Origin of the sequence: Methanobrevibacter sp., assembly GCA_022775905.1 — an archaeon.
Taxonomy (GTDB): Archaea; Methanobacteriota; Methanobacteria; order Methanobacteriales; family Methanobacteriaceae; genus Methanocatella.
Genome location: JALFJX010000003.1, coordinates 1 through 57,671, shown reverse-complemented (window position 1 = coordinate 57,671; position 57,671 = coordinate 1). Strand labels below are relative to the sequence as shown.

General features: G+C 30.6%; 62 protein-coding genes and 1 tRNA gene. 18 read left to right on the top strand and 45 right to left on the bottom strand.

All coding sequences use genetic code 11. The features are described 5' to 3' along the window. Window positions 1-121: 121 nt before the first annotated feature. Window positions 122-838, bottom strand: coding sequence for a UPF0280 family protein (locus tag MR875_00625; GenBank protein MCI6993358.1), 717 nt, complete (start codon window positions 836-838; stop codon window positions 122-124). 94 nt (window positions 839-932) lie between these two features. Between MR875_00625 and mtxX the strand changes: the two genes are divergently transcribed. Genes mtxX through MR875_00610 form a run of 3 tightly spaced genes read left to right on the top strand, consistent with a single transcriptional unit; the run spans window position 933 to window position 3,195 of the window. Next, entirely contained in the window at window positions 933-1,649 is a 717-nt protein-coding gene (gene mtxX, locus MR875_00620; GenBank protein ID MCI6993357.1) for a methanogenesis marker protein Mmp4/MtxX, read from the top strand. A gap of 18 nt (window positions 1,650-1,667) precedes the next feature. Next, complete coding sequence (uppS, locus tag MR875_00615) at window positions 1,668-2,432, top strand: polyprenyl diphosphate synthase (GenBank protein MCI6993356.1); 765 nt, start codon at window positions 1,668-1,670, stop codon at window positions 2,430-2,432. Between the two features lies 1 nt (window position 2,433). Next, window positions 2,434-3,195: a TatD family hydrolase gene (locus tag MR875_00610; protein ID MCI6993355.1), complete on the top strand. Its 762-nt coding sequence runs from the start codon at window positions 2,434-2,436 to the stop codon at window positions 3,193-3,195. Here the strand turns inward: MR875_00610 and MR875_00605 are convergent. Genes MR875_00605 through MR875_00595 form a run of 3 tightly spaced genes read right to left on the bottom strand, consistent with a single transcriptional unit; the run spans window position 3,192 to window position 4,467 of the window. Next, window positions 3,192-3,587 carry a hypothetical protein gene (locus MR875_00605; protein MCI6993354.1) on the bottom strand — a complete coding sequence of 132 codons (396 nt, stop codon included), beginning with the start codon at window positions 3,585-3,587 and terminating at the stop codon, window positions 3,192-3,194. The two genes, MR875_00610 and MR875_00605, sit on opposite strands and share 4 nt — an antisense overlap. Then, a complete protein-coding gene (locus MR875_00600) occupies window positions 3,578-4,075 on the bottom strand; it encodes a hypothetical protein (protein ID MCI6993353.1) in 498 nt (165 codons plus the stop codon). The genes MR875_00605 and MR875_00600 overlap by 10 nt, the downstream gene beginning before the upstream one ends. Continuing rightward, the gene (locus tag MR875_00595; protein ID MCI6993352.1) at window positions 4,072-4,467 is read right to left on the bottom strand and encodes a hypothetical protein; all 396 of its coding nucleotides are present in this window, start codon (window positions 4,465-4,467) and stop codon (window positions 4,072-4,074) included. Before MR875_00595 ends, MR875_00600 begins: the two co-directional genes overlap by 4 nt. 97 nt (window positions 4,468-4,564) lie before the next feature. On the opposite strand from MR875_00595, the gene cobM reads away from it, so the two are divergent. Continuing rightward, entirely contained in the window at window positions 4,565-5,317 is a 753-nt protein-coding gene (gene cobM / locus MR875_00590) for a precorrin-4 C(11)-methyltransferase (protein ID MCI6993351.1), read from the top strand. A 35-nt stretch (window positions 5,318-5,352) separates the two neighbouring features. Here cobM and MR875_00585 read toward each other — a convergent pair whose 3' ends face one another. The 11 genes from MR875_00585 to hypA form a co-directional block, all read right to left on the bottom strand. Continuing rightward, on the bottom strand, window positions 5,353-6,381 hold the full coding sequence (locus MR875_00585) for an acyltransferase family protein (protein MCI6993350.1): 1,029 nt from the start codon (window positions 6,379-6,381) through the stop codon (window positions 5,353-5,355). Between the two features lie 66 nt (window positions 6,382-6,447). Next, window positions 6,448-7,170: an NAD(P)H-dependent oxidoreductase gene (locus MR875_00580; protein ID MCI6993349.1), complete on the bottom strand. Its 723-nt coding sequence runs from the start codon at window positions 7,168-7,170 to the stop codon at window positions 6,448-6,450. Then, on the bottom strand, window positions 7,171-7,785 hold the full coding sequence (locus MR875_00575) for an N-acetyltransferase (GenBank protein MCI6993348.1): 615 nt from the start codon (window positions 7,783-7,785) through the stop codon (window positions 7,171-7,173). It abuts the gene before it with no gap. A gap of 109 nt (window positions 7,786-7,894) precedes the next feature. Next, window positions 7,895-8,839 carry a methionine synthase gene (locus tag MR875_00570; protein ID MCI6993347.1) on the bottom strand — a complete coding sequence of 315 codons (945 nt, stop codon included), beginning with the start codon at window positions 8,837-8,839 and terminating at the stop codon, window positions 7,895-7,897. After that, window positions 8,836-9,150: a DUF1894 domain-containing protein gene (locus tag MR875_00565; protein ID MCI6993346.1), complete on the bottom strand. Its 315-nt coding sequence runs from the start codon at window positions 9,148-9,150 to the stop codon at window positions 8,836-8,838. The genes MR875_00570 and MR875_00565 overlap by 4 nt, the downstream gene beginning before the upstream one ends. A gap of 1 nt (window position 9,151) precedes the next feature. Continuing rightward, a complete protein-coding gene (locus tag MR875_00560; GenBank protein ID MCI6993345.1) occupies window positions 9,152-9,610 on the bottom strand; it encodes a DUF1890 domain-containing protein in 459 nt (152 codons plus the stop codon). A 12-nt stretch (window positions 9,611-9,622) separates the two neighbouring features. Continuing rightward, complete coding sequence (locus MR875_00555; GenBank protein MCI6993344.1) at window positions 9,623-10,705, bottom strand: hypothetical protein; 1,083 nt, start codon at window positions 10,703-10,705, stop codon at window positions 9,623-9,625. A 38-nt stretch (window positions 10,706-10,743) separates the two neighbouring features. Continuing rightward, a tRNA-Ala gene (locus tag MR875_00550) sits at window positions 10,744-10,816 on the bottom strand. Between the two features lie 101 nt (window positions 10,817-10,917). Beyond that, window positions 10,918-11,949, bottom strand: coding sequence for a DUF354 domain-containing protein (locus MR875_00545; GenBank protein ID MCI6993343.1), 1,032 nt, complete (start codon window positions 11,947-11,949; stop codon window positions 10,918-10,920). An 18-nt stretch (window positions 11,950-11,967) separates the two neighbouring features. After that, window positions 11,968-12,618, bottom strand: a complete 651-nt coding sequence (hypB, locus tag MR875_00540; protein ID MCI6993342.1) for a hydrogenase nickel incorporation protein HypB — start codon at window positions 12,616-12,618, stop codon at window positions 11,968-11,970. An 18-nt stretch (window positions 12,619-12,636) separates the two neighbouring features. Further along, complete coding sequence (gene hypA / locus MR875_00535) at window positions 12,637-13,014, bottom strand: hydrogenase maturation nickel metallochaperone HypA (GenBank protein ID MCI6993341.1); 378 nt, start codon at window positions 13,012-13,014, stop codon at window positions 12,637-12,639. Window positions 13,015-13,194: 180 nt separating this feature from the next. Between hypA and MR875_00530 the strand changes: the two genes are divergently transcribed. Both MR875_00530 and MR875_00525 read left to right on the top strand, forming a co-directional pair. Continuing rightward, complete coding sequence (locus tag MR875_00530; GenBank protein ID MCI6993340.1) at window positions 13,195-13,332, top strand: hypothetical protein; 138 nt, start codon at window positions 13,195-13,197, stop codon at window positions 13,330-13,332. Continuing rightward, window positions 13,298-14,359, top strand: coding sequence for an aldo/keto reductase (locus tag MR875_00525; protein MCI6993339.1), 1,062 nt, complete (start codon window positions 13,298-13,300; stop codon window positions 14,357-14,359). The genes MR875_00530 and MR875_00525 overlap by 35 nt, the downstream gene beginning before the upstream one ends. Here MR875_00525 and MR875_00520 read toward each other — a convergent pair. Continuing rightward, complete coding sequence (locus MR875_00520) at window positions 14,331-17,195, bottom strand: DEAD/DEAH box helicase (GenBank protein ID MCI6993338.1); 2,865 nt, start codon at window positions 17,193-17,195, stop codon at window positions 14,331-14,333. The two genes, MR875_00525 and MR875_00520, sit on opposite strands and share 29 nt — an antisense overlap. 273 nt (window positions 17,196-17,468) lie before the next feature. On the opposite strand from MR875_00520, the gene MR875_00515 reads away from it, so the two are divergent. The 3 genes from MR875_00515 to MR875_00505 are packed head-to-tail and all read left to right on the top strand — an operon-like array spanning window position 17,469 to window position 21,869. Further along, window positions 17,469-19,922: a DEAD/DEAH box helicase gene (locus MR875_00515; protein ID MCI6993337.1), complete on the top strand. Its 2,454-nt coding sequence runs from the start codon at window positions 17,469-17,471 to the stop codon at window positions 19,920-19,922. 11 nt (window positions 19,923-19,933) lie between these two features. Further along, entirely contained in the window at window positions 19,934-21,169 is a 1,236-nt protein-coding gene (locus MR875_00510) for a PD-(D/E)XK nuclease family protein (GenBank protein MCI6993336.1), read from the top strand. A gap of 25 nt (window positions 21,170-21,194) precedes the next feature. Continuing rightward, window positions 21,195-21,869 carry a DUF169 domain-containing protein gene (locus MR875_00505; protein ID MCI6993335.1) on the top strand — a complete coding sequence of 225 codons (675 nt, stop codon included), beginning with the start codon at window positions 21,195-21,197 and terminating at the stop codon, window positions 21,867-21,869. Here MR875_00505 and MR875_00500 read toward each other — a convergent pair. The 3 genes from MR875_00500 to MR875_00490 all read right to left on the bottom strand — a co-directional run bounded on the left by MR875_00500 (window position 21,861) and on the right by MR875_00490 (window position 25,099). Continuing rightward, window positions 21,861-22,514 (bottom strand): NTP transferase domain-containing protein, encoded by a 654-nt coding sequence (locus MR875_00500; GenBank protein ID MCI6993334.1) that lies wholly within the window; start codon window positions 22,512-22,514, stop codon window positions 21,861-21,863. The two genes, MR875_00505 and MR875_00500, sit on opposite strands and share 9 nt — an antisense overlap. 29 nt (window positions 22,515-22,543) lie before the next feature. After that, window positions 22,544-23,731, bottom strand: coding sequence for a hypothetical protein (locus MR875_00495; GenBank protein ID MCI6993333.1), 1,188 nt, complete (start codon window positions 23,729-23,731; stop codon window positions 22,544-22,546). 87 nt (window positions 23,732-23,818) lie between these two features. After that, window positions 23,819-25,099: a Mur ligase family protein gene (locus MR875_00490; protein ID MCI6993332.1), complete on the bottom strand. Its 1,281-nt coding sequence runs from the start codon at window positions 25,097-25,099 to the stop codon at window positions 23,819-23,821. Between the two features lie 104 nt (window positions 25,100-25,203). Here MR875_00490 and MR875_00485 point away from each other — a divergent pair, with 104 nt between their 5' ends. Further along, on the top strand, window positions 25,204-25,599 hold the full coding sequence (locus MR875_00485) for a nuclease (GenBank protein ID MCI6993331.1): 396 nt from the start codon (window positions 25,204-25,206) through the stop codon (window positions 25,597-25,599). Window positions 25,600-25,622: 23 nt separating this feature from the next. On the opposite strand, the gene MR875_00480 is transcribed toward MR875_00485, so the two are convergent. The 8 genes from MR875_00480 to MR875_00445 all read right to left on the bottom strand — a co-directional run bounded on the left by MR875_00480 (window position 25,623) and on the right by MR875_00445 (window position 34,847). Further along, the gene (locus tag MR875_00480; GenBank protein MCI6993330.1) at window positions 25,623-28,370 is read right to left on the bottom strand and encodes an SMC family ATPase; all 2,748 of its coding nucleotides are present in this window, start codon (window positions 28,368-28,370) and stop codon (window positions 25,623-25,625) included. Continuing rightward, window positions 28,367-29,611 carry a DNA repair exonuclease gene (locus tag MR875_00475; protein ID MCI6993329.1) on the bottom strand — a complete coding sequence of 415 codons (1,245 nt, stop codon included), beginning with the start codon at window positions 29,609-29,611 and terminating at the stop codon, window positions 28,367-28,369. The genes MR875_00480 and MR875_00475 overlap by 4 nt, the downstream gene beginning before the upstream one ends. Before the next feature lie 181 nt (window positions 29,612-29,792). Next, window positions 29,793-31,295, bottom strand: a complete 1,503-nt coding sequence (locus MR875_00470; protein ID MCI6993328.1) for an ATP-binding protein — start codon at window positions 31,293-31,295, stop codon at window positions 29,793-29,795. Further along, entirely contained in the window at window positions 31,289-32,362 is a 1,074-nt protein-coding gene (locus MR875_00465; GenBank protein MCI6993327.1) for a DNA double-strand break repair nuclease NurA, read from the bottom strand. The genes MR875_00470 and MR875_00465 overlap by 7 nt, the downstream gene beginning before the upstream one ends. Window positions 32,363-32,426: 64 nt before the next feature. Then, window positions 32,427-33,179, bottom strand: coding sequence for a geranylgeranylglyceryl/heptaprenylglyceryl phosphate synthase (locus MR875_00460; GenBank protein MCI6993326.1), 753 nt, complete (start codon window positions 33,177-33,179; stop codon window positions 32,427-32,429). A gap of 116 nt (window positions 33,180-33,295) precedes the next feature. Next, on the bottom strand, window positions 33,296-33,442 hold the full coding sequence (locus MR875_00455) for a 50S ribosomal protein L40e (protein ID MCI6993325.1): 147 nt from the start codon (window positions 33,440-33,442) through the stop codon (window positions 33,296-33,298). A gap of 194 nt (window positions 33,443-33,636) precedes the next feature. After that, the gene (locus tag MR875_00450) at window positions 33,637-34,173 is read right to left on the bottom strand and encodes a DUF367 family protein (GenBank protein ID MCI6993324.1); all 537 of its coding nucleotides are present in this window, start codon (window positions 34,171-34,173) and stop codon (window positions 33,637-33,639) included. Window positions 34,174-34,175: 2 nt separating this feature from the next. Further along, on the bottom strand, window positions 34,176-34,847 hold the full coding sequence (locus MR875_00445) for a hypothetical protein (GenBank protein MCI6993323.1): 672 nt from the start codon (window positions 34,845-34,847) through the stop codon (window positions 34,176-34,178). Between the two features lie 100 nt (window positions 34,848-34,947). On the opposite strand from MR875_00445, the gene MR875_00440 reads away from it, so the two are divergent. The 3 genes from MR875_00440 to MR875_00430 are packed head-to-tail and all read left to right on the top strand — an operon-like array spanning window position 34,948 to window position 36,703. After that, window positions 34,948-35,658 carry a hypothetical protein gene (locus MR875_00440; GenBank protein MCI6993322.1) on the top strand — a complete coding sequence of 237 codons (711 nt, stop codon included), beginning with the start codon at window positions 34,948-34,950 and terminating at the stop codon, window positions 35,656-35,658. A gap of 9 nt (window positions 35,659-35,667) precedes the next feature. Continuing rightward, complete coding sequence (locus tag MR875_00435; GenBank protein MCI6993321.1) at window positions 35,668-36,216, top strand: nicotinamide-nucleotide adenylyltransferase; 549 nt, start codon at window positions 35,668-35,670, stop codon at window positions 36,214-36,216. A gap of 49 nt (window positions 36,217-36,265) precedes the next feature. Next, on the top strand, window positions 36,266-36,703 hold the full coding sequence (locus tag MR875_00430; GenBank protein ID MCI6993320.1) for a molybdenum cofactor biosynthesis protein MoaE: 438 nt from the start codon (window positions 36,266-36,268) through the stop codon (window positions 36,701-36,703). Window positions 36,704-36,863: 160 nt separating this feature from the next. Here the strand turns inward: MR875_00430 and MR875_00425 are convergent, their stop codons facing one another. Then, window positions 36,864-37,070, bottom strand: a complete 207-nt coding sequence (locus tag MR875_00425; GenBank protein ID MCI6993319.1) for a TOBE domain-containing protein — start codon at window positions 37,068-37,070, stop codon at window positions 36,864-36,866. 243 nt (window positions 37,071-37,313) lie between these two features. On the opposite strand from MR875_00425, the gene tsaA reads away from it, so the two are divergent. After that, window positions 37,314-37,799, top strand: a complete 486-nt coding sequence (gene tsaA, locus MR875_00420; protein ID MCI6993318.1) for a tRNA (N6-threonylcarbamoyladenosine(37)-N6)-methyltransferase TrmO — start codon at window positions 37,314-37,316, stop codon at window positions 37,797-37,799. Between the two features lie 186 nt (window positions 37,800-37,985). Here tsaA and MR875_00415 read toward each other — a convergent pair whose 3' ends face one another. Then, on the bottom strand, window positions 37,986-39,014 hold the full coding sequence (locus tag MR875_00415; GenBank protein ID MCI6993317.1) for a M42 family metallopeptidase: 1,029 nt from the start codon (window positions 39,012-39,014) through the stop codon (window positions 37,986-37,988). A 109-nt stretch (window positions 39,015-39,123) separates the two neighbouring features. On the opposite strand from MR875_00415, the gene MR875_00410 reads away from it, so the two are divergent. After that, window positions 39,124-39,882 (top strand): ferredoxin, encoded by a 759-nt coding sequence (locus tag MR875_00410; GenBank protein MCI6993316.1) that lies wholly within the window; start codon window positions 39,124-39,126, stop codon window positions 39,880-39,882. On the opposite strand, the gene MR875_00405 is transcribed toward MR875_00410, so the two are convergent. Together MR875_00405 and MR875_00400 are read right to left on the bottom strand one after the other, a co-directional pair. Further along, window positions 39,877-41,379: a flagellar protein gene (locus MR875_00405; GenBank protein ID MCI6993315.1), complete on the bottom strand. Its 1,503-nt coding sequence runs from the start codon at window positions 41,377-41,379 to the stop codon at window positions 39,877-39,879. The genes MR875_00410 and MR875_00405 overlap by 6 nt on opposite strands. A gap of 1 nt (window position 41,380) precedes the next feature. Further along, window positions 41,381-42,415 carry a ribonuclease H-like domain-containing protein gene (locus MR875_00400; GenBank protein MCI6993314.1) on the bottom strand — a complete coding sequence of 345 codons (1,035 nt, stop codon included), beginning with the start codon at window positions 42,413-42,415 and terminating at the stop codon, window positions 41,381-41,383. A gap of 345 nt (window positions 42,416-42,760) precedes the next feature. Here MR875_00400 and MR875_00395 point away from each other — a divergent pair, with 345 nt between their 5' ends. The 3 genes from MR875_00395 to MR875_00385 are packed head-to-tail and all read left to right on the top strand — an operon-like array spanning window position 42,761 to window position 44,440. Next, window positions 42,761-43,144 carry a hypothetical protein gene (locus MR875_00395; GenBank protein MCI6993313.1) on the top strand — a complete coding sequence of 128 codons (384 nt, stop codon included), beginning with the start codon at window positions 42,761-42,763 and terminating at the stop codon, window positions 43,142-43,144. A gap of 13 nt (window positions 43,145-43,157) precedes the next feature. Continuing rightward, window positions 43,158-43,895: a phosphopantothenate/pantothenate synthetase gene (locus MR875_00390; protein ID MCI6993312.1), complete on the top strand. Its 738-nt coding sequence runs from the start codon at window positions 43,158-43,160 to the stop codon at window positions 43,893-43,895. A 5-nt stretch (window positions 43,896-43,900) separates the two neighbouring features. Continuing rightward, the gene (locus MR875_00385) at window positions 43,901-44,440 is read left to right on the top strand and encodes a nucleoside monophosphate kinase (protein MCI6993311.1); all 540 of its coding nucleotides are present in this window, start codon (window positions 43,901-43,903) and stop codon (window positions 44,438-44,440) included. A 2-nt stretch (window positions 44,441-44,442) separates the two neighbouring features. Here MR875_00385 and MR875_00380 read toward each other — a convergent pair whose 3' ends face one another. From MR875_00380 to MR875_00315, 14 genes are all read right to left on the bottom strand, one after another. Further along, window positions 44,443-45,123: a TIGR00289 family protein gene (locus tag MR875_00380; protein ID MCI6993310.1), complete on the bottom strand. Its 681-nt coding sequence runs from the start codon at window positions 45,121-45,123 to the stop codon at window positions 44,443-44,445. A gap of 4 nt (window positions 45,124-45,127) precedes the next feature. Continuing rightward, window positions 45,128-45,931, bottom strand: coding sequence for a hypothetical protein (locus MR875_00375; protein MCI6993309.1), 804 nt, complete (start codon window positions 45,929-45,931; stop codon window positions 45,128-45,130). A 70-nt stretch (window positions 45,932-46,001) separates the two neighbouring features. Next, window positions 46,002-46,430: a class III signal peptide-containing protein gene (locus MR875_00370; protein MCI6993308.1), complete on the bottom strand. Its 429-nt coding sequence runs from the start codon at window positions 46,428-46,430 to the stop codon at window positions 46,002-46,004. Continuing rightward, a complete protein-coding gene (locus MR875_00365; protein MCI6993307.1) occupies window positions 46,430-47,239 on the bottom strand; it encodes an A24 family peptidase in 810 nt (269 codons plus the stop codon). Before MR875_00365 ends, MR875_00370 begins: the two co-directional genes overlap by 1 nt. Before the next feature lie 152 nt (window positions 47,240-47,391). Then, entirely contained in the window at window positions 47,392-49,008 is a 1,617-nt protein-coding gene (locus MR875_00360; protein MCI6993306.1) for a CTP synthase, read from the bottom strand. A gap of 80 nt (window positions 49,009-49,088) precedes the next feature. Beyond that, window positions 49,089-49,871: an alpha/beta hydrolase-fold protein gene (locus tag MR875_00355; protein MCI6993305.1), complete on the bottom strand. Its 783-nt coding sequence runs from the start codon at window positions 49,869-49,871 to the stop codon at window positions 49,089-49,091. A gap of 63 nt (window positions 49,872-49,934) precedes the next feature. Next, entirely contained in the window at window positions 49,935-50,324 is a 390-nt protein-coding gene (locus tag MR875_00350; GenBank protein ID MCI6993304.1) for a hypothetical protein, read from the bottom strand. Between the two features lie 70 nt (window positions 50,325-50,394). Continuing rightward, window positions 50,395-51,168, bottom strand: coding sequence for an MATE family efflux transporter (locus tag MR875_00345; GenBank protein ID MCI6993303.1), 774 nt, complete (start codon window positions 51,166-51,168; stop codon window positions 50,395-50,397). A 116-nt stretch (window positions 51,169-51,284) separates the two neighbouring features. Further along, a complete protein-coding gene (locus tag MR875_00340) occupies window positions 51,285-51,920 on the bottom strand; it encodes a flavodoxin family protein (protein MCI6993302.1) in 636 nt (211 codons plus the stop codon). Window position 51,921: 1 nt separating this feature from the next. Continuing rightward, window positions 51,922-53,133 (bottom strand): cofactor-independent phosphoglycerate mutase, encoded by a 1,212-nt coding sequence (locus MR875_00335; GenBank protein MCI6993301.1) that lies wholly within the window; start codon window positions 53,131-53,133, stop codon window positions 51,922-51,924. 31 nt (window positions 53,134-53,164) lie between these two features. Next, window positions 53,165-54,184 (bottom strand): homoserine dehydrogenase, encoded by a 1,020-nt coding sequence (locus MR875_00330; GenBank protein ID MCI6993300.1) that lies wholly within the window; start codon window positions 54,182-54,184, stop codon window positions 53,165-53,167. Window positions 54,185-54,192: 8 nt separating this feature from the next. Continuing rightward, the gene (locus tag MR875_00325) at window positions 54,193-54,678 is read right to left on the bottom strand and encodes an amino acid-binding protein (protein MCI6993299.1); all 486 of its coding nucleotides are present in this window, start codon (window positions 54,676-54,678) and stop codon (window positions 54,193-54,195) included. 12 nt (window positions 54,679-54,690) lie between these two features. Next, complete coding sequence (gene gatC, locus MR875_00320; protein ID MCI6993298.1) at window positions 54,691-54,906, bottom strand: Asp-tRNA(Asn) amidotransferase subunit GatC; 216 nt, start codon at window positions 54,904-54,906, stop codon at window positions 54,691-54,693. 442 nt (window positions 54,907-55,348) lie between these two features. Then, a partial coding sequence (locus MR875_00315; GenBank protein ID MCI6993297.1) for a DUF11 domain-containing protein occupies window positions 55,349-57,671 on the bottom strand: 2,323 nt, incomplete at its 5' end.

The window sequence follows — 57,671 nt, the reverse complement described above, 5'->3', positions numbered from 1 at the left end:
ATAATTTAATCTAAACAAAAATACAATATTGTGATTTTATTCGATTAAATAAAATAAATTATGATAAAATTTTTTAATAAATAAATAAAATTATATAATTTAAGCTAAATTATTATAAATATTAAACAATTTTCACATCAAATTCTTTTGTCTCAACAATCTTCGGAAGTTTCCCAATAGTTCCAACATTATTTTGTGAGATTATCAATACCCCATCAAAGAATTCCCGATAATTTTCCCCACATTCAAGACCATTAGAAACCTTATCTTCACTAGTTGCCCCATTAATTTCATTGGCAATTCTTGTTGCAAGGCCATCTGCAACAGAAGGATATCTTGAAATAACAGTAACCCCATCAGATTTTCCAAAACTAATGGAATGTCCAATTTTTCCTGAAGATGTACAAATTCCCAAAGGTTTTTTTCGAGGTTTTATTTTAAATGCAATATTATTTCCCAAAATCTGATTGTTTGAATAAATACCGCACAAAACTGTAGAGTCATTTACAATAGCAATATCCCCACCATTTTCAACAATAGAATACTTTGAATCAAGACCCATCAAATAATCAAGTGACAATTGGGAAATTGTACCTGCAACACATGCCATTGGACCAACATCTGCAACAGCAGATGCATCAACCATTGTCTTTACAATAAATGGAAGATTACCTTCACATTTGATAGGTTCAAGTGAAGCTAAAAACTCCTGGTTTTTTAAAATATAGTTTTTCAAATCTCTTCTAACTGAAAATATGTATCTTTTTAAATCATGAGAGATTAGATCTGTTGTTAATCTAATGTGTGTCTGGTCCAAATTAATTTCAGAAATATCCATGTTCCAATATATATTATTAAATCATTAATAATTTTTATGAAATTGAACAATTAAGAAAAATTAATTTATATAAGAAATACTAAAAATTAAACTAATGAAAACAATAGCTATTGGTGTTGGAAAAAATGAAAATATAATACAAGCTTGTCATATTTTTAAAGAAAAACACCCAAAAACAAATTTAAAACTAATATATCGTGACGAAGACTTAGTACGTGCGGTTTTAGATGATAAAATTCATGGCGTAGTTCGTGGATCTCTTCCAGCTTCTAATATCATGAAGGCATTAAAGGCAACTAATCCACATATCACAAGAGCAACATATGTTAATGGAGACAAATATGAATTTCTATTAACACCTGTTGGAATTGATGAAGGTGAAACTATCGAAGACAGACTGGATATTGTCAAAAACTGCATTGCTTTTTATAAAAGACTTGGAAAAAATCCAAAAATAGCAGTTCTTGCTGAAGGAAGAAAAGATGATTTTGGAAGAGGAGAAGAAGTATCACAATCAATAACCGACAGTGAAAGACTCACCAGACTCATCCAAGAAAATACTGATGCAGAAGTTGAAAATTACTATATTTTAGTTGAAAAAGCGATTAAAGAGAAATGCAATATTATTGTTGCTCCAAACGGAAGAGTTGGAAATATTATTTTTAGAACATTGGTTTTACTCAATTCCTGGCCAAGTTACGGTGCTGTAACTTTCGGTATGGATAAAGTATACATTGATACCAGTAGAGATCAAAGTATTGAAGGATATGTTCGCAGTTTAACATTAGCAGAAAAATTGGATAATTTTTAGATTATGAGAAGGGATTTCATGGCAGAAAATATACTTTATAAATTATATGAATGGTACATCTCAAGAGGATTAATTCCAGAAAAAATGCCGAAACATGTTGCTTTTATTATGGACGGTAACAGAAGATACTCCAAATTACAGGGAAACATCGATGTTGTTAAAGGACATGAAATCGGCGTAGATATCCTTGAAAAAGTAATGAACTGGAGTATTGAACTTGGTATAGAGATTATTACTGCTTATGCTTTCTCAACAGAAAATTTCAACAGACCACAACACGAAGTTGAAGGATTAATGAACTTATTTGTCATTAACTTCAAAAGACTCGTAGACAATCCGAAAATTCACAAAAACGAAGTAAGAGTAAAAGTAGTAGGTAGAACTGAATTACTTCCAGACAATGTAAAAGAAGCTATAAAAGAAGCAGAAGACGCAACAGCACATTATAATAAAAGATTCCTCAACTTAGCTATTGGATATGACGGGCGTTTAGAAATTATAGATTCGTTCAAAAAGATTATTAAAGATGTGCAGGATGGAAAAATTTCAATTGATGATGTTGATGAGGAACTTGTAAGCAAAAACCTTTATACTGCTGGACTTGACGATCCAAACTTAATCATAAGAACAAGCGGAGAAGAGCGTTTAAGCGGATTCCTTCTTTGGCAATCATCATACTCTGAATTGTATTTCTGTGAAACTTTATGGCCGGAACTTAGAAAAGTTGATTTTATAAGAGCAATCAGATCATACCAAGCAAGAGACAGAAGGTTCGGTGCATAATATGATGGATACCCATTGCCATATTGACTTTAAAGACTTTGATGAAGATAGAGAATCTGTTATCAAAAGAGCACAAGACAAATTGGATAATGTAATCGTTTCAGGTTACAGCAATGACAGTAACATGGACGTGTTAAAACTTTCAAAAGAATATGAAGGTTTTATATATCCAACTTTTGGATTTCACCCCGTAAGTTCACAGAATGCAACAGAAGAAGAAATAAAAACTGCACATGAAAATACCATAAAACATATCGATGACATTGTAGCTATTGGTGAAGTCGGAATGGATTATTTTTATGTAACTGACAAATCATTACGTGAAAGACAGCAAAAAATATTCACAGGATTTTTAGAGCTTGCTGACGAATACGAAAAACCAATCGTGATGCATGTAAGAGACTGTGAAAAAAAAGCAGTTAATATCATCGACGAATATGAGAATATCCCATATTTCGTTTTCCATTGCTATGGAGGAAGTTTCAAGACTGCAAAAAGAATAATGAACATGGACAATGCATACATGAGCTTTTCAACTATGGTATGTTATTCAAAACAACACCAAGATTTAATTGAAAAAATAGATTTGAACTATGTTTTAACTGAAACTGACAGTCCTTATTTGGCTATGACAAAAGAAGAGAGAAATGAACCTGCAAATGTTGTAAATGCAGTTCATAAAATAGCTGAAATTAAAAATATGGATGTCAGCACAGTTGATGAAATTACCACCAACAATGCTCGTAAGATTTTTAAAATTTAGAAATGAAGTGTGAAATTTAAATTAATCAACACATCTTTTTCTTCTTTAGCCGCTTCAATTTCAAGTTCAAAGTCAGTTAAATCATCCATTACTAATTTTATCAAATTCCAATCTAAAAGAGAATCATTGAAAAATATTGTAAATTGATTTCTATCAATTACAACAGGTTTTCTGCAAAATAGTTTGAATGCATAAAAGTATAATTCAATTCTGAAGCATAAATCCTCTTTGTCACCATTTCCATTAATAAAAAAGTCTTTTAAGTCTTCCTGTAAGATTTTACCTTCGTCACCTACATCTGCTTTAAAAGTTTCCATTTCTTTTAAATCTTCCATCAGTTGTTTTGTTTCTTCTTCATTATACATGAAGTCAATATTTGTACCTACATCCATTTAACATTAGCGGTAGTGTAGACATAATGTGGTGAAAAAACGGGATTATAAAGTTTGTTTGTAGCTTCAGTTGAATTAAAACTAATGGCAATAGCTTTTCTTAAATTATAATTTATTCTGTCTCCAATTGAAACTAACTCATTATTATCAAATCTGTCTGATGTTTTCGCATAAACTTTAAATTGAATTTGATTTTTATCATATCTCTTATCCTTGCCCAGTTCAGCATATGAAATATTTACTATTTCAACTGAATAAGGTTCCAAGACATTAATTTTAGAATTTGAATAATCCCTATATGTATCTTCAGGATATATTCCGCTTGATGATGTTGCAAGTCCTTCAATAACACCGCTTCGAGCAGCAGCCATTGCCACGTTCAGCTCATTTTCACCAGCAATGAACACAATAGAAATCATCAATACAATAATCAGAGTACCAAATAAAAATAACAGCTCCGCTGAAATCTGTCCGTTACTTCCAGTCATGTTATCACTATCTTTCCATCCTCGTTTTTTGAGATATAATATCCTTTTCCACTAACCAATTTATATTTTGAATCTATATTCAATAAAGGAACCATTGTCTCCCCTTTCTTATTATCATATTCCATTGTTAATTTGGATTTATCTACAGTTATTTCAAAATACCCCTTATCTGATGGCAGTTTAATATATTTTGAATATCCAATTCCATTAGAATTTACCTGGCATATTATCCCAGAAACCTCATCCAGAATAATCCTATGTGAAACTGCATCTTCAATATTCAAACTTGAATCTATAAATGACGATGAATAATATAACATTCCACAAGCTATTATGAATATTATAAACAGAGCAAAAATGTATTCAATTGAAATAAAACCTTTTTCATCCATAGTTCTTAGTTATTTTAGAAATTAATAAAATTTGCTCAGATTTAAACTCAATTTTTATACATAATTATTAAATATAAATTGAACTAAAAAGTTAATCATGAAAGGAAAAGTTATTTTCATTGGTGCTGGTCCAGGTGACCCTGACTTAATAACTGTTAAAGGAAGAAAGGTTATTGAAAAAGCGGATGTAATCATATATGCAGGTTCACTTGTTAATCCAGATGTTTTATCCCCTGCACGTGAAGATTGTGAAATTCACAACAGTGCTTACTTAAATTTAGATGAAACTGATACAATAATTACTGAAGCAGTCAATGAAGGAAAATTAGTTGCACGTGTACATACCGGTGATCCATCAATTTATGGTGCCATTGCAGAACAAATCCGTGAGCTCAAAAAACATGATATTGAATATGAAATAATTCCAGGAGTCAGCTCATTATTTGGAACTGCCAGTGTGCTTGAAGCGGAATTGACATTACCTGAAATTTCCCAGAGTGTTATCATTACCCGTCCTGAAGGCAGAACACCAAAACCTGAAGGTGAAAGTTTAGCAAGTTTCTCCAAGCATCATGCAACCATGTGTGTCTTTTTAGGAATAGGTATGATTGATAAAGTTGTTGATGAATTGCTTGTAGGTTATGAAAAAACTACTCCAGTTGCTGTTGTCAAAAAGGCAACTTGGCCAGACCAACAAATAATAAGAGGAACCCTTGAGGATATTGCAGGAAAAGTTAAAGATGCTAATATAACAAAGACTGCAATGATTGTAGTGGGAGATGTGTTAGACCCTGGTGATTTTAATGCATCTAAGCTATATGACAAAAACTTTAAACATGAATATAGATAAGTTTCTTATTCATGATTTCTTTTTTTTACTATTTTTTAATGAATTCCACAAATCCTGTTTAAAATAGGTATCTTAGACAAGATTGCAGAAACAATAATTGATCCAATTGCAATTAACAGGAATATTTGAGGAATCATGCTGAAATGTGTAACCGGCATGACCTGAAGCAGATAATTTACAATAAAACCATGCATCAAAAATATTGTAAAACTGAAAATACTCAAATAATAAATAAAACTACCAATAAATGAGTTTTCAAGAAATGAATGGACCTTTGATAATGGAAATTTAGGTCTGAACTTAGCTAGTTTACTCATATATCTAAAAATCAGGAACAATAATGCACATTGAATTATTATTGAGTATGATTCTATGTAGAATATATGGACAAAGTTAAATGCATAATATCTATTAAGATAAAGAGTTATAACGAAAAGAACACTGCAAAATATAACCATAGGAAGAGAATAAATTTTAAACTCTTTATTTGCCAAATAGTAACCTAAAACAGCATAACCAATATATAATCCAACATTCTTGAAAATGTAACGAATATAATATGTTTCAATAAGTTGCATATTTGTCAATACAATTAATAATATCCATCCAATTAAGAAATATTCTGCTCCTTTAATTCCATATTCTTTAATAAATGAATTGAATATAGGCATAACAAAATAAACTCCTAAAATTGCACAAACAAACCATGGAAAACCAAATTGAGTAACTGCAAAGGTTAAATTATCATATGTAAAACCTATGAAAATTAAAATTGACAAGAATCCGATAATCTGCCAGAATATTGTTGGAATTAAAACCCTGGAAAATCTTTTCTTTAAAAAAACAGATAAATTATAATCTTTACCAATCAACAAGGCACCACTAATCATAAAAAAAAGAACAACACCCATTCTTGCAACTGTAAGGTATGAAAGAAGTGTAGGAGAAGTCAAATAATTCATATTAACTGGGAAATTCTGAATTGTATGAGCAAATATAACACATAAAATTGCAATTGCCCTTAATTCATCCAAATAAAAAATTCTATTTTCTCTTAAAACCATTATAATCCCAATTAAATAATTAGTACAATATATTTTTTATTATTTCAAATATATAACATTAGTTTATTATTTAATCACCATTTTCAAGATAAAGAACATTATTTTTGCAAATGTCTTTTTAATAATGTTCAATCTAACTTCAGGTGCAAAATCATGATTGACCAAACCTTTTTCAACCCAGTATTCATTATCTGCTTTAATTGGATCTTTTGATAGGGCCATTGCTTTCCATACATTATAAAACATCACATCTTCAAACTTAGGAGAATGCAATTCCATATCATCTCCAAATCTTTGAGCGATTTTATTAATTTTACCATCATCAAATGAATCTTTTCCACCGCAAGCAAATGACAATCGATAAACCTTGTTTACACCCCAATGCCTTAATGTTTCATCAATGTATTTAGCTACTTTTTTATGACCTGCACCAGCAGTTGTAACAACAACCAGTGCTTTTTTAGTGAAAAATCTTGGTCTGTGATAAAAATATGCAGTATGATCAAAGAAATTTTTCAAGAGTCCCGTGACATTCATTGCATAGACTGGACATCCAACAATTATCCCATCGCATTCCTGCAGCTTTTCGATAATTGGATTGATTTTATCAAAGTGAGGGCAGTTATCTTCACATTCATTAAAGCATCTGTAACAACCATTGCATATGGGAATATTTTCCTTAATCAAATTGATTTCTTCAAATTCCCCATCCAAATTGGTTTTTATTTGCTTAATAACATTATAGGTATTTTGTTTTCTAGGAGATCCGTTGATAATTAGATATTTCATTTAGACACCAAGTTGTCCTTCTAAAACTAATTTTTCTTTTGGTTCAAACTGTTTATCGAATTCATCCACTTCATCTTCAGGTACCATAAACACATCAGGATTATGGAACATTACTGGCTCATTGTTAAATTGCTCTTCAATCAATTTAACCATAAAAAATGGATTTTCCTGTGTTGTATCAGTGCCATCCAAAAATAAATTGTATTTTGATGCTGATTCAAATCCAAATCTGGAATAGTAATTTTCATCACCAATGACAAAAATAAATGGAAAACCCATATCCTCCGCCAATTTCAATGTAAATTCAATTAATTTTGAACCATAGCCCTTTCTTTGATGTTGTTTGTCAATGGCTATTGGACCTAATACTGGAGCAGATATTGAATTAGAGAGCTTTCCAACAGAATAATTGATATGCCCTATTATATTCCCATCTTTTTCTATAACATATGCCAAATCCTTGATAAAAGAGTCATCATCTCTTAAATTATGAACAATGAAATGTTCAAAAGCACCAGGACGATAAACGTTCCAAAAAGAGTTTCTTACAAGATTTTCTACTTCAAAATAATCTTTTTCCTCTTCCAATCTTATTTTTAATATATTATTTTCCATAATATTGTATAATAGTTAATACTTAATTAAAATGTTGTTTATCAATGAAAATAAAACGCTGAAATACAAAATAACAGCTAATAAAAAATAGTAAAAAATAAAGATAAATTTAACTGTATTTATCTTTGATTTCATTCATTAATCTTAATTTTTCAAATGCAACATCTTTTGGAGATCTTCTAAGACCGCAATCAGGATCCAAAAGCAAGTTGTCTTTTCCGACAATCTCGATAGCTTTACTTACCAATCCATCAATGTCTTCAATAGCATCTACTGTGTGAACTGATGAATCAATACAACCAAATCCAACTTTTTTATTTGCAAGTAAAGAAGCATTTTCCTCCAATACTCCAAGATTTACATCATTTCCTGCAAATTCCATGTCTAAAATATCAATGTTGAATTTTGCAAGGTCTTTGAATGCATCAGATAAAATACCACATACATGCATTCCCAAAGGTATTTCCAAACCATCATGAATAATATCAATAGCTTCACGAGCTGTTTTCATATCAACCATTCCAGTAGATAAGAATGGCTCATCAATTTGAATATAGACAGGTTCAACTTTTTTAGCTATTGCATCAACTTCAAATTTTAAACTGTGTGCCAAATCAATAATGGCATCTTCCTTATTTTTATAGAAAGATTCTATTCTTGAAGAGTGAACAATAGTATTCGGTCCTGTGATAATTCCTTTTATTCCTTTGCCCTCCGGAATTTTACCACCATAATATTCCTTCATGACTTTTTTTGCATATTGCATGTCTTTAATGGAAATTTCCTTGGTTGGATTTCTTATTTTAGAAACAATTACAGTATTGCCATCTTCAATTTTCATTCCAGGAATATATTTTGTAAAAATAGAAACCATGTCTCCTCTAACCTGACCGTCAGATATAATATCTACTCCAGCATCAAGTTGAGCAATAACACTACTTTCAATAGCTTCTTTAAATGGATCATATGATCCTAAAGCATTTAATAATTTATCTTTAAAATTAGATGGAGAGCTTTCCTCAGCTGGAAAACTACCCACAACAGTTGATCTCATTTTTTCTTACCGGTATCAAGTTTTCTGATTTTTTCAATTTCATCTTCAGTGATTGGAAGTTCAACAACTGAAGTCCCATGACAAGGTTTGGTGTATGGAAGGAATACTGTTCCTTTCTCGTGGTCAAATCCAATTGGTATTGGTGGGATTCCAATAACTTTAACACCTAAAACTTCATCTCCAGGTTTAATGTATACAATATCATCAGCTTTGAATCTGATAATCATAGCACAATCTTTAAAACCAGCTCTTGAAGCGTGAACTTCATAATCATCAGATTGTTGGAGGTAAGTATCTAAACAGAATGACATTTTATTCAAACTCCTTAATAGCTCTATCAAATTTAACTTTTATCGGTGAAGGATTGTGGAATGCTCTAACAGCAGTAATTAATGCATTGCTTTCACTTTCTTCAATCATATTTACAAACTCTTCAACTTCATCAGCATCTCTTGAGAATACTAATGCAAGTGATTTTGTATTTAATATTTGGTCAAATGTTACAAAAAATGCAGCTGCTGCATCTTTATGTACAAATCCGACTAATAAATCATAGTCTCCTTCTTTAATCTCGCCTAATGTTCTTTCCAAATCCACTAAATTAAGATTGTACAAACCTTCAGGGTCAGATATTTTAACTAACTTTGATGCTGCAGGATTTGCTGCAATTGTAGTGTCATATCCCATTTTGGTTAATTTATTGAATACATAAACTGCCATTGGAGTTTGTGCAGGAGTCTCCGGACATCCAAGTAATACTAAAGCTTTCATTTAATCACCTCTTTATGATCTTGATTTTAAGGAAACAACATTAGCTAAAATCAGTGCACCTACGAATAAAAATGTTAACAATGCCATACCATTGATGGATCTGTTAAATATGAATAATCCGATTAATGCTTGTGAACAGAATGCTGCTAATGCACCAGTCAATAATACTTCTCTTCCTAAGTATTTTTTATTATTTTTCTCTCTTTTCTCCCTGTACATGTTCAATACTTTAAATCCTATGAGTATTGTTCCAAGTACAAATGTGATTAAACCTGCAAGACCTAATATTCCGAAGTCAAATCCCCAACCGAATATACCTGGAAGCATATAATCAATTGTATCCTTTTGGTTTACGAGAACACCAAAGAACAATGGAAAAGGCAATCCGAAGAATAAAACTAATTGCATTGGTAAAGTAATATAACCTTCAGCGAATGCTGTACCTTCAGCTCCCCAATATGAAGCTTTTGCATTGTGTCCTATCAACTGAATATTATGTAATACAGTTTTAATACTGGATAAAGAGTATTGTTCAATCCTACCTAATCTTAAAAGTGGAGAGAAAATTGTCATACCAGTAATACGAGCAAGAATTTCAAGGAAAATGAAACCTGCACCTGCTGCACCAAAGAACAACATAATTCTTCTTAAAGTAAATACAGATTTTTCTCTGAATGATTTGGAAATCATCAAGTATCCTAAGAATAATCCGAGCAACCATAAAAGTAAGAAAGATCTATGCATTAATCCCCCAAATACTGTAATTCCACCTAAGAATAAAATTACAAATCTTTTAAGTGGTCTGATATCCACACCCGATTCCGACATCACCTTTAACGAAGCAAGTGCTGTTACAGCACCAAGTAATGCAATTGGCCCAAATGGGTGAGTAAATTCCGCTTGACTTGAAGAAATCACAAGAAGTGCAATATCCCCTGCAAAAAGAAGAGTTAAACCTCCCATTATGAATAATGATAAAAAGGTTACAATACTAAGTGACAAAGGAATCAAGTTAAGACAAAAGACTAATGTTACAAATAACATTAATCCAACTTCCAAAATTAATTGTAAATGGTTTTGAGCAATTAATAACATATTTTAATCACAATTCTCTTTTATTTTTTAAAATTAAATGGACTGACCGGGATTTGAACCCGGGGCCTCCGCCATGCCAAGGCGACGATCTACCATCTGAGCTACCAGCCCAATATTGAATATTATATAAAATATTTAAAATTAGTATTATAAATAACTATTTGAAATTTCAATAAAAATCATATAATTATCTATAATAAAAATATAAATAACTATTTACCATTTTTAGCTAAATCGTATAAGTTATCTATAATTATTTGGAACAAATCATCAGTTTTAACATCAATTTTCTCATGAGGATTGACAATGAACTCCAAAGCTTTATGAATGACCTCATCAGGATCATGAGACCTATACATCAAACCTTTATCAATGTAATATTGATCAACAGACAATGTATCACCAGGATAACATGAAATAACAGGAGTTTGCAAAATTGCAGCTTCCCTATTCATTGTACCACCAGCACCAATAACCAAATCACATTTTTTCATTATATTTGAAGTATCAACAGGAGGTTTTAATATTGAAACACCTTCAATTCCTTCAAAAATTTCAGCTTGCTCCTTGAATCTTGGAAGAATCAAAATATTTGCTACATTTTTCAATTCATCAACTATTGGAGATAAAACTGATTTTCTGCAGTCAGCATCCAAATATGATGCAAGTGAAGGTTCAGGCCTCATCAAAATAGTTTTAGGATGAGTCAAATTAAGATTTAAATCATCAAATATATTATCATTATATTTGAAATCTTTAAAATGCATTAATTCTGAGGTTCCATCATAGGAAATGATAGAGTTTGGATCTGCACCAAATTTCATTAGTTTCCATATGTCAATAATTTTTGGAGTAATAATTCTATCACACAACGGAAGAGTCAACTTATTGGCAGCAAGTGCATGTTCATTATCAAGAACATATAAACTTGGAATTCCTAAACCAAAACTGATTCTAGGAAGTTCAATAGAATGCTTGCTAAGGGCAACATCCACCTTTTCATCATGTATTACATCAACAAGATTGTAAACTCTGGATGTGCTCTCTTTAAGTTTGTCATATAAGCTTACACCATGTTTACCGACAGAAATGAAATCAATATCATACATTTCCATTAATTTATGGATATCACCAAATTGCCTTGCTGTAACGATTACATCCTCACCTTCAGCTTCTAAATATTTGATAACATCCTTGAAAAACCTTACGTGAGGTGCATTTGAAATATCTATCCATACTTTCATAAAACCACCAAAATTAACCTAGTTCATTGCTTCTTCAATAGCTGCAATAATTTCGTCTAATCCTTTTCCTTCTTTTAAGCTAGATTTGATAACTTTGATTTTAGGGTTTAATTTTTGAGCGTCAGCAACCATTTTATCAGCATCAGCACCAACAGCATCTGCCAAATCAACTTTATTGATTACTACAACATCAGAAGTTTGGAAAATAATTGGGTGTTTTTCTACAGTGTCGTCACCTTCAGTAACACTTACAACGACAATTCTTAAATGAGAACCTAAATCAAAATCAACAGGACAGATTAAGTTACCTACGTTTTCAATGATAACCATGTCCAAATCATCTAATGGTAAATCTGCAAGTCCATGACCTACTAAGTGTGCATCTAAATGACATTCTTTACCAGTATTTAATCCTACAACCGGTACATCGTGTTTTTCTATACGTTCTGAATCGAATTTTGAGATTACATCTCCTGCAAGAACACCAATTTTATAATCAGTATTATCAATTATTTCTTCTACGAGAGTTGTTTTACCGGAACCGATTGCTCCAACAAAATCAACACAGAAAATGTTTTTTTCTTCTAAGTTTTTTAAGTTTTTATCTGCTAATCTTTTATTAGCATCCATAATATTTTTTGCAACTTCAATATCAGCAACTTGATGCATATTCATACCTCCATAAATTTAAGCATCATCAGGTTTTTCAATAACCATGTTTTTAACAGTGATGTCTTTTCCATTTAATACTTCTACTTTAAGACTATCACATTCAGGACATTTAACAAGCGGTGCATAATGATCACTATCATCAAGTATAGCTTCACCATGGAATCCGCAATCACCACATTCCATTTCGACAGGAATTTCATTAAAAATGATTTTAGCATCTTCCATTAGGGTGTTCTCAATTAAAACACCTAAAATAAATTGTAGCTGTTCAGGATTAATCATAGCTAATCTACCAACTTCAATTGTAACTTCATTAACTTCCGTGGCATTATTTTCTTTTGCAGTATCCAAAACTGCATTAATTATACCTTGAGCCATAGATAATTCATGCATTTATACTACTCCTTAATCATTAATATAATAAATATAGATTTGTTAATTTATAAAAGTATTTAATATTTACGTAATACCAGAGTAATACTTAAATTTAAAAATATATCAATTAATGTTGAGTATAGCAACATTATATATAAACTATTTAAATAATAGTAATAATTAACAGGAGTTATTATTATGAATTACAAATCAAAATTTGGTTTTGGATGTATGCGACTTCCAAAGACTGATGAAAATGATCCGACATCAATCGACCAGGAACTATTTAATGAGATGGTTGATGTTTATATGGAAAAAGGGATTCAATTATTTTGATACATCTTATGCTTACCACAATGGTACAAGCGAAACCGCTATTAAAAAGGCAGTAGTGGAAAAATATCCTCGTGAATCCTTCAAAATATGCGATAAGATGCCAACCTGGGCATTAACATCAGAAGAAGACAATGAGAAATTCGTGAACGAAATGCTTGAAAGGCTTGGAATCGACTACTTTGACGTATTTTTCGGCACAACATTAACGGACCATGGCTTAAAAATGCAAAAAAAAACAAAAACCTTTGAATACGTTAAAAAAATGAAAGAAGAAGGTGTTGCACGCAAAATTGGATTTAGTTTCCATGACAAAGCAGATTTATTAAAAGAAGTTCTTGAAGAATATGTGGATATGTTTGATATTGTTCAATTGGAACTTAACTATCTTGATTGGGAAGACCCTGCAATTGAAGCACACAAATGTTATGATTTATGTGTTGAACATGATCTTGACGTTTATGTTATGGAACCATTGAAAAGAGGAGTTATTGTAAATCCTAATGATGAAATTAAAAAGGATTTCAAAGAGTTCAATGGAGAAAAATCAATAGCTAGTTTTGCAATAAGATTCTGTGCTTCTCTTGAACATGTGAAAATCGTATTGAGTGGAATGAGCAACATGGCTGATATGCTTGACAATTGTGATACTTATGAAAACTTTGAACCATTAAGCAAAGAAGAAAGTGAATTCTTAGATAAGATGGCTCAAAAACTTGCAGACAATCTTGCCGTTCCATGCAGCGAATGCGGATACTGTGTTGATGCATGCCCTGAAATGATTCCAATACCAGAATATTTCAACTTATACAACACAAGCAAAAACCAACCAGAATCAAATATTTACAGATTATATTTCGATAAATTATGTGACGAGAAAGTTCCAGCTGACGAATGTACCTATTGCGGAACATGTCTCGATTACTGTACACAAAAAATAGACATTCCAGAAGAATTAGAAAAAGTAGTAGAACACTTCCAAGAAGGTTCAGCCCATACGGTTAAGAAACCCTCATTTTTAATTCATTAACCATTTCACCATGTTTATTTATTTTTGAAGCTTTTCTATAATATTCCACTGCTTTTGGGAAAAATCCTGAATGATAATGTATCAATCCCATCAAAGCCAATGCTTCAGAATTTTTACTGTCAAAATCCAGCACTTTTTCTAGAATATCCAAAGCAACATCCAAATCACCTTGGCTGTATAAATCATATGCTTCCTCAAATAATGTATCCACATCATCAAGAGAAGACAATTCATTATCTTCATCAGGTTTAGATTTATTTGTTAATAAAACCTCAAGTTCATTAGCCATTTCATTTGATTTGTCAATAGCCAATGCTTTTTTAGTGAATAATAATGCAATATCCTTTTGATCCTGATCATATAATATTTGGGCCATTAATGCCAATGCTTTGACATGCTTTTTGTTATTTGCTAAAATATTATTCAAAATATCCTTTGAAGAAGAGTAATCACCAGCTTCATATAACTTATATGCTTCACCAAACTCACCTAACTCTTCAACACTTGCTTTAACATCAATTATTTCTTCCTTTTCACCACTTAATTCATCGGAAATTAACTTTTTCATGTATTCAAGTATATATTTAGTTGCTCCCTTATGAAGCGGCTTATTATCATTACCACATTTTGGAGAATAGATACAAGCAGGGCATCCTTTCTTACATTGGCAGTTGTTTAATAGATCAATTGTTGAATTTAATAAATCTACAAATACGTCCACTGCCTTTTCAGTAATTCCAATTCCACCTTCATACCCATCATAAATGAAAATTGTTGCCTCCTGTGTATCCTCATGATAATTTGTTGAAAGTCCACCAATATCAAATCTGTCACACATTGTATGAAGTGGGAACAGTCCAATCAAAGCATGTTCTGCACCGTGAAGACCACCCGCAAATACATCTTCATCATTTGGAAACATATCTTCCAATGTATCTTTAACTTCTTTTGGAATTGTAAACCACAATCCTTTTGTATTGAATGTTAATGGAGGCAAATCAAGTAAAAATGTTCCTATTGGCTTTGAAAAGTGCATTTTTTTATATTTGAAGTAATCTTCACTTACTGTAAGTTCACCGAAGTGAATTGTTAAACCACCATATTTTGTTTTTGAAAGTTTCTTTTTAATATTGGTCTCAGTTTTGTTTAAAACCATTGTATGATAATCCACAACTTCCTTTGATACATTTACATAACCTCTTTTAAGGTTAATGCTGTTTACCACATAAGTATCTCCCTTATTGATTAAAATAGCTCCTTCATGAGCTTCCCTATAAACTTGAGAACGTTCCATTGTCTCCAACAGTCTTCCATTAACCATTACCTTAAACTCTTCTGAAGATATTTGATCCAGTGAATGATCTAATGCAGGATTATCATCATAGGGATATATGAAATCTCCGCGATGGTTTTCATATAAATCCTTTTTAGAAACAAGCTCATCAATTACATCTTGTGAAATGCCAAAGTACTTTTCTGATTCGCCACGTTTAAGAGGCAATTCTTTAGCAGCACATAGCAAATGAGCTTCCTGCAATATAGGATTTGATAAGTCAATAATTGCATTTTCATGAGGTTTATCAAAGAAAAACTTAGGATTATTCATGAAATACTGATCCAATTGGTTTTCAAATGCTATTAAAATTGCAATTGATTTCTGACTGCTTCTACCTGCCCTTCCAGATTGTTGCCAAGTGGAAATCATAGTTCCAGGATAACCTGAAATAATAACTGCATCAAGTGATCCAATGTTGATTCCAAGTTCCAATGCATTAGTACATGTAACACCCAAGTACTTGCCGCTTTTTAGACCTTCTTCGATTTCACGTCTCTCCTGAGGCTGGTAACCCGCACGATATGCTGCAATTCTATGGGCCAATTTTCCTTTTACTTGAGTCATGTCTTTTTTAGCCCACATTGCAATTAATTCAGCTGTTTTTCTTGAAACAGTAAAACATAATGTCTGGATATTTTTCAACATCATGTACATAAAGATATTTTCAGTTTCCATATGCACAGATGGAGCAGTCTTGTATACCTTATTTCTAAGATAATTTTTGAAGGGATTGTACAGAATAAAATCTTTTTCACCACTAGGGGAGGTATCATTGTCCACCAGTACAAATTCTTCACCAGTCAACCTATTGGCCAATTCCAATGGATTTGCAAGTGTTGCTGAAGATAAAATGAATTGCGGATATGACCCATAAAAGTTAGCAATTCTTTTTAATCTTTTAATTAAAAATGCAACATTGGATCCAAATACTCCTTTATAATAATGTGATTCATCAATTACAATATATCTAAGGTTTTTATAAAATCTTGACCACTGATGGTGCCAGGATAAAATCAAATGCAACTGATAAGGATTTGTTAAGACAATCCTTGAGTTTTCACGAATTCCCCTTTTTTGAGTTCTTGGAGTATCCCCATCATAAGTTCTTGGATCAATAGTTATGTCAAGTTCCTTCTCAAGATTCTCCAAAACGTGCAACTGGTCATTGGACAATGCCTTTGCAGGGTAAATGTAAAGAGCTGTAGCATCACCATCTTCAATCATTGTTTCCATAATTGGCAGATTGAATGCAAGTGTTTTACCAGATGCTGTAGGTGTTGTGATAATTACATTTTCACCATTCTTAATAGCGTCATATGTCTCAGCTTGATGTTCATATAATTTTACATTCTTTGAACCAAGGTAGCTGACAATATTTTCATTTAAATCATCGACTTTTTTAAAACTAGCCTTTTTAGCCGGTATTGTTTCAATATGTGCGATATTTTCCCTATACCTCACATCATTTTTGAACATATCTATATTGTTTACCTCAGACATAATATCAGCTAAAATTAAAATTAATAATTATATTTTAAGTTAAAATAATATTTAAATAATTGTATTTTTTAAAAATAGGAAGTTAGAAACAAGAGTTCCTAACTTTTATATGCATATTATAGGAAAGATTTCGTTCCCGTAATATAATATATATTTTATATAAATAAAAATTTATCTATAAAACACTGATTAATACTTTTCAAATGCTCTTTACATTATTTTATTAATAAGTAATTCACATAAATTAAATTATATTAAATTTTGAGGGAAAAAATGATATCATACGAAGAATTTGAAGATATAGTGGTGAATATACTCAAAAGAGATATCTCTTCAAATAAAGATCAGCAAAATGCAATATTGGCTCCAAGCGACAAATCTCTATTTATCGTTGCAGGACCTGGTTCTGGAAAAACAACTGTAATGGTGCTTAAAATATTAAAATACATATTTGTGGATGAAATTGACCCAAGTGCAATAATCGCTACAACATTTACAAGAAAAGCAGCCAATGAATTATATTCCAGAATATTAAGTTGGGGAGATGAAATTAAAAAATATTTAATTGAAAAGTATGATGATGGAAGTTTTGAGAGCAGTTTCAAAATTGTTTCAATTGAAAGAATAGATGTCAATCAAATAAAAATTGGTACAACAGACAGTATTGCAGAAGAATTACTTAGAGATTATAAACAGCCTGGAGAAAATCAATCAATCGTTATTGAAGGATTTGTAGCCAATTCTGCAATGATGAAAATTATCATCGAAGATGAAAAGTACCTCAATAAAAATTTAGTAGAATATCTCAAGGAAGTAAGCAGAAGAGAAAAACTTGATGAACCATCAAAAATAAGTGAAATACTTATTGAAATTAAAAATAGAATCTACTATGACCAAGTGGACATTAATGAACTATATGCCAAAACAAAAAATATGAAAGGAGTTCATCTTGCACTTGATTGCATTAAAGAATATGAAAATAAACTTAAAAACAGAAATACAATTGATTTTGCCATGCTTGAAGCGGAATTTCTTAAAAAACTAAAAAATAAAGATTTGGAAGAATTCTTAGATGATATCCAAATTGTATTGATTGATGAATATCAAGACACCAACTTACTTCAGGAAGATATCTATTTTACAATTGCCCGTTCTGCACTTGAAAATGGAGGAAACATAACCGTTGTTGGTGATGATGACCAGTCATTATACAGATTTAGAGGAGCAACTGTTGACTTATTTACAAATTATCAAAGGCGTATCCATGATAAATTAGGCATAGATGTTGAAGAAATCAATTTAAGAACAAATTACCGCTCAACAGAAAACATTATTGAACACTGCAATCAATTTGCGGAATTAGACTCAGAATATCAAAATGCAAGGGTTGAAAATAAACCAAAAATTATAGCTCCGGATTTTGATAATGATAAAATGCCTGTTTTAGGAATGTTTAGAAACAACCCTCAAATGCTTGCTAGTGATTTATCCAAATTAATAAATAAACTTGTAAATAAAGGAGAAGCAAACATTAAAGTACTGCAAGTCTTAGATAAGGAATACTATGAAAAAGTAAATGGTGCAGTCAATATTGCACAATTACAAAAGATTCAATCTGAAAATAAACAAAAATGTAAACAGATTGAGAAGATTACCCTAAAGTTAGATAGTGAATATGGGTCTGCTTCAGACATTGCAGTTTTATCATATTCCCCAAAAGAATCCCAATATGGAAATCGTTCATTCTTGCATTATCTGAGAAAAAATCTTAAAAAGTTAAAACAACCAATTGAAATGTTCAACCCAAGAGGAATTGAACTCCAGGATATTGAGGTTGTAAGTATTTTTTGCGGATTAATCCTTGAATGTATTGATCCTGAAGGAACAATACAAAACTTAGATAAAACCATACCTAACTTAGCAAAACGCAACATGAACAAATGGAGAGTTAACGCGAAAGAATACATCAAAATGAATCCTGAACCTCGAGAACCAATTACTCTTTCGCAATTTGTTACATATTGGCAGCTTAGACGTCCAAAAGGATATGACGAATGGCCAAAGACAGCAAGTTTAATGGAACTTGCATATAAAATAACAACTTGGATTGAAGAGTTACAGGAAGATGTTGAAGGTATTGTATATCTAGAAGCAATTACCAAATCAATTACACAAACAGGATTCTTCAACGATTATCATTCAAATATTTCTTTTAAAAATCCAAAACAGGAAAGAGATTCAATTCTTGAAGCCATTTGGAATATTTTCATCCCATTATCAACCGGAGGGGTGCAAATTGATGAGTCATTACTTGAAACATTGCCAGACAACAGAATTAATGTATTATCCATCCACCAATCAAAGGGATTGGAATTCCCGCTGGTTATTGTTGATGTGGGTTCAAAATTTAAAAACAACCATATCAAAACTCAAAGGTTAAGATTCCCAAAATCGATTAAAGACGAAAAGACTCTAGAAACTAGAATAAGACAATACAGTGAACTTGGACAAAGTAGCCGTGGAGAAAAAGACAAATCTTTTGATGATTTAACAAGACTTTACTTTGTTGCATTTTCAAGAGCTGAAAAGGTATTATTATTAATCGGATTAAATCCGGCTATTGAAGGATACAATAATAAGAACGATCACTTTGATATTCCAAATGTTGCTCTTGGATGGAGCAGAGATGAAAAATACATTGGATTTAATGAGATATATTTAATTTAGGAAGTGATAATGTGAAATTACCATCAAGATCTAAATCATATATGATTCCAGAATATAGTTTAACTGGAGATTTATTATCCTATTTAACCTGTAATTTACAATACAGATACCAAAACAAAGGAACATTACCACCTTCAAAACCTGTTCAAAGATGGTTTGGAGAATTTATTCATGGTGTACTTGAAGAGGCATATATCAAATGGGACAATGACAACACACAATTCCCATGGGATTGGAAAAAAGACATTAGACCTATTGAAGATTTAATTGATTTGAGATTACAAGTAAGAGGCCTTTATTCCTATGATGAAGATTTATTCTTCAGCATACATAATCAGGTTAACCAGGATTTAACAATTGACGATTTAAACGAACATGACCATAAAAAATTAGCTAGTGCCAGAGCTGAAAAGGCAATAAATATTTGGGGAAAACATCTGTTTCCATTAATTGATTCATCAGAACTTCTGATAAAGGGAATACGTGAAATGCCAAATTATGACAAAAACATTAGCAGATCAAATTATTATGGAATTAACGGTGTGGTTGATGTTTTAACTTCAATGAAAATTAATAAAACCGTAGAACAGAGCAATTTAGACAATTATAATAATAAAATTATTGAATATCTAAAAAAAGACCCTGGATTTCAAGAAAAAATCTCCCAATATGATGAAGGAGATTATTATGAAATCATCATAGACTATAAAGGAATGAAAAGACCTCCCATAATAATGAAGGATTCAAAAGCTGAAAACAAATGGGAAAACCATAAACAACAAATTTTAACTTATTCCTGGCTTAGGTCACAGCAAGAATCATCAAAACCAATCATTGCAGGAATCATTTTTTACTTGAATGAATTAGTCCCTTCAAAAGAAGATCTGGTTTTAATTAAAGAAGAATTAAACGATAATCTGACTGATGTTGGATATAAATACACCAATGATGTGGAATTGATTAACAAATGGGAAGAGGAAGATAAGGCACCTGAACTAAGCACTGACTTTAAAATTGACAGATCAATTAGAATCATAAATGTCGATGCCGAAGAGCAGGAAAACTCCCTTTTAAAATTTGATAGTGTTGTTGCCAAGATTGAAGATTCATTAATTAAAGAAATGAAAGGATGTAAAATTCAAGAAGCATGGAAAGGAGATTCAGATGAGAGAACCTGCAGTGCTTGTGATTTTAGGACTTTTTGTAAAAATAACAGTGTTAAAACAAAAGACTTTAAAATTCCTTAAACATATATACTATTAGGCGATTATAATGACTAATTTGGAAAAAAACAAAAAATATTGCGAAGTAATCGAAAGTAAAATTAAACTTGATGCAAAACCTGTTGCTATGAAGCTAATTGAAACTGAAGATGACTTACCAGAAAATATTGACTTAATTGACGAAAAAATTAGACATTGTGAAATGGTTAGAAAAGCATCTCTTGGAGACTCATTTTATTCCACAATTGAACAACAACAATGTTTAGGTGGGGCAGGAGCTATCGGCCTTAGAGACATGCCTGAAAAATTAGCAAATGGTGAAAAATATTTCTCATTAGGCAGATTCCAAGATTTAGAAACTGCTAAGAAATTAACCGCAGAACTTTCAATTGTTAAAGATATCCATTGGGGAATGATTTATGCACCTTTAGATGAAGCAGACTTTGAAGCAGATGTCATCCAAGTTATAACAGAACCTGTTGGTGGAATGAAACTTGCTCAAAGTATCGTTTATAAAACTGGTGAAAAAATTAAACCTTCATTTGCAGGTATTCAATCATTATGTGGGGATGCATTTGCAAATCCATATCTTGCAGATGGAATTAATTTCACATTAGGTTGTGATGGTTCTAGAAAAGCAGCTGACATCAAAGATAATGAAATGACTGTTGGTATTAGCAAAGCTAAAATCGAAGAAGTTATTTCAGGATTAGAATCAATCTAAAAGAGCTAAATAATCATCATAATGATTAATATTTAATAATTCTTTTTTATTTTTTTCTTTTATTCCATAAAATGCATAACCATCAGCAAAAATTTTTCTCAAAATTGGATTTAAATTATCATCCTCATTTTTCAAATATTCCATTAAATTCAAACGAGGAGCTACAAAAGGCATACCTAAACCTTCAGCAGTATCAAGCAATCCAGTTTTTCTTCTTCTCAGAATAGATATTGTATGAAAAGGATTATCTGAATTTTGACTTACTTCAATAATACGATTAAAAGTTTCAGTTGACACTGTTGGCTGGTCTGCAGTAATGCATAATGCAAAATCAGAACAGATTTTTGACAATCCATTGTAAAGCGATACTGATAAACCTACATCTACAGGATCATTAATCACAAATTTAACTGACCCTTTATAATTATCAAAAATAGCTTCTTTTATTTCACTTGCATAGTGACCAAGTACCACAATACATTCATCTATATTTGCAGATAATGCATTATCAATAGTTGTCTCTATAACCGTTTTATTTTCAAAAGGTAAAATAAGTTTATTTTTTAATTCTATATTTCGAGAAAGTTGATCTTTTCTCATTCTGGAATTCTTTCCAGCCGCTGTAATAATAGTTGAAATTGACATAAAAAAAGAAAAAGAAAAAGATACATCCATTAGTTTGGAATATATCTTACGAGTTTACAGTAAACACCCATACTTGTACCTGAACCTTCAGTCCACATTTTAATCATAACAGGATAATCATGATTATTTGTTACTGTAATATCTTGTGCAGGATTATATCCGAATAAAACTGCATCTTCATCCCAGGTCATACCGACTGGTAAATCAAAACCTTCAGCAGTAACAGCAGCTCTTAATGCCCTAGCAGATGGACATACACCATGTGCTGCACTTCCACCTGGAGCAGAATGATCTACTGCAGATTCAAAGTAAACATAATCCTTACCACTGGAAGTTGAGTTCGGAGGAATCACAGTTCCATTCCATGCTTCAACAAATTGTCTTGCATTTACTTCCCTAATTGAATCCCCATATTCTGCATGTGAACCTAAAGAAGTTCCATACGCTTCACCTTCTTGTTCTGTGTAATTTCCAGAATATAAAAGAATTGGAGAACCAGTTGGATATTCAGATGCATAATCTACAACATCCTGACCAAATATTTTTGGTACATCACTAGCACTAATATTATTCCTTCCATCAGAGAATCCTTTCATTCCTTTTTCTAAAGTAAATGTAGAACCATTTTGAGCATCATAATTATACCAACTTCTAATAGTTGAAACATTGTAATAATCATTATGATAATCTAAATCTTTAATTTCAGATTCAGGGACAGATTTGATTACAGTTCCATTTTCTACAACATCTACACCAGTATCAGTTTTAACTAACCATTTATATGGAGTACTGTATCCCCATACATAGTTATCCGGTGATTTTACAGCCAATTTGTCTCCTTCAAATGTTAAAAATCCAGGGCCTTCAACATCAATCACATTACCATAGGAATCTATACTTTCACTAGATATGCTTGAGAAATCCATTGGAACCATACCAGTAGACAAGGTCATTAAGATACCTTGAATATCCAATGCAGCAATTTGATGCGACAAGAATCCAAGATGTGATACTAAAGGCACTTCAATTGGATCTTGTTGGCCTAAAATTGATTGATTCTCGAACATGGATTGTCCAATAGGAAGATTATACTCTTCTGCAACGGATTGAGCGGTGAAAGACTCATTAGTTGCTGCCCCAAAAGCAGCAAATAAAATACTTAAAACAATTAATGCTAAACATATTGTAATTGATATTTTTCTCCAGCCACTACTCATTTAATACACCTTAATAATATAACAATAATAGTAATATTATAATTTTAAATTACATAGTATAAAAATTTATCGAAAAACGCTATTTTTTCATAAATTTTCAGAAATTAATTTAATTCTTTCTTGAATATCAATAATAGTATCTTGACCATTACCACCAATTAAAATAGCATCTTCATGAGAATACTCTGCAACCAATGCAATAATTTCATCAAGAGAGTTTACAGTTATGATATTTCCCATATAACCAAGAGAATTCAATCTATAAATGGCCATATCCAAAGTATCATCCAATCCAGGGAATAGGACAATGACTTCAGGATTATACTTAACCGCAACATCCAAAATATCCAATCTGTGAATCTCATTATGACGGGGAGTACCAATAAATATTGCATAAAAATCCTTTTCAGATAAAATAGAAGCTAATGCATCTGAATTATCAGTTTTTCCAACATATACTGATGCATCATTAATTTTATAAACATCCAATCTGCCCTGAACAGCATTAAATTCTGAAAGTGATGATTTAATAATGTCCTTAGGCACTTTCAGTTCTCTTGCAATTGCAGTTGCAAGACCTGCATTAAGCAAATTAAATTTACCAAATACTTTCAATTCATCCTGATATTCGAAATAATGAATATTTTTAGCACTAGCTTCTTTAAAATCAGCATTGAAATCTTGATTAAATGCAGTAAATACAGTTTTGCCTTCAAAAAATCTAACTAAGGAATTCTTATAATTCGCAATGGTCTTATGGACATTCATATGATCATTACCAATATTTGTAAGACCAATCATATCAAAGTCAAAGCAATATTTACAAAAGTCAAGAGTCATATCACAGACTTCAACAAGCAATATATCATATTCGCCCTCATCTGCTTCAAGGATTAAATCATAATAACCAGAAAATCCTCCTCCACCATTTCCTCCTACTAGCACTTTTTTACCTGCATTTTCTAAAACTTCTTTTAACATATGCACAGTAGTTGTTTTACCGTTAGTTCCAGTAATCCCAATAGTGAAAACATCCTTATGTTTGTTTACAGTATCACTCAATAAACTTGAATTTTCCAATAACTTGGTTGCAAATTCCCCTCCAAACATACTAGGACTAATTGCTATTGCATCACATTGATCAATAGCATAAGGATTTGTAAAACCTAAATCAAGAGTTACACCATCTCCAACAATTGAAACTGTCTGGTTTTCATCAATTATATCAAAAGACAAATTTGGCAAATCTAAACCATTTAAATCAACATTGATATTTAAATCGGTGGCATAAACTTCCCAACCGTGCCTTAAAAGAGAGTTAACTGCTTTTTTTCCTTCTACACCTAATCCAATTACTGCTGCTTTCATAAAAAATAATTCCTTAAAATAAATCGTTATAATTAACATTACATTTTTTAAATTAATAAATATTTTTATATTATAATATTTAAAATAAATGCAAGGTGAGAAAAATGTTTGAAGATGAAAGAAACAATAAAATTTATAATTTAATAATTACTAGCGGATTTGACAAAAATAAAGAATACGGACAATTTACTGAAAAATTATATTCAAAAACAGATTTCTTATGGAAAGAATCAATGTCTGGATCATACTCTACTGCAGGTGAAGAATTTTATAAAAAAGTTGATAGGATTATTTTTTTATCAGGTCTTTATAATGACAATAAAGAACTCTTTGAAGAGTTATTAACCGCAAGTGAAAAATACGAAATACCAATTGTTTTAGTTAGACCATTAGGTGCAGAAGAAGTTCCACTTAACTTAGAAGAAAAAGCAGCAACCATTGTTGGATGGAATGCAAACTGCATCATAGATGCAATTAAAGATGCACCTGAAACATTTTAAAAAAAAGAAAGATAATAATGTGATTACATTATTACTTTTGAAATTCCATTTACTTTTTCTACTTTAATTAAATTATCTGCAGCATTTTCAAGTTGAGGTTCGTGAGTTACAATTATCATTTGTGGCAATACAGACATTTCTTTTAATAAATTAATCAACTCATGTCTTCTGGATGAATCCAAATGAATTGTAGGTTCATCGAGTAAAATAGTATCTAATTCACCATTAGCCATTGCCTGTGTAATACCAAGTCTTAAAGCTAATGCAATAGCGATTTTTTCACCGCCACTAACCATACTCATTGAAGATTCACCTTCAGGACCATAAACAGTCACATCATACTCGTCATCAAGAGTTAAATCAGAATAATTAAAGTTAAATTCATTGAAGAACTCTTTAGTATATTTTTGGATTAATGGCCTTGAAATATTTCTTAAATCTTTTTGAATACCATTTTTACTGTATAAACTTCTGAAATGATTCAATAAGTTAATATAATCTGAAATATCATCATATTGTTTCTGGAATACTTTAACAGTTTCCAATTTACTAGTTAAATCCTTAACTTGAGTAATTGACTGACGTGCTTGTCCCTTAATATCTGAAAGTTCATTATTAAAAGTATTAAATCTTCTTTCATATATGTCAGAATGATAAATAATTTGTTCATATTTATCAGCATCATATGCAGAAGCTTGGATTTTATTTTTAATAATGTCAATTTGATTAATGGACATACCAATATCTTCTTTTACTGAATCAAGTTGTGTTAAATAAGAAGATTTATTTTGGACAAAACCTTTAAGTTGATTATATTCCTCATTTTTATGTTTTAAATCAGCAATACGATTTTGAAGCTCAGCAGCAGTGATATCCCCACTTAAATGAGGATCTTGCTCAATTGCGAGTTTAATATTAGTTACATGATTATCAATTTCATTTCTAACTTGTTTTAATTTATATTGAGCTTCAGTTTCATCACCTAAAACATCCAATGCACCTTTAGCTTGATTATATGCATCATAAGACTCTTTATAAGATTCGCGATCTTCTTTCTTATTGGCAATGATAAGAATCAATTCGCCTAATTTACCACTGATAAAGTCTTTAGATACAAGTTCATCATCAAGTTTGTTTAATTTGACAATTTGATTTTGCAAATGAGTAAATTTATGTTTATACTCTATAATTTGTTTAGATAACTCTAATAATTTATCGGATTTATCTTGGAAACTTAATTTATTTTTATTAAGTAAACGAACACTTTCCTCATTTTCAGAAATCAATTTAGTATTCTCTTCAATACTATCAGTATACTGATTAATTAATTCTGATTTTTTATTATCATCAATATCTGCTTGACAAACAGGACATTTACTATCTGCATCTTCCAAATCATCTAAAGGTTTTTGACTTGATTTAATATTCTGCTTAAATACGACAATCTCTTCATTTTTAGCAATGATATCTTCAGATAAACTTTTAATCTTTTCAGATATTTCATTCAAGAAGTTATTTGTAGCATCCTCAATACCTTCAATATTATCAATTTTAGCCAAATTATCTTGGTCCAATCCATAATCATCTAATTTATCTTTAGCTTTTGCAAAGAATTGATTAACTTCATTACGTTCGTTTTGAACTTCTTTTAAAAGATCTTTCTTATCATTTTCAAGTTTAGCCATTGTAGCTAACTCTTTTTCAAAATTAATCTTTTGATTATTATATTTGTTAATCTCCTCTTCTGATGCTAAATATTTATTATAATTCTCTTTATTATCAACAACAATTTGTTTTTGTTGAGCAATAGATTCGAGTTTATCATCAATTTCCTGTTCTTTTTGTTTTAAATTTTGAATACTAAGAACAGATTTCTCAAAGTCAAGATAAACATCTAATTTTGAAACATATTTTTCCAATCTGGAAATCTTCTCTTCAGATTCCCTTATATTGTCCAAATTATTTTGAATCAAATGTTTATCCTGTTCCAATTTAGATAATGTCTTTTCTTCATTTTCAAGGTTATTCACTTGAGTTTCATAAATCTCTTTTTCTCTTTCCATGTCCCTTTTACTTTCAGAGATTTCTTGAAGTAAATCACTAACCTCTTTAATGTTTTCCTCAAGTTCAAGTCCTCTTTGCTTTAATGAATTCAATTCATCTCTTTTTTTAGTCAAGTCCTCTGCCAATTCCTTTGAATTGTAAAGTTTACCCTTGAGTTCAGATAGTTGATTTTCATAATCATTGATAAATGGCAATAAATGTTTCCAGGATTTTTCCAAGGAATCAATACCTAACAATTTAGCAATTAACTGTTTTTTCTCAGCAGGAGTTTTATCAACTAATTCAGCTATTTCCCCTTGTCTGATATAAATCGCATTTAAGAACAAATCAGAATCAATGCCCAAAATTTGATGGATTTCATTTGATACTTCTTTATCTCCACTGCAAACATGAACATATTCACCATCTAGTGAAGTTTTCTTATATAACACTGATTTTAAATTTGATTTTTTCTCACGAACAATTTTATATTTTTTCCCATTAGAAATGAATTTTAATTCAACAAACATGGTTTGTGCATTATTTCTAACTAAATCATCAATTTTTTTAGCAGTGTGTTGTTTAAATAGAGCAAAACTAATACCTTCCAAAATTGTTGATTTTCCAGCTCCATTTTCACCTACAATAACACTAATACCCTTATCAAATTTAATTATAGTATCTTCATGAGATTTGAAATTTCTTAATCTTAATTTTGTAAAAATCATTTTAAAACCTCATTAAATGTTACTTGAACATCCTCTGATTTTTCTTGAGGTGTTTCAACTTCAGTTTCTTCTTCTGCTTGCAATTCAACTTCATCTTTAGTGGAATTATAAAAATCATTGTAGAATTGTTCGATTAATTCTTGTGACTCTTCAAGTTTATCTTTTGATAAATAATCATACAAATCAATGGCCAATTGGGTCACATTATCATCATTATATTTCTTTAATTGTTCCACCAATATCTCTTTGGCACCTAAACCATTCTTTTTAATTTCCTCTTCATCAATGACTTCATCATCTTTAACATTGAATTTTGGCCTAATCATTAAAGATAAATCCCCTAAATCTTCATTGATAACATCATAAACAGCACTAGTATCAGATTCAACATCCCTAATTGTTAAATTCAAAATAGGTTGTTTATCAAAATCCTTAATAGTTTCCTTAATACCGGCAATACCACTTTCTAAGTTTTCATAATCAAGTGATCTGTTAATGAATTCACGAGGAACATCAATTTTAACCCTTTTAACAATAGGTTTTGGGCCATCGAAATCAACAACAACAAAACCTTTCCCATTTCTTTTATAATCATCCACTTCATCAGTTTTCCATATTTCACCAGATCCAGGATAAACTAATCTTCCATTACCGAATGATTCATTAATATACTTATGAATATGGCCAAAAGCATAATAAGTAAAATTATCTGGAATATCACCAAGTTCCAATTCATATTGATATCCCAAATATTTATCAATACCTTGATGTAATACAAGAATTGATTTTTCATGATTTGCTGCCTTTTTAGACAATTCAGCCAATTTAGATTTTAAAGTTTTATTTTGTGATGATGGATAGTATGGTAAACCCCCAATAAAAATATCTCCATGCATATAATCAGTATTAATTGGACTAATTACTTTTAAACCCAATTTTTTGAATATAACTTGTGGAGGAATAGCTCCTTGGCGCATTACAGAATCATGATTTCCTGCAATTGCATACATTGGAATTCCTGCACCTTTCAATTTAAGTAAACCTTTTTGGAATGCTAAGAGTGCATTAGGAGATGGTCTTGCGGTTTCAAATAAATCACCGCTATGGATTACAAAATCCACTTTTTCTTCAATTATTTTGTCTATAACCTTTTCAAATACTTCATAAAAGTCTTTTTCACGTTCAATTAGACCAAATTGACGATAACCTAAATGAGTATCTGCTAAATGTGCAAATTTCATTATATTACCTTTTAAAATTTTTGTATATAACCAATTTAAACACTTTGTAAAGCATTTAAGTGAATAATAATTTATGACTTTCCATATTTAATAGTTTTTAAAGAGAGCATTTGAAAAGAAATAAAAAATGTATTAAAAATAGTATATTGAAAATTAAGAAAAATAAGAAAAAAATATGGAATTAATAATCATATCCCATATCCAATGTTTCTTTTTCAGCACGTTTGATCTCTTCTTCTTCACGTTTTAAAGAGTCCTTGAAATAAGAAACAATATCCATGTCATCACCATGGCGGCGACCTTTAAACATATCAATTTTAACAAGAGTTGGCACTTTACTCATTAAACCCAAAACAATAGCTTCTCCAACGTTTAATGATGGAAGTTGATTAATCAAATCCTGAGATAAACTCTCACTAGCTGATTGAACATGTCTTTGATCTTCAGGTTCAACAAGTCTTAAGATAATCATATTATTCATTTGAGATAATGCATCATGATCAACTGTTTTTGGAGATTGGCTCACCAAACATAAACCCAAACCAAATTTACGGCCCTCTCTTGCAACTCTTTGAATCCATCTCTTAGATTCAGAATCCCTTTTATTTGGAGCAAGAATATGTGCTTCTTCTAAAATGAAGAATACTGAATTGTCAAGTAAATCTTTTTTATTACCACTATGTGCAGCATCCTTGCTTCTTTGAAGTGCATTTCTTAATATATGACTTACCAAAACACTTGCAACAGATTCATCAACCTGACTTAAATCCAATACATTAGCATGCCCTTTTTTGATATTGGATAAAATATTTCCTATGTCTTTATCAAATAATTTGGAATATCTGTCCATTGCATCATCAATCTTATTCATTACATCAATAATTTGTTTATCAGAACCTTCAACTAGAGAATCCTTCTCTAAAATATCATACATTATTTGTAAGAAATTATTAGTTTGTGCAACACCATCAGTTATATCCCTTTTAGCTCTTTTAAATGCTTTTCTAAAGTGTCTTTCCTGAATAAAACTGTTTCCACCAATATTTACCAATTTTTTGATTTCATAGAAATTCATATAATGTGGATTGATTTTGGGTCTTATCACATTTACAGCACCATTTGGAAATTCCGCATCTTTATATTCTCCATGCATATCAAAAACGAAAATAGGAACATTGTAATCCAATAATTGATCTATTAAAACAGATACAGTATTTGATTTACCCGCACCAGTCATTGCAAGAATAGCCAAATGTCTTGACAAAATTGGATTTGCTTCAACATTAACATCAACATCACTTTGATTTACAAGACAACCTAACTTAATAGGGTTTTTTACATTGAATATTTCATCTAAAATTTCCTCATCAGCCAATTGAATTTCTGTTCCCGGAAGAACAGGAGTTCTAGGTAATTTTAAATTGTCATTGACATCTCCAAGAATTTTCACTTTACCTTTGATGTAGTTATCTTCACCACCAATTCTTGAAATCTTTTGAATTGCCTTAAAATCATTTATATCTACATTTAAAGAATCATTTCCCCTAATTAAGTTTTCAATCATTCCTAAAACTTTTTTTCCATCATATTCTATTGTAACATATTCGCCAACTTTAGGCATTTCATCTGAAATAAATGTTACTTCTGTAAGTGAAGTTTCACCAATACAAATTCCAACTACCATGACATCACTTCCCTATTGGTTGTTTCATAAATTTTAGCTATTTTCAATAATTGTTTAATATTATTATCTGTAATTACAACATCATTATGTGCTTTATTAAGCAGGTACGGATAACCTTGAACTGCTAGTTTGTTAATTTTTTTAATTAATTCAAATACTTCCTCTTTTGATGCTTTATAAGGCAATTCAACTTTCAATACATTTCGATTATCCTGCAGACGAATGTAGAAAATTGTAAAAGTTATGCTTTTGAAAAAATCATTGAAATATGGAAATGCTGCGTTTTCATGAACAGTTTTGTATTTTATCAAAGACATTCCCTGTTTTTTTGTAAATTTATCCAGAAATGCAATATCTGGAATATTCCAATTAAACAACTCATTATCAGAAGAGGTTTTTGAAATTGAAATAATTCTTTTTCTAAATTGTAATATTTCCTTTAAAAGAATCAGTTTTTCAATAGATGCAAGATGAAGATTATACTCCTCAATTTTATTTGAATTTTCATTTTTAGGTAATTCCACAAGATTTAATGAATCCCTAATCTCTGGAAATATCAATCCATATTTTCTTATGTTTAATCTTCTCTCAAATTCATTAAGTAAAGTATCATCCATATTATTTTTAAGTTTGGACGGTAATTTAGCACCTCTTGGAAATGCATTCTGCAAATCTCCCAAAATAGACCCATCAATCATATAATAATCAACATTATACTCTTTGATTGTTCTAAGTGCACACTTAAGTTCATAAATAGCCATGTAATTACTTAGCAATTCATCCAAAAAAGATACATGTGAAATATCAAAAATATCTGAATCATCAATTTTTTTAATTTTACCATCGTAAATTATCGATTCTGCACCTACTGCACAAAAATTAGTTGTTAGAAATTTCTTCTTATTGAAACTTCCATCCCCTGCAGCAATAGAAAAATCACTATTACTTTCATGAATATCTCTATTAAACCATTTATATTCTAATTGAGATTCAACATCATTTTGTGAATCAATATCATGAATAAATCCTCTTTTAGCAATGGCTTTTTCATATAATGAATTTAACATAATATCACTAATAATTATTATGTTAATAATAAATAAAAAAAGTATGGTAAGAGAAAGTTGAAAACTACTCCATTGAAGCTTTTAAAATAGCTCCGGTTAATTCTTGAATTTTAGCTTTTACATCATCAACTTCTTCTACAACAGTACCAGTTACAATGATGTCTCCACCTGCTTTTGCAGCCATGTAAGCAGTTTTACCGTCACGGATACCTCCGCCGACAACAAGGATGTTACTTGGTGCAGCCATTTTAGAATAACCAATCATTTTCGCAGGAATTGGCTCTTCAGCACCGGAACCTGCTTCAAGATAGAAAAATTTAATTCCAAATAATTCTGCAGACATTGCATAAGCTGCAGGAATTTTAGGTTTGTTTCTAGGCACTAAGTTTGCATCTCCAACCCAACCAACGGTTCCTCCAGGAGAAACAACCATATAATGCATAGATAAGATTTCCATTCCAGATGCTTTCACTGCTGGTGCTGCTAAAGCTTGAGCACCGTTGATCCAATAAGGATTTCTTGAGTTAACATAACTCATGTAAAAAATAGCATCAGCATATTTACTTACACTACTAGTATTACCAGGGAAAATAATAATTGGAACAGCAATATTTTCAGATAATATTTTACAAGTATTATCTACATCATCACCATTAACAGTGGATCCTCCAATCATAATACCATCAGTTCCACCTTCAATAGCCTGAGTAGCTATTTCCAAAGCTTCTTCAGGTGTCTGTTCATCAGGGTCAATTAAAGTAAAGTGTATTTTTCTACTTTTTAATATATCTCTAATATAATTTTCAACATCTTTCATAAGAATACCTAAAATAAGATTTATTAAAAATGATATATTAAATTAATTGTTTGGAAATAAAAATTAGTTAAAAATAAGTTTTTTAAAAAAAATAAATTAAAGATAAGAGAATAAACCTATCCTCTTGGTTCTTTAGCTTTGTATCTTAAACCTTTGTAACCGCATTTTCTACAAGTTGTAGCACCAGCAGGGTTACGAGCATTACATTTTAAGCAGATTTTTACATTGAACATTCTGTTTTCTGCTTCTTCGAATCTTGCCATTAAAACTCCTCCTTATAATCGTGAAAATTAATAATAATAAACTGTTATAGTATTCATAACTATTAATTAATTATTTAAACTTAATAGTATTTAAATGTTTAGTTATTTTAACCTAAAATAAGGAAAATATGCCCTTATAAAAAATATTATTCCTCATGTTATTTGAAAAAATAATAAATAAAGAGATTAAGTCATTAATCTCCGTCCTCTGACTCTTTTTGAGAATCTTCAAGGAAATCATTTTGAACCCGGACAACTTCAGCACTGGTATCAACTTCACTATATGCTTCAAGCAAATCATGATTAAGTTCCAAAAAAGTATGTCCCCATTTGAAACCATCCATCATTTCACGTGCTTCGTCTTTAAAGCGAGTGATGTACAATGTTGCAGCAATAGCTTCAACAGTTGATAGAATACATGGTTTTCCATAATTTACAGGATTTGTAGCTATCAAAAATGGAAGTGACCTATGATACTTAGATAATGCAAAGAATTTTTTAGATTTGGACACCTCATTCCAAGAACAGTCCAAACCTACAACACCCCTTCTTTGAACAAATCTGTAGTCTTCATATGATACAGCTTTCTCCGCATAAGGATTTAAAACTACTGCACCACCAGGAATCTTGTTTATATCATAAACTAATTTGCATTTTCCCATTTTTTCCATTTTTATTGATGTGCATTTCTTCCTATCACATTCATCTGCGTGAAAAACTGTAATTCTCATATTTACTGAGCTCCTTCAAGTGCAGAAGTATTTCCTGCCTTATATTCATGGATAAGGTCCATTTGTTGATCAAATTGGTCTTTTGTAAGTCCAAATTGATCATAAATGTGTGGAACATTCTTACTTTCTTTTAATGTTAAACTTTCAAGTAAAGGTTGGAAATAATCTGTATATGCTTCACCATACATGCCATTAGTAGCATTAACTTTAGATTTACCGTCAATAATCATATAGATTAAATAACCCTGTTTTTTACCCTGTGATTCACCAATGATAATATTCATTGCATCACCGCCAGAAGAGTTGTCACTTGAGTTTGTGCTTGGAACTGCCTGTGTGAAATAGATATTCCAGTCATTGCCATTGAATGATCTTTCTTCAGGATTGGTTATTCCTTGAAGTTCATAGATTTCCATCAAAGCTGAGGAATTATCAACAGTAGAAATATTATAAGTAATCTTATTTTCTTTATCTTTATAAGAATGCATAAACTTCTCTTTATCATCCACAAGTTTTACATTTCCAACAAAATTACCTTCCATAAAGTTCATTTTGAATGGAGTAGTTTCAACATTTTTATCATCACCAATAAATCCAGTGGCAAATAAAACACCAACAATTGCAATAATCACGACAATTGCTGCAAGAATAATAATTATATTTTTATTTTCCATAAGAAAACTCCTTAATTTAATTAATTAGATATAAGTAAAAAGTCTTTAATATAAGTTTAGTTAGATATCTAATATATTAAAGACAAAATAAGGTTATCTTATGAATAAAAAAATGCAATACCAAATATTACTTATTGTTCTAGTTGCAATTGTAGTATTTAACTTAGCCATTATCTTTAGTTCAATGATGAGCACCCCAGACAATGACTATAATATTACAACTGTAGGACAGAATGCTAATGGTACTGTTTATAAAATTGAAGCAGGTAACATGTCTTCTAATGAGACTGTTGGAATTATTTTAGGAGTTCACCCAAGGGAACATGAGATTCATGAGGCCGTGAATAATACAATATATAATATCACATCAGAAAATGGTACTCATAATCTTACTAAAAAATACGTAATTTATTATGTAAAAACAAAAGACAACATCACTTCCCGTGAAGATACAAGACCTGCAGGTGAAGAGTTAGCAAATAAATTCATTGTTCCAAACATTATTAAAGACAATCCGTTTATTGTACTTGATGTTCATGAAATAAATCCTGACTATGAATATTCAAATTTCATATTCAGCCTATCAAACAGAACAGATAAAATTGATTCTTACATATCAAACATAACAAATGATGTAAATCTGGTAGATTATCAATTCGATGAAGGAACAAGTCCTGAAAAAGTTACAAAACCAATAGCAAGTAAAGGAATCAATACATTACTCATGGAAACTTCTATTACTGATGCTTTAATGGAAAAACAAAAAACTGCAGATAATTTAATTAAAAGTTTAGACAGTTTAGAACCTTAAGTGATTATAATGAAGAAAGTTCGTGGAATTTTAATTGGAAGGATGCAACCAGTTCATAATGGACACATGCAGATAATTGATAAAATTTTAGAAGAAGTAGATGAAATTATAATTGGTATAGGCAGTGCACAATTAAGTCATAGCATAAAAAACCCTTTTACTGCTGGTGAACGTATCGTTATGGTTAGTCAGGCACTAGCTGAAAGGGGTGTTGATCCAACAAGATACTACATCATACCAATGCAGGACATTAATTTTAATGCCCTATGGGTTTCTCATGTTAAAATGTTAACTCCAGCATTTACAAAGGTTTACTCTGGAAACCATCTGGTCAAACAACTCTTCTCAGAAGAGGGATATGATGTCAAACAGCCTCCACTTTATGACAGATTGCAATTATCTGGAACAGAAGTGAGACGTAGGATGATTAAAAATGAAAATTGGGAAGAACTAGTCCCAAAAGCCACTGTAAATCTTATTAATGAAATTAATGGTGTTGAAAGAATACAAAATTTATCTTTAAAAGAGATTAGCGAATATAACAATAGTTATAAATAATGAAAATATAATAATAAATTATAAAAAATATTACAAAGGAGATGAAAAAATGGTTGTAAGAGTTATCGAATCTAAAGAAGACAAAGTCACCACAGCTGATTTAATTGAAGAATTGAAAAAAAGTTCAAAAGTCGATTACTGTGGAGCTCTTTTTACTTTTGAAGGATTTGTAAGAGGTAAAGAAGAAAACATGAACTTACAGAAGTTAATCTTAACTACTCCAGATAAAGATGAAACAAAAGCTGAAATTGAAAAAATCGTTGAAAACGCTAAAATCAAATACAATGTTGCTGAAATCTCAGTTGTTCACTACATTGGTGAATTCTACACTGGAGATTTATTATTCCTAGTTGCTGTTTTAGGTTATCACAGAGATGAAAGTTATCAAGCTTTAAAAGAAGTAATTGAATCCGTGAAATTTGATGTTGAATTTAAAAAAGAAGAAATTTCTGATGAAGGAACAAAAGTTATTCTCGCAGGAGGATAAACTTGTTCTCCCTATTTTTTATTTTAAGATTAATTCTCTTGTTTTTAATAATTTATGCAATAATTAAAAACTTAAAAACATTATTAAAAGCAGGAGTGGTTATTTTTATAGTTATTATATTATTAGGATTTATGGGATATTAATCCCACAAGATCCATACTTATTTTCCGATAATAACTTCAGTAGATTTGATGATAGCAGTAACATCATCGCCTTCAGCTAAACCTAATTTTTCTGCAGATTCTTTAGTGATTACAGCAGCAATAGTGTTAGGTTCACTTACTTCGATTTTAATGTTAGCCATTACAGCACCTAAGTCTACTCCAGTTACTTTTCCATTTAATTGATTTCTTGCGCTTAATTGCATAATATAAGTCTCCTTTAAATAATTTGTAAATTTATACTCGAATTGAAATATCACTTTCAAATTTCATATCGACAATAGTATGTTATATCGAATTGCATATAAATGTTTCGTTTTTACGAACAATACGCATTATTTTAATCGATTACCGAAAATAGTTCATATCGAAAAACGATGAAACAATTGTTATATATCATAATAGTTAAAAAGAAAGTGTTTTAAAATATGAAGTTGAATATAATAACTATGAATATCGAATTAGAGTCAATTGGTACCATACACACTGAATTTACAGAAATTGAAGGCATGCCAATTCAACCAACTGGAGCAAAAGGAATAAAAGGAACAATAGAAATTAAAGAAAAATTCTTAGATGGACTAAAAGATCTTGAAGATTTCTCCCACATTCACTTAATATATTTACTTCATAAAGTTGAAGGCTACAAACTTGAAGTAAAACCATTCATGGATAAAAAAACCCATGGAGTATTTGCAACAAGGTCCCCAAAAAGACCTAATCGTATCGGAATGAGTGTTGTAAAAGTAAATAAAGTTGAGGGAAACATCGTACATGTTGAAAATGTTGATATCCTTGACGGAACACCATTATTAGACATTAAACCTTATGTTCCACAGTTATATGAAGACACCATTGATGAATTGAAAATAGGATGGTTTGAAAACAACCACAAAAAAGCAAAATCACAAAAATCAGATGATAGATTCAAATAAATCTACATCAACAACTATCATTTAAAAAAAAATATTTGATTAATAATTCTATTTTTATTAAAGCATTCATTATTCAATAAACCATACAAAAATAACATCAAATCCATCACCACTATTTAAATTATTTTAATATAAAATTGATGTTAAAAAATGAAAAAATTAAATTAAAAAAAAGAAAAAATAGAGCTATAAATTGTTTATAGCTTCAGTAATCAACTGAATAGTTGCTTCAACATCTTCCATACTACATACACTTACAGGAGTGTGTATATAACGAGTAGGAACAGATAAAACACCAGTTGGAATTCCTTCACGAGTTAAGTGAATTGCAGTACCGTCAGTGGTTCCACCATCACTTACTTCTAATTGGTAAGGAATCTCATTTTCATCTCCAGCATTAATAAGCAAATCTTTAACTGATTGTTGGGTTAAAATACCTCTTCCACTTGCATCTGCTAAAATAATAGCTGGACCTTTACCCATTACTACAGGTGCTTCTTCTGGTTTGATTCCAGGGTGGTCACCAGATAATGTAACGTCAAGTGCAATAGCAAGGTCTGGATTTAATTTGAATGCAGAAGTTTTAGCTCCTTTAAGACCTACTTCTTCTTGAACAGTACCTACACCATAAACGGTAGCTCTTGTATTTACTCTTTTTAAAACTTCCATCATTACATAGCAACCTACACGATTGTCTAATGCTTTACCCATGATTAATTTATTAGGATATTCAACAAATAATGAGTTAAATGTCATTTTGTCTCCAATTCTAACCATTTTTTCTGCTTCTTCTTTGTCTTTTGCACCAATATCAATAAACATATCAGTAGCTTTAACAACTTTGTTTCTTTCTTCAGCAGTTGTTACGTGAGGTGGTTTTGAACCGATAACACCTACAACAGGTTCTCCAACTGAAGAGTGAACAGTTACAGTTTGGTTCATTAACATTTGATCGTTAATTCCACCGATGTTTGAGAATTTAATAAAACCATTATCATCAATGTATCTTACCATTAATCCAATTTCATCCATGTGAGATGCAAGCATTACAGTAGGAGCCTTTTTTTCACCTTTTTTGGTTGCAATAATGTTTCCCATACTGTCAGTTTCAATTTTATCAGCTACATCCTTTAATTCGCGTGTGATAATTTCAGCGATTTTTTCTTCTGAACCAGATACACCTGGTGTTAAAGATAATTCTCTCATTAATTCCATCGTATCACCAAATAAATTTATAATTTAATAATATTAATTAATTTCTATTTACTATTTGATAAACTTTTAAATAATGATATTCATATTAATTAATAACTTAGGTGATATCATGAAGAAAATAACAAGAATATTTTTCAGCCCTTCAGGAACAACAAAAAAAGTAGCAGACAAAATTGCAGACAATTTTAAATTTGAAAAGGAAATTTGTGACATATTGCACTTTAATGATGCAAAGGAGTTTACTCAAGAGGATATTGTTATTGTTGCAATGCCTGTTTTTGCAGGAAGAATTCCTAAAACTGCTAGAAACAGATTGTCCAAAATAACTGGTGATAATACAAAAGCAATAGCTGTTGTAAACTATGGAAATGCTCATGTAACCGATGCACTGCTTGAATTGGTTGATGTTTTAAGAGAAAATAACTTTGATGTTATTGCTGCTGCTTCAACAGTTAGCCACCATTCCATTTTTGATGGTGTAGCTGTTGGAAGACCTGACAATAATGATATTGAAAAAATAAATGAATTTGCACAAAAATGCATGGAAAAAATAGAATCTGGAGAATCTTTAAAATCTGAACTTCCGGGAAATAGACCATATGTTGATTACAAACAACTTCCATTCATTGTAAGCTGTGATGTTAACAAATGTGTTTTCTGTTATGATTGTGTAACCATTTGTCCTGAAAAAGCAGTTCCTGATGATGATCCTGCAGATGTTGACCTTGACGCATGTACAAGATGCACAGCATGTATTCATATCTGTCAAGAAGATGCAAGAAGTTTTACCGGAGAAGCATTTGAAGCTAAAAAACCTGCTTTTGAAAGTGCAAACAGTGCAAGAAAAGAAGTTGAATATTATTTATAATTTCAATTTCTTTTGAGCGACATTTCTTACATATTCATTTTCATCATTAGCAGAAACCTCTTTTAAGATTGTTCTGCTTACTACTTTTTTAGCAGCTGCTTCACGGACTCTCCATGATGAATCGTTTCTAACAACTTCGCCCAAATATTTTTGATTTCTGATTAATGAAATCGCCCTGACGGATATATTTTCTGAAATATCCTGTTCATAAATTTTCATTAGGCATTTTTCAACTTTAATTTTATTTAAAGCCTTAAGAGAGAACTCTTCATCTTCATTTGCAAGGACAATCCTAATTAATGTTTCCAAATCATCAATATTATCCAGAGTGGCTTTTCTAATTGAAACAAGTTTAGCATTTTTCAGGATATCAATAAAATCATTTTCATCAGAAATATGGTTCAATGCTTCTGATGCAACATCTTCATGTGTTGAATTAATAGCCAAATATTTGAAATCTTTTTCATCAACTAATGCAGGATTTGACAATACATGATTTCTTACAAATTGATCTTCATCATTTAATGCAATTTTAATTAATTCTTGAGAATTATTAATGTTTTTAACTGCAATTTGGCGAACAAACCTATCCTGTTCCGTATTGATTACTTTAATTAGTGTTTCTTCATTGGTTATTTTTTTAACTGCTTCACTTCTAACTATCTTATCACTATCTTCAAGTGCAATTTTAGCCAACAGTTCCTCATCAGTTATCTGTGTAATCAAATCAGTTTTAACATCAGATTTATCGGAATTTAGAATAATGTTTTTTAATATATCCTGATTTTCAATTTTATCAAATATTAATGACCGGACCTTTGCATTTTCCTCATTTTGCGCTATTTCTGCAAGGGATTCATCATTATTAATTTTACTGATAGCTGCCTTTTTTACTCCTTCATCCTTATCATCAATTGCAATTTTTTTAAGTATGTCTTCACTTACAAAGGATTCTTTTAGAATAGCTGCTTTTTTAATTGAATTGTCTTTTGATTTGAAGACTAAATCATATAATGCATCGGCATCATCAATTTTGTCCAAAGCACGTGTCCTATATCTTTTATCTATTGCATCGATTGCAATCCATTTAAGAGTTTCACCATCAACAATCTTATTGAATATTTCATCAGTATTTGAATTCTTCTTTGTGTTGATTACAATTTCGGCAATTGACTTATTGTTTTCACCAAGTCTTTCCCATGCAAAACTTCTAACATCAAAAAATTCTGAATTTTCAGCAGCATCCCTTAATAAGTCTTCATCTTTTAACTTATTTGCTGCGATTAATCTTATAGCCCTATCTTTTACTGTTTTGGCCATATCCAAAGCAACAAATTCATTTGAAATTTTATCTGCTGCTTTTGCCCTTTCAAGTCTGTCCTTATGATTAATGGCAATTTCTTTTAAACGCAATTCTTCCTCTTCAATTTCTAGATTATCAGGAATTACTTTTTTTTCTTTCTTATCGCTTTTTTTAAATCTATCAAATAAACCCATGTTAATTTACATCCTCATACATTTTCTCAAGAAAACTTGCAAGTGAAATAATATCTTGACAGTTGTGTTCTATAATAGGTACAACAGGACCTATATTCTTCTCTGATAAATAAGTATCATAATATCCTGGAATATACTGTCCAGGAACATCATCTTGACGAGTTATTCCAAAAATCTCTTGTTCAATAGTTTGAAGTTGACAGTTTGGAAGTGAATCTTTCCATAAATTCTTTGCAAAATACATTAAATCCAAATGAGGTAAATCCAAGTTATGATCAACTCTATTGTAAATGCATCTATTCCTAATAAATGGAACATCAAAACTTTTTCCATTGAATGTCACATGAACTGAATTCTCATCCAAATGACTGAGATATGCTTCAATGATATTCGGTTCTTCAACATAATCCCTTAGAAAATATTGTGATGCAATTATCTTATCATTTTTAATTTCAGCAACACCAATCAATATAATTGGAACATTTGAAAGTCCCTTGGTTTCAATATCCATAAATTTAAAGTTTTCAACATCAGTCAAGCTTATGCATTTAAGTAGATTATCCCTACACTTTTTGGAGTACTTATTATCATCAAGCAAGTCAACGATTTCATGAAAAGACATATCTTCAAGATTGTTTAGAAATTTTGATGCAATATCTGCATATTTATCATGGCCTTTGAGTGATTCAATTGTTGGATAACCTTTATTTTTAAGGTTTTCTTCAGTTTTAAGACCAATTTTTGGAAGTAATTTCAGATTATGATTAATCTGATTTTTAAAATCATTATCTGTAAGACTAAAATCAATCTTTTCCTTTGTAGTTATCTTTAATGCATCTCCAAATGAAGTTTCACAGATTTTACAATCCATTACATCCTTTAACGATTTATTTTCATATTGCATTAATAATTTCTCTTTTAAATCTTTAAAATAACTACTGGACATTTTCTTTTCCTTTTGCTTAGAATTTGATGAATTATCTATCCCCAATAATGTATTTCTCAAATATTCTTCATGTTCACTATAACCATTCATTCATTTAAAATATATTAAAAACATACTATTTATTTTTTTAATAAAGTAAACTTGATTTTTTATAAAATATAATAAGATTTATATAAGTTCAATTTCAAATAATATAATTGGCTACTAAGTAGCCAGAGAGATAGATTAAACAGCCAAATTTCAAAAAAATTCATTTCTCTAAAAGCTTGTTAAGACAAGTTGTTAAGTGGTTAATCCCTTTTTTAACCACTTAACCATCCCAAAAACTTATTTTTTATATACTTTTAACTAGCAATTATCACTTTATTTCTACTTAGAAAAATTTATATTATTTTTAAATCAAAAATACAACCAGTTATATAAAAAGGTTTTACTATGAAAATCAAATTAGCAATAACATTCGGAGTAATAATATGGTTTTTAACCTTTGTTCTTTCATCCATATTTAATCCACTCTTTACAGCAAACGTCCGCAATATCAACATAGTAGTGCCTATTATTACAATATTAGTAACTGGATTATTTGGAATACTATATATTAGAGCTATTGACACTAATGAAATCGTTGAAGGTTTTTTAGTTGGAGTAATATTTGTTTTAGTAGACATTATTTGTGATTATATATTCTCTACATTCATTCCAGAGACAATATATATCATTGGAGACTATCCTCTTCACGTTTTCTCAATGATAGCAATTACATTATTAATTACAACATTTTTAGGATATTTAGCTCAAATGACTATTGATTTAAAATAAGGAGATTTAAAATATGATACCAAAATCACACCCTCGATACGAATCATTACTCTTAAGAGATAAAATGGTTAAAGCATCAAAAGAAGGTTATCTAGCAGATTCAGCATTAATTGCACATGGTAGAGGAGAAGCTTTTGACTATTTAATTGGTGAAAAGACAACATACCCTGCAAAAAGAGCAATGTATGTTGCAGTTGCAGCATTACTTTTATCAAAAAATCCTGTTATTTCTGTTAATGGAAATGCAACTGCACTTGCTATTGATGAAATAATTGAGTTTGCAAATGCTATTAATGCTAAAATTGAAATTAATTTATTCTACAGAACTGACAGCAGAGTCAAAATCATTACACAATTATACAAAGATCACGGATATAAGAATATACTTGGTGGTCTTGATGATGATATCGAATACATCAATGATATTGAAAATAATAGAGCAAGCGCAAGTAAAAGCGGAATTTATACCGCTGATACAATTTTAATTCCTCTTGAAGATGGTGACAGGGCAGAAATATTGAAAAAAGGTGGAAAAAATATTATTACAATTGATTTAAATCCACTTTCCAGAACATCAAAAATGTCTGACGTTTCTATTATGGACAATATTGTTCGTGCAATACCATTCATGACAAAAATAGCTGATGATTTAAAAACACAAGACAAAAAAGTATTGGTTGAACTTGTTAATGAATTTGACAATGAAGAAAATTTAAAAGAATCCTTAGGACAAATTAAAGTAAAAGAGTGAAAATAATGCAAGTAATGGGAATATCCGGTTTACCTGGTTCTGGAAAAAGTTTAGTTTCAGATATTGCAATTGAAAGAGGAGCGATGATTGTAAGTATGGGAGACATCATACGTGAAGAAGCTAAAAAAAGAGGAGAAAGTACAAAAGATACTGCTCAAAATTTAAGAGCAGAATTTGGACAATACATTGTTTCTGAACTAACAATTAAAAAAATCAAGAAACTTCAAGAAGAAGGAATTGAAAACAAGATTATTGTTGAAGGAATAAGAAGCCCACATGAAGTTAATATGTTTAAAGAAAACTTCGACAATTTTATCATTTTATCAATTTTTGCAAATCCAACTTTAAGATTTGAAAGGTTAAAAAATAGAATGAGAGAAGATGATTCCACTGATTACAATGAATTTAAAGCAAGAGATCAAATGGAATTAGATTTTGGAATTGGTGATGTAATATCACTTTCAGACAAAATAATCATCAATGAATCAGATTTAGAAAGTTATACTGCTAAAATAAATAAATTTTTAGACGAAATTGAGTTATAAACTCATTTTTCCTCTAAAACTGCATCTTCGATAATATAAACACCACTATCATGATACCATTCTTTTTTATCTTTTAAGATTTTAATTCTTTTTTTAAAAATAGGACCATCAATTGCTAAGGTTTCGGCTTCACCGCCTTCAAAAGCCAGATCAATATAGTATTTTTCATGAATCTTTATTAATTCATCAATAGCTTCATCATCAATGACTTTTCCAAGCCATGACTCATCCAATCCCCAAGCTGCAACTCCACAGATTATGATTTTAAAACCTAAAGACACTATTTTTCTCATGTATTCCAATTCATCAACATGCCAGTAAGGTGAAACTGCAACAAGACCAACTTCATCACACAACTTTTCAATTCTTGACTTTTGATATTGGGAGTAAAGTGCACCTGTATATATAGCTTCAACACCTAAATTTTTGAGATCTTCAAATGCATTCTTTAAATCTTTAAGTTCTTCTTCTTTAATCCCCTCAGTTTCAACAGACATTATCGGAATATCAAAGGCTTCTGAAAGCAAATCAGTTATATGAATATTAGGAACATGGAACATATATGATTCATCATTTCTAGATTTCATGGAAAGAAGATATTTAACATCTTCTTTCGCTTCAATAGCATTATATAATGCCATTGTACTGTCTTTTCCACCAGAAAATAAAACTGCAACTTTCATGAAATTACCGTCTACGTTTTTCTCTTAAGAATTTTCTAAATTTCCTATATGCAGGAACAACAGAGTCAATATAAATACCCATAATCGCTACAACTACTCCAATACCACCACAGACTAATGTAAATTCTGTATTGGACAACATTGAAGAGTTAGTAGTGTTTACATTATCTTGAACCGGACCATCTATTTTTGAAGCAACAATACCTTTTTCAAGTAAAACCTGTTCAAATGAATCTAGAGAAGATGAATCCACAACTAAAACTGCATGAACCTGTGCATAAGATATTGTATCTCCATAAACTAATTTATACCAATCAGAGAAAGATTTTAAAGCTTGAGTTGAAGTGTAGTTATCTTTAAGAGATATTTGGATCTCAGATTTAGTAACATTATAATTTCCATAATGTGAATCAATATTCCCAACAATTCCTTCAAAGTAATCATGTTCTCGCTCATTGAATGTCCACAACGGTATAGTAACCGAATTTTCATCAAATGACTTGAATCCATTCATTGAAGATAATTTATCTTTTAATTCATCAATATTTATTGAAGAAGACAAATCCAAATATAATGTTTCCTCATTATTTGGCATACTCTTTTCAATTACACTCACAACATTTGGCAACTCATCATAAATCGGATCAAGGAAAAATGCGCCACCAATTGAACCAATTAAAAAAGCTACAAGAATTACTAATATTACCTCTTTTTTAGGCATGTACTGTTTTAACATTCCAATTGAAAAAACAAATACCATCATTATTATAAACAAAACGAGGTAAATAATTGTAGTTATTATATTCATAAATTCACCTATTCAATTATTTAATACTATATTTAAATAAAATAGTTAAAATAATTTTGTATAATAAAAATTATACCCTGTAAATCAGCATGTTTTCGGAATTTATGGGCCATTCCACAATTATTACATTTTCACCATTATTTAATGTTATGGATGTTTTTTTAATATTTGATAATGCATATTCTTTTACCTCTTTTTTTGAATTATCATTAAGTTTGAAACTAGTTGAAATACAGTTATCCTGAATATTTACCTTAATTTTGTTTTTGCAGTTAAGTTTAATGGTTTGTTTTGATCCCTGACCTTCACCATAGACCTGTTTGATTGCATTAGCTATTTTTGATAAATCTGATTTTACATCCAAAGAATCAGAAACATCCAATGTATCTTTAATTGAGTTTTCAGCAAGAGACAATGTAAAAATTAGTAGAATAATCAATGAAACAGTGAAAATCAATAAATATTCCAAAGAAATCTGACCATGATTATCCCCAATCATCAAATCACCAGAAATATATTCTTTATAAATATCATCATTAAATCACCATAAAATACTGTAATTAACAATCCTAATAGTATCGCCGGAGCAAATGGAAAAGCCATTTTGATAGAAATGTTGTCTGAAATTATATTCTGAGAATTCATAATCTTAAGCTGCCAAACTTCCCCTGCAGTTAATCCTCCGGCACTCTGAGATTTAAAGTAGTATCTAAAATCATCACGATTTGATTTATAAATCTCCAAATTACCATTTTCAGCACTTAAAAGTTTAATGATATACTCATTGTTGAAATAATAATCATTGACTATCATTCCTTCTTTTAAATCATTAACAGAAATCAGTTTATTCAAAGTTGAATTTTTTATATATTTCAAACTTTCAATATTGAAAACATTGACAAGAAAATCAATATTATCCCCAAATATTTTATTTCTGAATATTAAATGTGTAACAAAAATTACCAGAAATGGAAATGACACCAGAATACTATTGACAATTACACTAAACGAGAACGGATATACTGATAACTGTGGAAAAATATTCAAAAAGTTAATATTAAGACCAGATGGTATTACTGTAGCAATAGCAGTGAATAATTTTACATCACCACCACCCCACATTTTTAATTTCCATAGCATATATGTTATAACATATGTAAGAAACATTGAAATAAATGAAGCTAAAATGTATTTAATATTATTTGAAATAATTGATAAAATCAAATTTGAAATTAATCCAAAAAATATCAAAGTATAATTTAATTTATCAGGAACAATATTACTCTTTATATCATAAAATGCTGCCAAAATGGAAAATAAAACTGTAATAATAATTTGAATTAAAAAAATGGCATTAACAATCATGATAATATTATTTAACCTCAAATAATATTAATTAGATAGAAAATAAACTCGTAAAATTGATATTAAAATATAAAATAAAAGAAAAAAAGAAAAAGCTAATTTTTAGAATACTCATAAATAGCTTCTAAAAATGCTTTGAATAATGGATGAGGCCTATTAGGTCTTGATTTAAATTCAGGATGGAATTGACAACCAACAGCCCATGGATGATTTGGTAATTCTACAATTTCTACCAAGAAATCATCAGGACTTGTTCCAGAAATAATCAAACCTTTTTCTTGTAAATCATCCCTATAATCATTGTTGAATTCATATCTGTGTCTGTGACGTTCTTTGATATCAATTTCACCATATGCATCATAGGTTTTGGTACCTTCAATGATTTTACAATCATAGGATCCTAAACGCATTGTTCCTCCCATGTTTTTGATTTTCTTTTGCTCTTCCATCATATCAATAACCGGGAATTCTAAATTATCATCAAATTCTGAACTGTTTGCACCAGGATAACCATTTCTTCTTGCAAATTGAGTCACCATAGATTGCATACCAAGACAGATTCCGAACAAAGGCACATTGTTTTCAATTGCATAATCAATAGCATCTAATTTACCTTCAAAACCACGTTCTCCGAATCCTCCAGGGATTAAGATACCATCTAATTCAGACATTGCATCAATATCTAATTTTTCAACATCCGAACTGAAGTATTTGATTTTAGCTTTAACACCAATGCTTGCAGCTGCATGAAGTAATGATTCTCTGATACTGATGTAGGAATCTTCAAGTTCTACATATTTACCTACAATACCAATGTTTACAACTGGTTCTTTGGTTTTTAATGATTTTACAACTTCTCTCCATTCATTTAATTTAGAAGAGTCTGCTTTTACATCCAAACCAATTCTTTTAACAATTAAATCACCAATATTGTGTTCATCTAAAACTAAAGGAACTTCATAAATGGTACTAGCATCAGGAGTGTTAACAACTGCTTCAAAGTCCACATCACAGAAATGAGCGATTTTTCCTCTTAAACCATCATCAATTGGTTCTTGAGATCTGCATACTATAACATCAGGATTAATACCAACACTTCTTAATTCCTTAGTAGAGTGTTGAGTAGGTTTTGTTTTGAATTCTCCAGCTGCATCTAGGTAGGGAATAAATGTAACATGGACAAACATAACATTATCGCGACCTTCCTCGTTTCTGAGTTGTCTTAATGCTTCGAGGAAAGGTTGACTTTCAATATCTCCGACAGTACCACCAAGTTCGACTAAAACAACGTCATAATCAGCACTTTCAGAGTTTTCTCTAATCATTTCCTTAATACGATTAGTAATGTGTGGAATAACTTGGACACATTCTCCTAAGTATCCGCCTTCTCTTTCTTTAGCAATAACAGATTCATAAACTTTACCAGTAGTAATATTAGCTAATCCTTTAAGCTCGACGTCTAAGAACCTTTCGTAGTGACCAAGGTCTAAATCAGTTTCCATTCCGTCACTAGTTACAAATACTTCACCGTGTTGGTATGGATTGAGTGTTCCAGAATCCCAGTTTAAATATGGGTCTATTTTAATAGCTGAAACGTTTAAACCATATGATCTTAAAATTCTACCCATAGATGCAGAGGTAATACCCTTACCTATGGAACTAACTACCCCACCAGTTATAATAATATACTTTGTCAGAAAAATCCTCTCCATAAATAAAACTTATATTATACATTAGTTCCTTATGATATATAAAAATTTTATTTTAATCTGAAAATTCTATAAAAATCAGATTATTTTAAATTTAATGTTTTTATAAATTCTTTAACATGTTTGTCACAAAACTCCCAGGTATGTTCACCTGGAGATTGTATGAATTCTACATCAATATCTTTTGATTTTAAAAATTCGCAAAATCCAACGTTTTTATCAAATAAGAAATCATCACTGCCACATGCCATGAAAATATCTGGAATATTATCTGTATTTTCAATCAGGTATTTTGGATCCATATCAGAATTTTTAACTTTATCCAAATCACCAAAGCATGATTCATAAAATGATTTTGATTTTAAGACATTGCTGTCATCTGCATAGTGAACAATATCATCAGTAATTAGTGCTGCTGAAATCATTCCAATTTTTGAGAAGTTTTTAGAGTATTTAAGACCATTTCTAATAGCTCCATATCCACCCATTGAAAAACCTGCAATATAGGTGTCTTCTCTTTTAGTTGAAAGTGGAAAAATGTTTCTTGTAATATCCAATAGCTCCTGGCCAACATATTCTCCATAATAAGCATGAGCATTTTTATTATCTACATAAAAGCTATTTTCACCACATGGAATTACAATAGCTATTCCATGATCTTCTGCGAATTTTTGAATAGAAGTATTAGCAAGGAATATATCATCACTACCATACAGTCCATGAAGCAAATAGAGTGTCTTATATGGTTTAGGCACAATATCCTCAGAATCATTTAAAAAATGAATATTGTCTGCAGGCAGTATTACACTAATTGATGTACGTCTTTGTAAGCTTTTACATTTGATATCTCCTCTAAATAATACCATCTAATCACCTATAAATAATAATTTCTTATTTAAAATACTAAGTTTTTTCTAATTAAAATTTCGCTAAATCACCCTATATTCCATCCATTTACCTGAAAAATATCTGCAAATAAAAATTGCTGCTCTTGCATACCAGTCGATAAACATCGCAATCCATGTTCCAAATACACCTATTCCCATCCAGTAAGCAAGTGCATATGAAAGAACAATTCTACAAAAAAACATTACAATTAAACTAATGTACATTACAGATTTTGAATCTCCAGCACCCCTAAATGTAGCAGGTAGTGTAAATGCAAGAGGCCATATGATAATAGCAAAAATTTCATGCCAGATAACCATTTGTAATATCAAATCTGTTGTTTGAGCAGATAAATTATAAACTCTTAAAATTAAAGGCAATATTGCAAAAATAACCAAATTAACTATACAATTAGCAATAACAACTATCAATAAACATTTTTTATTATAATATTTAGCCTGATTATATCATTAGCACCTACACATTTTGAAATTACAGTAGTTATTCCAAATTGATTACAAACCCAGGTAGAACTGAAAATACTGCGATTGCATGACCTACAGAATTTGCAGCTATTGAAACAGTTCTAAAAGTTGAAATCAAACTTAAAACAAAAACCTTTCCTACTTGAAACAATCCATTTTCAATACCATAAGGAATACCTACTTGTAAAACTTTTTTAAGCATTATACTATCAAATTTATACCTTAAAGTTCTTTTAATATGCAGTTTATAGTTTTTATCAACTGCAAAATATAACAGTACCAAAGCAGCTAATGCTCTTGAAATTACTGTTGGAATTGCAACACCTAAAACATCCCATCCCAAATAGTAAATGCAAAATGCATTACCAATCAGATTCAATATATCGCAAACAAGAAGTATTTTCATTGGTAAATAAGCATTGTTTGTTGTTCTAAATATTGCTGCTGCCGCATTGTAAATGGCTATAAATGGAATTGATAAAGCAACAACAAACAAGTATTTATCTGCATTCATCCAAACGTCAGCTTCAATTTGACCAAACAGCAATCCAACCATATATTGTCTTAAAATAATAACAACGACCATTATTACAATAGATACAATTGTTGAAAACCAGAATAGCTTAGTAACAGACTGACGAGCATGGTCAATTTGTTTATTTCCCAAGTATTGTCCTGCTACTACTGCACCACCTGTTGCAAGAGCAGAAAATGAAAAAATAAGGATTTGCATTAAAAAATCAACTAGAGAAACTCCTGAAATTGCAGCCTCACCAAGTGATGCAACCATTATTGAATCTGCAAATCCTACACTAAAGTATATTCGATTAAAATAGGAATAAATAAAGCAAGTAATGCTTTATTTGAATATAAATATCCTTCAGGAGTTTTGAAAATATTCATAATTTATCTTATAAAGTTTGTACGAGGTTTTGGTTCTTCTTTAACAGTTAAACCGTTTTTAGCACCTTCTTCAAGACATTGTAAGAAAAATGCCATGTTGTGTGCTAATTGTCTCATAGTTCCTAATCCTTCTTCATCTTGAAGGACTTCCTCTGGAGTGTTTCCGTGAACCATATTCCAATAGAATGATGAAATAATAGGCATTTGTGAGATTCCTAAGTATTTAATCAATTGATCATAGGTTGCAGTTGTTCCACCTCTTCTTGCAGAACAGATTACTGCTCCTGGTTTGTGTTTGAAAGCTTCCCCACCAGTTCCATGAGAGTTGGAGTAAAATGCTCTGTCTAAAAAGGATACCATTGAACCGTTAGCACTTGCATAATAAACAGGAGATCCAAATACGAATGCATCTGCCTCATATGCTTTTTCGACGAATTCGTTTACAACATCATTGTCAAAAGTACATTTGCCTAATTCACCACATTTTAAACAAGCAATACAACCAGTTATTGGTTTTGTTTTAATCCAGAATATTTCTGTTTCAATATCATACTCGTTTAATGTTTTTGCAACTTCAGATAATGCAGTGTAGGTACAACCTTGTTTATTTGGACTTCCGTTAACTAATAAAACTTTCATTTTAAAAATCTCCGTCAATTAATCTTTGCATTAATTTGTAACCTTCTTTTTTAGCAATACATCCATCCAATACTGCTACTTCGTTAAATCCTTCACATTCATCTGCGGATTTGTCAGATGAATACATAATAACAGGAACATCATCACGTGTGTGGGTTCCAACATCGATTGGAGTTGGATGGTCTGGTAAAATTGCTACTTTGAAGTCTTCTCCTTCTAAGCTTTCCACAATTGGTCCTACGATGAATTTATCGATTTGTTCAATAGCTTTAACTTTTTCATCGAGAAGTTGGGCATGACCTGCTTCATCAGGTGCTTCAATGTGGATAAATAAGACATCATTGTTTTTTAATGCTTCAATTCCGCATTTTCCTTTTGATTCATAATCAGTGTCGAAAAATCCGGTAGCTCCAGGCACATCAACAATTTCCATTCCTGCAAATACTCCAATTCCTTTAAGTAAGTCAACACCAGTAATTACTGCTGCATCAAGACCATAAGTCTCTTTGAAACTTGGTAATTTTGGAGTTACACCTTGTCCCCATAACCATACCATGTTTGCTGGAATTTCTCTTTTTTGGTTAACTTCCTGAGATTCTAAGAATTCTTTTGACTCAAACATGATATTTTGGATTTCTTGTGCAAGTTCACAGTCTCCAAATAAATTATCAACGAGATTTTCTCCGGAAATATCGTGAGGAGGCATTGTTTTTATATTTGCTAAGATTTCAGCATCTTCAACACTGTCACATGAATATACAAATAAATGTCTGTAACTGATTCCAGTGTAGAATTTACCTTTAAATCCAGGGTATTTTTCCTGGAAGTACTCATTTAATCCTTTAATTAATACATCAGCTTCAGGAGTTGTGATATGACCTGCATTGAAGTCTTCCATTTTTCCGTCTTTTTCAAAGATGGTGTTGCATCTAAATATTACATCACATGGAGTAGTATCAATTCCTACACTTCCTGCTTCCAATGGTCCTCTTCCAGTATAGTAATCTGCAGGGTTGTATCCGAAAATACTCATATTAGCTACATCAGAACCTGGTGTGTATCCGTCAGGAACGTTATTTGTTAAACCACCACAACCAGTTTTAGCTATTTTATCAATGTTTGGAGTGTTAGCTACTATTAGAGGAGTTTTACCATCAAGTTCATCTAGTGGAAGGTCACTAGAACCATCTAAAATAAAAATTACATATTTCATATTATCAAAAAAAAGTAAAAAAGTTATTTAATTAGTTTTTATTTTTTAAAATACTAATTAAATCAGTCAACATTGCAGAAGCAGTTTCAAGTGATCCTGCTCCAAGCCCGCTTACAGATACCTCGTCAGCCAAATCTGTTTTGATTGTAGCCATGTTTAAAGTTCCACTTACATCGTAGGAACTTCCTCTTTTAACTAAACGTGGAGATACTTGTAAATTATCAGGAGATACTTCAGCTATTAACTTAATTAAGTAATCGTCCTTTTTAGCTAATTCAATAGCTTGAGAATTGATATTGGAGATTCCTTCAACTTTAACATCACTGTAAGTTGCATCAATTCCTAAAAGAGCATTTGCAAGAATTACTGTTTTACAAGCTGCATCAATACCTTCTACGTCCTGTGTAGGATCAGTTTCAGCAATTCCTAATTCCTGAGATTCTCTAAGAATAACATCATACTCTGAACCTTCAGAGGTCATTCTTGATAATATATAATTGGTAGTTCCGTTTAAGATACCTTTAATTGATTTAATTTCACATGATGCTAAGGTTTCTTTTGTGAAATTAATAATAGGCATTGATCCACCAACAGTAGCCTCATATTTGAATTCTACACCTGCTTTTTCAGCCGCATCAACAACTTCTCTAAATTTGAGAGCTAAATGTCCTTTGTTTGAAGTTACAACATCTTTTCCTTGTTCAAACGCTTTATATGTTAATGAGAGTGCAGGTTCAGCATCTACGATATTGGTAGGAGTTGCTTCTATAAGACAATCATATTCAACAGCATCCAAGACATCTACACCATTTTTATCTGAACCGAATTCAGGATATGCTGATAATTTTCCTTCTTCTTTTTTAGTTTTAACAAGTAACTCTTCATCTAATCCGTCTTGTGAGATTGCAGATGAAGATGAATCAGCTGCAGCAACAACTTTAATGTCTACTCCAGTTTTATCTTTAATTAAATCCTTCTTCATGGAAATTGCGTTAGCCACCCCTTGACCTACTGAACCAAATCCCATGATAATGACTTTACATTCATCCATATTATCACTTAAACTTCATTAATCACTAGTAATTCTTTTTCTTTCGCAATTTGTCCAATTCTATCAAATACTTTTTGTTTTAAACCAACATCTGCTTCAATATTAATCAATGCGGTGGATTTTTCTTCACCATTCAATTTAATATCAAATGCAACAATGGAAATACCTTCAAGGTCGTTGATTTTATCCATTGTGTCTCTTAAATCCTGATCAACAATATGGCCAAAAAGAATTGTAGTAATTTTTTCTTTTTTAACAACACCATCCATTTCGATAATGGAAAATCCAATCTCTTCATACTTATTTACAATGTCTTTAAGGTTTTCCTGTTCGCCTTCAATTGTGAGCTGAACTGGAACGTTACCATTATCATTTTTGTAGTCCCTTTTATGGATAACAGTTACTAGATTAGCACCATAATTACTAATTGGTTCTAATGCTTTAACCAATTGTCCTGGAGCATCTAAAAGTTCGAGAACTAAATCTATCCTCATTTAAATCCCCTCTTAATTAGTCCAATCTGCTTTTTTAACTATGAGATTTCCTTCTTTGTCAATTTTTGCATTTCTTAAAATTTTTTCAGGGTTCTTTGCTTGAGATTTATCCTCACGAGTTAAATTTAAATTATCAGTAATGTACCAGGTTTCATCTGAATCTGGAATATCTTCTAAAATTTTTGAGAATTTTTCAATAATATCTTCAGCATCTTTTTCGATTGTCATTAATAAAAACTCCTATTAATTAATAATATAAATAATTATATTCTTCAATATTAATAAAGTTAAAGATTAATTGGCCAAAAAAATCCAATTTATCTAATTTTTTAGAATTTTCACACATTATAATACATCTTGTTAAAAAGTGAATTAAGTGTTTTTTTAATCACATTACAGCACTATTTTTGATGAAAATTGAATGATTAAGATAGTTGATATACAGCTGTATCATTTCTAAATTATTAAAAATTAGTGACCATTACATAATATGGCAACTACATCAAAGTAAAATAAATAGAATTATTACAAACATCATTTTAAAAGTATGAAAATTCAATTAAAATGATACTAAAACATTACCTAAAAATTAGTTAAAAAAAAATAAGTGACATTTATACAAAGATAAATGCCCCTTATAGTGTTTCATTTAAAAAAAGAAAAGAATTAGTTATTCTTTTCTTCTAAGTACTGGAATGCATAATAATACAACTAATAAAGCTAACAATGGATTTCCTGTAGCATACATAGCTCCTTTATTTGCCACATTATGTGGATTATAAGGAGTATCATTATTGTTGCTTTGGATTGCAACAACTGCTGCAGAAGCATTATTGTTTGTATAATCTGACTCATTAGTTGTAGTAGTTACATTAGCTGAGATAGTAATCTCACCAGGAGCTGTTGCGATTAAAGTTAATCTAAGTACAACAGTTTCATTGCATGCCAAGTCCCCAATAGTCCAGACATTAGTGAATACACCTTTAGATGGATCATATTTTTGTAATATGTATGAACCTTTAATGTCTAAGGTTGCAACAACATCCTTAGCAGTAGAAGGACCATGGTTTGTTACAGTAACAATAACTTCAAATGGTTCTCCAACTTTAACAGGTTCTTTAGGAGCATCTATAGTGATTTCAACATCACAAAGGTCTTCGACAAAGATTGTTTTATTAGCTGTGTGATTTCCGACAGTGACTTTGTTATCAATTAAGCCACTTCCGTTTAATTTACCTTTAACAGTTAAATTAATAGATTCACCAGCTGGAATATCGATAATCCAAGTGATTATGTGTTTATCTTTATCGTATACACCATCTGTCTCAATATTAATTAACTCAGCAGGTAAGTAATCGGTTACTAAAACCTTATTTGCATCAGTGTTATTGTCACCAATAACAGTTATAGTATAGGTTATTTCATCACCAATGATGTATGTTTTATTTATAGCATATTTATTAACAGTGATTTCAGGAACATATACTTCTGCAATGTCAGTTTTATTATCTGATACACCATTATTGTCATTTACACTTACAGTGTTGTTTAAGTCACCATATTTAGTAACTTTACAGATAACATTAATGGTTAATCCATCAGGACCGATTGTTAAGTTACTCCATGATTTAGTAGCATTATTAAATCCAACAGTGTAGTTGGTAGATACAAATTCTAAACCCGGGGATAAAATATCCATAACTGTTACATTTCTGATTTCAGTGTTGTATTCGTTTCCAATGACGATGTCAAATGATACTAACTCACCATAGTTAGGAGTAGTTACATTTACAATCTTGTCAACAGTAACACCGACAACAGTAATGTTTTCAGTACTATTTACGTTGTTTACTTTCACATTATTGGAAATAACGGTAGTTTCAGGAGCCATTACAACAAAGGTTACTTTGAATTTGTATACTTCTCCAGCAGCCATGGACGGAATAGTCCATTTGATAATACCATTATCTTTACCACTTGCATCTTCATTAGGTCCAGTTGAGTTAACAAATACTAACTGAGCGTTATTGAAGATATCTACTACTTCAATGTTTTTACCTTCGATATTATTATCGTTTGAAACAATGATTTCGTAAACTACAAGTTCTCCAAGTGAATATTTTTTGTCATCTATGTTTGCTTCTTTATCAATGTCGTATTTAGCAACTTTTACGAATGAAGTACTGTTTTTGACACCGTTATGATCATCAACGTAAACAGTGTTGTTTAAAACGCCGTAATCTTTAACAGTAGCACGTACTTTAATTACTAATCCTTCAGCAGGAACATTTACAATCCAGTAGACTTTTTGTTTATCAACAACAGTCATATTTGCAGTAAAGTTGGAATCGAGGAATTCTAAACCATTACCTAAAACATCAGTAATAGTTACATTACGTGCAATACCATCAGTAGGGTTAGTAACATTAAGGATAAATTCAACCATACCATCGTAGTTAATAATTTCGTCAACAGTAGTCTTATTGACAGTTAAATTAACAATAGTAATGTTTTCAGTATCAGAAACATTATTAACAAATACTGTGTTAGGAATTGTATTAGCTCCAATTACTTTGAAAGTAACATTGAATTCAACAGTAGCACCTTCATCAATTTCATCGAAAGTCCAGTAAATCTTATTCTCGCCAAGGTGGCTTAAATCTTCATTAGGACCGGTTGAACTGATGAATTGTAAGCGTTCATCGAATTTGTCCATTACAACAACATTATTTCCTTTAATATCGTTGGTATTAGCTATTACAATTGTGTAAGTTACTTCTTCACCAACTGAATATACTTTATAAATGTCGTCTGCAACTTTAATAATTGTGTATTCAGGTACAAATACTGAGGAATTATCAGTTTTATTGTCACCTTTACCATTATTATCGTTAACAATAGCTACATTGGTTAAATTACCATAATCAACAACTTTTGCAACAACAGTTAAAACAATCTCGGAATTAGCACCAAGATCAAAGTTCCATTTTACA

What these genes read in the sequence shown, in the direction of transcription:
- MR875_00625 (MCI6993358.1), bottom strand. Translation starts at nt 838, where the DNA reads ATGGATATTTCTGAAATTAATTTGGACCAGACACACATTAGATTAACA.
- mtxX (MCI6993357.1), top strand. Translation starts at nt 933, where the DNA reads ATGAAAACAATAGCTATTGGTGTTGGAAAAAATGAAAATATAATACAA.
- uppS (MCI6993356.1), top strand. Translation starts at nt 1,668, where the DNA reads ATGGCAGAAAATATACTTTATAAATTATATGAATGGTACATCTCAAGA.
- MR875_00610 (MCI6993355.1), top strand. Translation starts at nt 2,434, where the DNA reads ATGATGGATACCCATTGCCATATTGACTTTAAAGACTTTGATGAAGAT.
- MR875_00605 (MCI6993354.1), bottom strand. Translation starts at nt 3,587, where the DNA reads ATGGATGTAGGTACAAATATTGACTTCATGTATAATGAAGAAGAAACA.
- MR875_00600 (MCI6993353.1), bottom strand. Translation starts at nt 4,075, where the DNA reads ATGACTGGAAGTAACGGACAGATTTCAGCGGAGCTGTTATTTTTATTT.
- MR875_00595 (MCI6993352.1), bottom strand. Translation starts at nt 4,467, where the DNA reads ATGGATGAAAAAGGTTTTATTTCAATTGAATACATTTTTGCTCTGTTT.
- cobM (MCI6993351.1), top strand. Translation starts at nt 4,565, where the DNA reads ATGAAAGGAAAAGTTATTTTCATTGGTGCTGGTCCAGGTGACCCTGAC.
- MR875_00585 (MCI6993350.1), bottom strand. Translation starts at nt 6,381, where the DNA reads ATGGTTTTAAGAGAAAATAGAATTTTTTATTTGGATGAATTAAGGGCA.
- MR875_00580 (MCI6993349.1), bottom strand. Translation starts at nt 7,170, where the DNA reads ATGAAATATCTAATTATCAACGGATCTCCTAGAAAACAAAATACCTAT.
- MR875_00575 (MCI6993348.1), bottom strand. Translation starts at nt 7,785, where the DNA reads ATGGAAAATAATATATTAAAAATAAGATTGGAAGAGGAAAAAGATTAT.
- MR875_00570 (MCI6993347.1), bottom strand. Translation starts at nt 8,839, where the DNA reads ATGAGATCAACTGTTGTGGGTAGTTTTCCAGCTGAGGAAAGCTCTCCA.
- MR875_00565 (MCI6993346.1), bottom strand. Translation starts at nt 9,150, where the DNA reads ATGTCATTCTGTTTAGATACTTACCTCCAACAATCTGATGATTATGAA.
- MR875_00560 (MCI6993345.1), bottom strand. Translation starts at nt 9,610, where the DNA reads ATGAAAGCTTTAGTATTACTTGGATGTCCGGAGACTCCTGCACAAACT.
- MR875_00555 (MCI6993344.1), bottom strand. Translation starts at nt 10,705, where the DNA reads ATGTTATTAATTGCTCAAAACCATTTACAATTAATTTTGGAAGTTGGA.
- MR875_00545 (MCI6993343.1), bottom strand. Translation starts at nt 11,949, where the DNA reads ATGAAAGTATGGATAGATATTTCAAATGCACCTCACGTAAGGTTTTTC.
- hypB (MCI6993342.1), bottom strand. Translation starts at nt 12,618, where the DNA reads ATGCATCAAGTTGCTGATATTGAAGTTGCAAAAAATATTATGGATGCT.
- hypA (MCI6993341.1), bottom strand. Translation starts at nt 13,014, where the DNA reads ATGCATGAATTATCTATGGCTCAAGGTATAATTAATGCAGTTTTGGAT.
- MR875_00530 (MCI6993340.1), top strand. Translation starts at nt 13,195, where the DNA reads ATGAATTACAAATCAAAATTTGGTTTTGGATGTATGCGACTTCCAAAG.
- MR875_00525 (MCI6993339.1), top strand. Translation starts at nt 13,298, where the DNA reads ATGTTTATATGGAAAAAGGGATTCAATTATTTTGATACATCTTATGCT.
- MR875_00520 (MCI6993338.1), bottom strand. Translation starts at nt 17,195, where the DNA reads ATGTCTGAGGTAAACAATATAGATATGTTCAAAAATGATGTGAGGTAT.
- MR875_00515 (MCI6993337.1), top strand. Translation starts at nt 17,469, where the DNA reads ATGATATCATACGAAGAATTTGAAGATATAGTGGTGAATATACTCAAA.
- MR875_00505 (MCI6993335.1), top strand. Translation starts at nt 21,195, where the DNA reads ATGACTAATTTGGAAAAAAACAAAAAATATTGCGAAGTAATCGAAAGT.
- MR875_00500 (MCI6993334.1), bottom strand. Translation starts at nt 22,514, where the DNA reads ATGTCAATTTCAACTATTATTACAGCGGCTGGAAAGAATTCCAGAATG.
- MR875_00495 (MCI6993333.1), bottom strand. Translation starts at nt 23,731, where the DNA reads ATGAGTAGTGGCTGGAGAAAAATATCAATTACAATATGTTTAGCATTA.
- MR875_00490 (MCI6993332.1), bottom strand. Translation starts at nt 25,099, where the DNA reads ATGAAAGCAGCAGTAATTGGATTAGGTGTAGAAGGAAAAAAAGCAGTT.
- MR875_00485 (MCI6993331.1), top strand. Translation starts at nt 25,204, where the DNA reads ATGTTTGAAGATGAAAGAAACAATAAAATTTATAATTTAATAATTACT.
- MR875_00480 (MCI6993330.1), bottom strand. Translation starts at nt 28,370, where the DNA reads ATGATTTTTACAAAATTAAGATTAAGAAATTTCAAATCTCATGAAGAT.
- MR875_00475 (MCI6993329.1), bottom strand. Translation starts at nt 29,611, where the DNA reads ATGAAATTTGCACATTTAGCAGATACTCATTTAGGTTATCGTCAATTT.
- MR875_00470 (MCI6993328.1), bottom strand. Translation starts at nt 31,295, where the DNA reads ATGGTAGTTGGAATTTGTATTGGTGAAACTTCACTTACAGAAGTAACA.
- MR875_00465 (MCI6993327.1), bottom strand. Translation starts at nt 32,362, where the DNA reads ATGTTAAATTCATTATATGAAAAAGCCATTGCTAAAAGAGGATTTATT.
- MR875_00460 (MCI6993326.1), bottom strand. Translation starts at nt 33,179, where the DNA reads ATGAAAGATGTTGAAAATTATATTAGAGATATATTAAAAAGTAGAAAA.
- MR875_00455 (MCI6993325.1), bottom strand. Translation starts at nt 33,442, where the DNA reads ATGGCAAGATTCGAAGAAGCAGAAAACAGAATGTTCAATGTAAAAATC.
- MR875_00450 (MCI6993324.1), bottom strand. Translation starts at nt 34,173, where the DNA reads ATGAGAATTACAGTTTTTCACGCAGATGAATGTGATAGGAAGAAATGC.
- MR875_00445 (MCI6993323.1), bottom strand. Translation starts at nt 34,847, where the DNA reads ATGGAAAATAAAAATATAATTATTATTCTTGCAGCAATTGTCGTGATT.
- MR875_00440 (MCI6993322.1), top strand. Translation starts at nt 34,948, where the DNA reads ATGAATAAAAAAATGCAATACCAAATATTACTTATTGTTCTAGTTGCA.
- MR875_00435 (MCI6993321.1), top strand. Translation starts at nt 35,668, where the DNA reads ATGAAGAAAGTTCGTGGAATTTTAATTGGAAGGATGCAACCAGTTCAT.
- MR875_00430 (MCI6993320.1), top strand. Translation starts at nt 36,266, where the DNA reads ATGGTTGTAAGAGTTATCGAATCTAAAGAAGACAAAGTCACCACAGCT.
- MR875_00425 (MCI6993319.1), bottom strand. Translation starts at nt 37,070, where the DNA reads ATGCAATTAAGCGCAAGAAATCAATTAAATGGAAAAGTAACTGGAGTA.
- tsaA (MCI6993318.1), top strand. Translation starts at nt 37,314, where the DNA reads ATGAATATCGAATTAGAGTCAATTGGTACCATACACACTGAATTTACA.
- MR875_00415 (MCI6993317.1), bottom strand. Translation starts at nt 39,014, where the DNA reads ATGGAATTAATGAGAGAATTATCTTTAACACCAGGTGTATCTGGTTCA.
- MR875_00410 (MCI6993316.1), top strand. Translation starts at nt 39,124, where the DNA reads ATGAAGAAAATAACAAGAATATTTTTCAGCCCTTCAGGAACAACAAAA.
- MR875_00405 (MCI6993315.1), bottom strand. Translation starts at nt 41,379, where the DNA reads ATGGGTTTATTTGATAGATTTAAAAAAAGCGATAAGAAAGAAAAAAAA.
- MR875_00400 (MCI6993314.1), bottom strand. Translation starts at nt 42,415, where the DNA reads ATGAATGGTTATAGTGAACATGAAGAATATTTGAGAAATACATTATTG.
- MR875_00395 (MCI6993313.1), top strand. Translation starts at nt 42,761, where the DNA reads ATGAAAATCAAATTAGCAATAACATTCGGAGTAATAATATGGTTTTTA.
- MR875_00390 (MCI6993312.1), top strand. Translation starts at nt 43,158, where the DNA reads ATGATACCAAAATCACACCCTCGATACGAATCATTACTCTTAAGAGAT.
- MR875_00385 (MCI6993311.1), top strand. Translation starts at nt 43,901, where the DNA reads ATGCAAGTAATGGGAATATCCGGTTTACCTGGTTCTGGAAAAAGTTTA.
- MR875_00380 (MCI6993310.1), bottom strand. Translation starts at nt 45,123, where the DNA reads ATGAAAGTTGCAGTTTTATTTTCTGGTGGAAAAGACAGTACAATGGCA.
- MR875_00375 (MCI6993309.1), bottom strand. Translation starts at nt 45,931, where the DNA reads ATGAATATAATAACTACAATTATTTACCTCGTTTTGTTTATAATAATG.
- MR875_00370 (MCI6993308.1), bottom strand. Translation starts at nt 46,430, where the DNA reads ATGATTGGGGATAATCATGGTCAGATTTCTTTGGAATATTTATTGATT.
- MR875_00360 (MCI6993306.1), bottom strand. Translation starts at nt 49,008, where the DNA reads ATGGAGAGGATTTTTCTGACAAAGTATATTATTATAACTGGTGGGGTA.
- MR875_00355 (MCI6993305.1), bottom strand. Translation starts at nt 49,871, where the DNA reads ATGGTATTATTTAGAGGAGATATCAAATGTAAAAGCTTACAAAGACGT.
- MR875_00345 (MCI6993303.1), bottom strand. Translation starts at nt 51,168, where the DNA reads ATGGTTGCATCACTTGGTGAGGCTGCAATTTCAGGAGTTTCTCTAGTT.
- MR875_00340 (MCI6993302.1), bottom strand. Translation starts at nt 51,920, where the DNA reads ATGAAAGTTTTATTAGTTAACGGAAGTCCAAATAAACAAGGTTGTACC.
- MR875_00335 (MCI6993301.1), bottom strand. Translation starts at nt 53,133, where the DNA reads ATGAAATATGTAATTTTTATTTTAGATGGTTCTAGTGACCTTCCACTA.
- MR875_00330 (MCI6993300.1), bottom strand. Translation starts at nt 54,184, where the DNA reads ATGGATGAATGTAAAGTCATTATCATGGGATTTGGTTCAGTAGGTCAA.
- MR875_00325 (MCI6993299.1), bottom strand. Translation starts at nt 54,678, where the DNA reads ATGAGGATAGATTTAGTTCTCGAACTTTTAGATGCTCCAGGACAATTG.
- gatC (MCI6993298.1), bottom strand. Translation starts at nt 54,906, where the DNA reads ATGACAATCGAAAAAGATGCTGAAGATATTATTGAAAAATTCTCAAAA.